This is a genomic window from Tabrizicola sp., from assembly GCF_041911175.1.
Taxonomy (GTDB): Bacteria; Pseudomonadota; Alphaproteobacteria; order Rhodobacterales; family Rhodobacteraceae; genus Tabrizicola.
Genome location: NZ_JAYRPN010000127.1, coordinates 1 through 55512, shown reverse-complemented (window position 1 = coordinate 55512; position 55512 = coordinate 1). Strand labels below are relative to the sequence as shown.

Sequence of the window (55512 nt, the reverse complement as noted above, 5' to 3'; positions counted from 1 at the left end):
GGTCGTGGGTGACGAAGACGGTGGTCAGGCCGGTGGTGTCGTGGATGTCGCGCAGGCCCTGGCGAAGCTCCTTGCGGACCTTGGCGTCGAGCGCGCCGAAGGGTTCGTCGAGTAGCAGCATCCTCGGCTCGATGGCGAGCGCACGGGCCAGGGCGACGCGCTGGCGTTGGCCGCCGGACAGCTGGCTGGGGTAGCGCGCGCCGATGTCCGGGAGTTGGATCAGGTCGAGGAGTTTCGTGACCCGGCGGGCGACTTCGGTCTTGCCGGGGCGGGTGGCGCGGGGGCGGGCGTTCAGCCCGTAGGCGATGTTGTCGAACACGGTCATGTGGCGGAAGAGCGCGTAGCTTTGAAAGACGAAGCCCGCGCGGCGCTGCTGGACGGTCAGGCCGGTGGCATCGGTCCCGTCGAAGAGGACGCGGCCGGAGGTGGGGAATTCGAGGCCGCCGAGGATGCGCAGGAGCGTGGTCTTGCCCGAGCCCGAGGGGCCGAGCAGCGCCACCAGCGCGCCGGAAGGGATGGCCAGCGAGACGGGGGTCAGCGCGGCGGTGGTGCCGAAGCTTTTGGAGATTTCGTCGATTTCGATGTGCATGGGCGGTCCCCCTAGTGGCGGCGGCTGGCGGCAAGCGCGTCGGCGTGCCGGATTTCGAGGAAGGTCTTCAGCCCGAGCGTCAGGAGGCCGAGGAAGGCCAGGACGGCGGCAAGGGTGAAGGCGGCGACCGAAAGGTATTCGTTGTAGAGCATCTCGATGGTGATCGGCATCGTGGCGGTCTGGCCGCGGATCTTGCCGGAGACGACGGCGACCGCCCCGAACTCGCCCATCGCGCGGGCGTTGCAGAGAAGGATGCCGTAGAGAAGTGCCCAGCGGATGTTGGGCAGGGTCACGGTGCGGAAGGTGCGCCAGCCGGAGGCGCCGAGGGTCAGGGCAGCCTCTTCCTCGGCCCGGCCCTGTTCGACCATGACCGGGATCAGCTCGCGCGCGACGAAGGGGAAGGTCACGATCATCGAGGCGAGGACGATGCCGGGCAGGGCGAAGACGATGGGGTAGCCTGCATCGGTGAGGATGCCGCCGATCCAGCTGTTCGCCCCGAAGGTCAGGACGACGCAGAGGCCAACGACGACCGGGGAGACGCTGAACGGCAGGTCGATCAGGGTCAGCAGCACCGCCTTACCCCGGAAGTCGTATTTGGTGATGAACCAGGCGGCGGCCACGCCGAAGACGGCGTTCAGCGGCACGGCGATGGCGGCGACGGTCAGGCTCAGGCGGACGGCCGAGGTCGCCTCGGGGTCGCCGAGCGAGGAGATGGCGTCCCACCAGCCCTTGCGCAGCGCCTCGTAGAAGACGGTGACCAGGGGTGCGAAGAGGAGGAGCGCCAGCACGACCAGCACACTGCCGATGAGCAGGCGGCGGACGAGGGGGGTCTCCTCGGTGGCGGGGCGCCAGGTGGCGGGGGTGTCAGACATAGCCAATTCTCCGGCGGCTCCAGACCTGGATCGCGTTGATGAGAAGGAGAAGCGCGAAGGAGATGACCAGCATGGCGATGCCGATGGCGGTCGCCCCTTCGTAGTTGAACTCTTCCAGCTTGATGACGATGAGGAGGGGCGCGATTTCCGTCTTCATCGGCAGGTTCCCGGCGATGAAAATGACCGAGCCGTATTCGCCGACCGCTCGCGCGAGCGACAAGGCAAAGCCGGTCAGCGCGGCAGGGGAGAGCATCGGCAGGATGACGTGCCGGATCGTATGGGCGCGGCTGGCGCCGAGGGTGGCGGAGGCTTCCTCGACCTCGCGCTCGATCTCGTCGATCACCGGCTGGACGGTGCGGGTGACGAAGGGCAGGCCCACGAAGATGAGGGCGATGAAAATGCCGCTGGGGGTGTAGGCGATCTTGAAGCCAAGGTCTTTTGCAAGCGCTCCGAAGGCGCCGTTCGGCGCATAGAGCGCGGTCAGCGCGATGCCGGCGACGGCGGTCGGCAGGGCGAAGGGCAGGTCGACGGCGGCGTCGATCAGGCGGCGGCCGGGGAAACGGTAGCGCGCCAGCACCCAGGCCAGCGCCACGCCGAACACCAGGTTGAAGACGGCGGCCAGGGCCGACAGCCGGAACGACAGCCAAAGCGCCGACCAGATGCGCGCGGTGTTCACTTCCGTCCACAGCCGGTCCGGCCCGGCGGCGGCACCCTTCACCAGAAGGGCGCCGATCGGCAGAAGGACCACCAGTGACAGAAGCGTGATCGTGATGCCGGCACTGATCCCGAGGCCGGGGATCGAAGAGCGGTGGATGAGGGGTCTGCCCATCGGGTTTCCTATGCAGGACGGGTCGGCATGTGGTGCCGACCCGCTGGTTCAGGAGAAGCGGTTACTTCGCGACGTAGATCTGGTCGAAGATGCCGCCGTCGGCGAAATGCTTGGCCTGCACGTCCTTCCAGCCGCCGAAGGAGGCGATGTCGCGCAGCTCCAGTTGCGGGAAACGGGCCACGTCTTCCGGGGCGGCTTTCGACGTGTCCCAGCCGCGATAGTAATCCTTGAAGATGATCGCCTGGGCTTCCGGCGTGTAGAGGAAGTTCAGGTAGCCCTCGGCCAGCTTCCGCTGCTCATCGGTTTTGATATTGGCCTCGACCAGCGCCACCGGCGGTTCGGCCAGCACCGAGACCGAGGGGACGACGATGTCGAACTGGTCCTCGCCAAGCTCGTTCAGGGCGAGGTAGGCCTCGTTCTCCCAGGCGAGGAGGACGTCACCGATGCCGCGCTGGGCGAAGGTGGTCGTCGAATCACGCGCGCCCTTGTCCAGCACCGGGACATGCTCGAACAGCGCCTTGACGAAGGCCTGCGGGTCCTGGCCGTTCTTCTCGGCCCAGGCCCAGGCGGCCAGATAGTTCCAGCGCGCGCCGCCGCTGGTCTTCGGGTTCGGGGTGATCACCTCGACGCCCTCGGCGGCCAGATCGCCCCAGTCCTTCAGGCCCTTCGGGTTCCCCTCTCGCACCAGGAAGACGATGGTCGAGGTATAAGGCGAGGAGTTGTGCGGCAGTTTCGACTGCCAGTCTTCCGGCAGCTTGCCCTCGGCAGCGATCTTGTCGATGTCGGCAGCCAGCGCCAGCGTGACGACCTGCGCCTCCAGCCCCTCGATCACCGCGCGGGCCTGCGACCCCGAGCCGCCATGCGACTGCTCGATGGTGGGCGCCTCGTTGCCTTGCGCGGTCCAGTAGGCGACGAAGGCCTCGTTCAGGTCGCGATACAGCTCGCGCGTCGGGTCGTAGCTGACGTTCAGCAGGCTTTCGGCGGCCACCGGCGCCGGGGCCGCGCCGAGCCCGAGGGTGGCGAGGGCCGCAGCGGCGACGAGGCCTTTCAGCCGCGAAACCGGCCAGCCGGTCAGGCGGCGCAGGCCGTCGGCGATGGTGAGGCGACCGTCACTATGGCGTTCGGCGACGGGGCCTTGCGCGGTCACGGTGCCGGCGAGGGTGATGGTGGCGAGCATGGTCTTCTCCTTGGAGATCGGAAGGGGTCGGTAGGGCATCAGCCCCAGAACGGTTTGCGGCAGGTGCAGATGGGTCATCCCGGTTCTCCGATCGGTTCGACGCGGGCTTCCCAGACCGAGGCGTCGCGGCCTTCCAGCAGATCGGCGACCGCTTCGGTGGGGTTGCGGGTGAAGATCACCAGCGGGCTGCCGTTGACGCGGTGGGTCAGGCCGGTGCGGCGGTCGATCAGCCGGACGGCGCAGGTGGCGCGAGAGGTCCGGGGCATGGGCGCGTGGGCCAGCCCGGCCTGTCCGAAGACGGTGCGGGGGGATAGGGCGGCGGTCATTGTCCTTCTCCTTCGCTGTCGGGGCATAAGCCCGTTGCTCCTTAATAACGACAGCAAAGGTCGAGTATTGCAAAGGAAAATACTCGCTGAAGTTTGTCGTGATTAGAGAAGAACGTTCTACGTCTCGCACGCCCGGGCCAGGCGCACTTCGGCGGAATTGCAAAACGATGTCAGAGGCTTAGGTCTACTCCGCCGCGCCCATGACCTGGTCGGCCACTGTGCCGGAGCGCAGCATGTCCTCCAGCGTCAGCGAGTCGATGATCAGCAGGTAGGACCAGAACACCTCGGCAAAGACCTTGCGGATGCGGCAGGTGGCTTCGTCCGTGCAATCCTCGCAGCGCTGATAGGCCCGGCGCGACAGGCAGGGCAGGGGCGCGATGGGCCCGTCGATGGTGCGCAGAAGTTCCGAGATCGAGATGTCGGAGGGCTTCTTGATCAGGCTGTAGCCGCCCGAGCGCCCCCGGATCGAGGCGATCACACCGGCGTTGCGCACTTCCAGCAGGATGTGTTCCAGAAAGCGCTTGGGCGTGCCCGACCGCTTGGCGATCTGTTCGATCGTCAGCGGCTCCGGCTGGCCCTTGGCGGCCTCGTCGGCCAGGACCAGAAGCGCCTTCAGGGCGTATTTCATCTTCTGCGTGATCATGACGAAAGGCTACGCGCCGGATCGTCGAGAATCAACGTAGCGAATCCCCGACGCGGGCTTTCCCAGCGCGGCGTCACCGAAAAACCCCAGTCCAACCCCAAGGAAAACAGGGGAAAAGTGGGAGCCGGTTAAATACGATAAAGACTATAGACTTTTAGTGATTTCACGGCATGCTAACGAGGAAGACCTCTGCCAAGGGCCTGACCATGACCGATCTCGACCTGATCGACCGCAAGATCGTCGCCGAGCTGATGCAGGACGCGACCCTGCCGATTGCGCAGATCGCCGATAAGGCGGGGCTGTCGCAGACGCCGGCCTGGAAGCGGATCCAGAAGCTGGAGGCGACGGGCGTGCTGACCGGACGCGTCGCCCTGGCCGATCCGGCGAAGCTGGGGTTCGGGCTGACGGTGTTCGTGGGCATCGAGGCGCCGGACCATTCGCCGGACTGGCGCGACGCTTTTGCCCGTGCGGTCGACGGTATCCCCGAGATCATGGAGGTCTACCGGATGGCGGGCGAGCTGGACTACCTGTTGCGCGTCGCGGTGCAGGACATGGCGGCCTTCGACGCGCTGTACAAGCGGCTGACCGATGCGGTGCCGATCAAGAACGTGACCAGCCATTTCGCGATGGAGCGGATGAAGTTCACCACCGCCTACCCGGTGGATACAAGGAACCGGTAGAATGGCATTCTCTTTCGGGCCCAGTCTTTGGAACCCTTAATCACGACATCGTTGATAGATTTAACGTCGGCGCAGATTCGCGAAGGACGATGCAAATGACCAAGACCCAGATCGTTCCCGGCCTCGACGGCTCGCGCGCGCCGCGTTGGAAGGACGGGTGGCCCGCGACCGATCCGCGCGCCGGAAGCCTCGCGCGGTCCTGGCAGGCCGATCTGCTGGATAGGGGCTTTGCCGGGCACATCAACGGCGCATCGGGCCTCGGCCTCTGGTCGGGCGGCAAATCACTGCGCGATGACCTGCTGGCGGACTGCGCGGGGCGCCAGACTGCCGCTTTGCAGCGGCGGGAGGTCCCGGCATGAACCGCCTGTTCCGCCATGCAAAACCCGGCGTCACGGGCTATGTCGCGCTGCTGGTCTTCGCCTTGACCTACCTCTCCGCCCTGGCGCTGGTGTTGGCGGCCGGGTGAGACGACCCCGAAAACCTCAGCCTGTCGCCTGCCGGATAGCCCTGGCCCAGCGATCACGCGCGTCGTAGCGGATCGCGGGGTCCATCTGCGGCGTCACCATCGTCGTATCGGACAGCGGCGCCAACGCCCCGCCCATAGCCGCCATCGCCATTCCGGCGACCCCGAAGGCGCCGATCTCCTCGATGCGCGAGACCCGGACGGGCCGGTCGATCAGGTCGGCTTGCAGTTGCATCAGGAACGCATTTCCCGAGGCCCCGCCGTCTGCGCTGAGGGTGGAGAGGCGTTGGCCGGTATCAGCCTGCATCGCCTCGAACACATCCGCGATCTGGTGGGCGATGGCCTCGAAGGTCGCTCGGGCAAGGTGAGCGGGCTTTGTCCCATGCGTCATGCCGGAAATCGTGCCGCGTGCCGCATCGCTCCAGTGCGGCGCGCCAAGGCCGGCGAGGGCGGGGACGAAGCTGACACCCGCGCTGTCGGGCACGGTCTGCGCCAGGGCCGAAAGGGCGGCGGCATCGGGCAGGCCCAGCAGACCGGCCATGAAGGCGGCGGCCTGCGCCGAGACGGTGATGTTGCCTTCGAGCGCGTGCGCGGTGCCGTGCCGGTCAGTCCAGGCGATGGTGCCGGAGAGGCCGTGGTTGGAGGCAGTGCGGGCGGGCGTCAGGGTCATGAGGCTGGAGCCGGTGCCGTAGGTGGCCTTCACGGCTCCGGGTTTGCGGATGCCGTGGCCGTAGAGGGCAGCGTGGCTGTCGCCCAGCATTGCGTGGATCGGGATGCCGGGCGGCAGGGCGGTCACGCCGGGGGCTGTGGTGCCGAACAGGCTGTCGGAGGGGAGGGGCGTCGGCAGGCAGGAGATATCGGCGCCGAAGATGCGGGCCAGATCAGGCGAGTAGGCCAGCGTTTCGGTATCGAACAGCTGGGTGCGGCTGGCATTGGAATGGTCGGTGGCGAAAGTCGCGCCGCCGGTCAGGTTCCACAAAAGCCAGCTGTCCACCGTGCCCATCCGCAGCCGTCCCTGCTCCAGCAGATCGCGCGCGGCGGGGACGTGTTCCAGCACCCAGGCCGCTTTCCCCGCCGGGAACAGCGGGTTGATGCCAAGGCCGGTGCGGGCGACGACGAAAGGGTCGTGGCCTGCGGTGATCAGGGCGGCCGAGGCCTTCGCGGTGCGGCGGCATTGCCAGATCGGTGCCGGGCAGATCGGGGCGCTGGTCTGGCTGTCCCAGGCCACCAGCGTCTCGCGCTGGTTGGCGATGGCGATGGCGTCGATTTGCGGGCCGGTGTCGACGACGATCCGGGCGATGACCGACTGGACCGAGGCCCAGATGTCGACGGCGGATTGTTCGGCCCAGCCGGGATGCGGGTAGCTGGTCGTCAGCGGCGCCGAGGCGCGGGCGAGGATGCGGCCCTGGTCGTCGATCAGCAGCGCCTTGGTGTTGGTGGTGCCCTGGTCGATGGCAAGGACGCGCATCCGGGTCAGCCCTTGCGTGCGAGGGCGCGGTGGGCGGCAACGGCGATGCCTTCGGGGGAGAGGCCGTATTCCTTGAACAGCCAGTCGGTCGAGCCGGTGGGCAGGAAACCGGGGAAGCCGACCCGCTCCACCGGGACGGGCCTGTAGGCGGCGGTGAATTCGGCGACTGCCCCGCCAAGGCCGCCGCGGACCGAGGCTTCCTCGACCGTGACGATGGCCCCCGTCGCGGCGGCGGCATGCAGGGCGTCTTCGTCCAGCGGGTTGATGGTCGAGAAGTTCAGGACGCGGGCGGAGATGCCGTCGGCCTTCAGTCGGTCGGCGACCTGGGCGGCGAGGTGGACGGTGGTGCCGCAGGCGACGAGGGTGAGGTCATCGCCCTGGCGGACCACTTCGGCCTTGCCCGGGCGGAACGCGCGGTTCGGGATGGTGAGGTCGGGGACCGGCATCCGGGAAAGGCGCAGGTAGACCGGGCCCTCATGGTTCGCGGCCCATTTCACCGCTTCCGCCGTTTCCCAGGCATCGGCGGGGACGATCACGGTCAGGTTGGTGAGCGGACGGAGCCACGCGAAATCCTCGATGGAATGGTGGGTGGCGCCAAGCTCGCCATAGGCGATGCCAGAGGACTGGCCGACCAGTTTCACGTTGAAGTTGGCATAGGTGATGTCGGCCTTGACCTGCTCCAGCGCGCGGCCCGTGAGGAAGCAGGAGGCGGCGGAGACGAAGGGGATGCGGCCGCCGTTCGCCAGCCCCGCTCCGACGCCGACCATCACCTGCTCGGCGATGCCGACGTTGATAATCCGGTCGGGGAATTTCTTCTGGAAGCTGTTCAGCTTGGAGGAACCGACCGAGTCATTGACGACCGCGACGATGCGGGGGTCGGCCTCGGCCAGCTGTTCCAGCGTCTGGACCCAGATGTTCCGGCAATCCTGGAACCCGGCGGCGGTGGGGGCGGCGGTTGCCATCAGACCAGTTCCTTCATCGCTTGGTCGAATTGTGCGTCGGTCGGGACACCGTGGTGCCAGGAGGCAACGTTTTCCATGAAGGAGACGCCCTTGCCCTTCACCGTGTTGGCGATGACGCAGCGGGGTTTGGTGCCGGGGGCGGCGGAGAGGGTGGCGAGGAGGGCGGCGTGATCGTGGCCGTCGACCTCGACCACGTCGAAGCCGAAGGCGCGGTACTTGTCATCCAGCGGATCGAGGCCCGAGGTTTCCTCGGTCCCCGCGCCCTGTTGCAGGCGGTTGCGGTCGATGATCAGGGTGAGGTGGTTGAGCTTGCGGTGGCCGCAGACCATCGCGGCCTCCCAGTTCGAGCCTTCCTGCTGCTCGCCGTCGCCGGTGAGGACGAAGGTGCGAAAGCGCGCCCCGGTCAGTTGCCCGGCGATGGCGATGCCGGTGGCGACCGGGAAGCCGTGGCCGAGCGGGCCGGTGTTGGTCTCGATCCCGGGCAGGTAGTTGCGGTTCGGGTGGCCGTTCAGGAGCGACTTCGGCTGCATGTAGGTCGGTAGCCAGTCTTCGGGGAAATAGCCCGCAGCGCAGAGCGTGGCGTAAAGCGCGCCGGTGGCATGGCCTTTCGACATGACGAAACGGTCACGCTCGGCCCAGTCGGGGCGTTTCGGGTCGTAGTTCAGGACGCCGAAATAGAGCGTGGCCAGGATGTCCATCGCCGAGAAGTCGCCGCCGGGGTGGCCCAGCTGCGCGCGGTGGACCATCGTGAAGGCGGTGCGGCGCATCCAGAGCGCCTTGTCCCGGATCAGGGGAAGCTTGTCGTTGGTCAGCATGGGTCAGAACCGGTTGGGGATGTGGAGTTGCGGTTCGGGCTCGGCCCCGTGGTGGTAGATCGGCCAGCCGAGGTAGCGGGTGACGGCCTCGTTCACCACGTCGGCATGGTGGCCGCGGACCATCGCGACGTGGTGTTCGAAGCCGTTCTGGGTGACGAAGCGCAGGAGTTTCCGCAGACCCTGGACGCGGGTGGTGGCGATGCCGCCGTCCATCGCGAAGGGGTGGTCGGTGAACTCGCCTTGACCGAGGTAGCACTTGACGGTGCCGCGGCGGTCGTCGGTGGACAGGCGGAAATAGGTCATCGGGCCGGGCTTCACCTTGCCCTTGACCGCGCCGAAGCATTTCGACCGGCCGATGGTCTCGCCCAAGACGTCAAGCTCGCCCACCTCGGGCGTGTCGCCGATGAAGGACTTGGGGTAGTTGCCGCAATGGGTGCAGACGCAGAGGTCTTCCTCATAGGCGTAGTTGTTGTTCCAGTCGAGGATCGCCGGGGGCGCGCCACTGGCCAGCGCGAGGGCGTACATTGAGAGCGCCCCCATGATGTCGACCTCGCAGGCGGAGGGCATCAGATCCTCGCCCATCATCGACATGGTCAGGCAGGTGGCGCAGCCGAAGTTGTCCTGCAGTGACCGCCAGCACTGGATGGCGCTGGCGTCGCAGCCGTTGTCGGCGATCCAGCGGTTGACGGCGAGGGTCCAGCGGGCCTGTTTCTCGATCTGTGAGGGCTGGATATGGGCGGGGATGTTGCCGTAGCCCTTCACCTTGGTCAGCGTCGCCTGTAGCGCCGGATCGTCGCTCTGGATGGCCGAGGCGGCGCCCATCATCTCGGACAGGTCCACGGTCACGACGGTGACACCGGCGGCCTGGAGCAGCTTTTCCGAATAGCGCATGGTCTGGAAGGCGCCGGTGCGGGCACCGATGGAGCCGAGGCGGGCATGGCGCAGGCCCTTCACGGTGCGGCAGACCCGGGCGAAACGCTCCAGGTCGCGGCCGAATTCCTCGCCCCAGGTGTCGCAGGTGTGGCTGGTGGTTTCCGTGAAGGGGACGCCGTATTGCCAGAAGTTGTTGGTGACGCTGATCTTGCCGCAGAAGGCATCGCGGCGGTCCTTGACGCTGACCTTCGACACCTCGTCGTTCGAGGCCTGGAGGAGGATCGGCACGTTCAGCCGGGCGCGGTTCACCAGTTCGGCCACCGCGATCTCATCGCCGAAGTTCGGCAGGCAGATCACCAGACCGTCGATCTTGTCGGCATTGGCGCGGAAATGCGCGGCGTAGAGGTCGGCGTCGGCGATGGATTGCACTGCGCCGTTCGCGGTGGCCTCGAACGGAAGTGTGACGGCGTCGATGTTGAGCTTGGCAAGCTGCGCCAGCACGTCATCGCGGGCATCCTTGCAGGGCGCGGGGCTGAAGAAGGCCCGGCTGCCGATGACGACGCCAAGGCTGATCTTGCGACGGAAGATGGTGCTCATTGGTTTCCCCCTGCCTGCGGGCGCTCGTCGACATCCGCCGGCTGGTTTCGAGTATTTTCGATTGGTATCGTATTATCGCGACTCTTGGCGCCACGCAATAGGCTTTGCGGCAGATGCCGCGACTTTGGGCCACACAGGCGTCGCCTGTGATTGTTGTCTGGTGGGCGGCCATGCTGCAAGCGCAAAGATCGAAAGCAATAGAAAGCATTTGACAATGATAGGCGAGAGAAGGATGCATATTGCGCAACGAGTCGAATCGTATCGACATCGTATGAAAGGGAGGACATCATGATTCTGAACCGCCGCCTTCTGGTCGGGGGCATGGCTGCCGCTGTCGCGGGCATCCTGCCGACGCTAAGCCTCGCGCAAGGCAAGGGCACCATCGCCATCATCACCCCCAGCCACGACAACCCGTTCTTCAAGGCCGAGGCTGACGGTGCCGCAGCCAAAGCCGCCGAGCTTGGCTATGAAGTCATGGTGCTGGTGCATGACGACGACGCCAACAAGCAGAACGAGCTGTTCGACAGCGCCATCGCCGCGGGCGTCAAGGCGATCATCCTGGACAACGCAGGCGCCGACGCCTCGGTCGCCGCCGTGCAGAAGGCCAAGGATGCGGGGATCCCGTCCTTCCTGATCGACCGCGAGATCACCGCGACCGGCGTCGCCGTCAGCCAGATCGTGTCGAACAACTACCAGGGCGCGCAGCTGGGTGCCGAGGAATTCGTCAAGCTGATGGGCGAGGCGGGCGATTTCGCCGAGTTGATCGGCAAGGAGAGCGACACCAACGCGGGTATCCGGTCGAAGGGTTATCACGACGTGATCGACCAGTATCCGGACCTGAAGCTGGTCGCCAGCCAGACCGCCAACTGGTCGCAGACCGAGGCCTATTCGGTGATGGAATCGATGCTGCAGGCGAACCCGTCGATCAAGGGCGTGATCTCGGGCAACGACACCATGGCGATGGGCGCCTGGGCCGCGCTGGAAGCGGCTGGCCGGACCGACGTGATCGTGGTCGGCTTCGACGGGTCGAACGATGTCCGCGACAGCATCCTGAAGGGCGGGATCAAGGCGACCGTGCTGCAACCGGCCTATGCCCAGGCGCAGATGGCGGTCGAGCAGGCCGACAAGGTGATCGGCGGCGGCACGACCGGGGCCGAGGAAAAGCAGCTGATGGACTGCGTGCTGATCAACGCGGACAATGCTTCGAAGCTGGAAACCTTCGCTCTGACCGCGTGATCTGACTGGCCGACGCCCGGCGCGCGCTCTCCCTGTCGCGCGCCGGGTCTTTCCCTGGAAGACCGTCATGAAAACCGTTTTCGCAGCACTTGGCCTGATGGCCGCGCTGGCCCTGCCGGGCTGCAAGATCGTGAAAACCGTCGCCGGGGGCGAGACCGCCGCCGCCGAGGCAGGCGAGGCGGGCGATGACGCGCGGATCGCGGCGCTGCTGGACAAGACCTACGAGGCCGAGCTTCTGCCGCTGATCGCCAAGGCGCTGCCGGTGGCCGACCTGCGCGCGGCTCTGGCCGGTGGGCTGGAGGCGGCGGGCGCGGCGCATGGCAACAAGGGCTCGGGCGAGGGCGCGGCCTGGAACTTCGCGGTGAAGGGCGAGGGTAAGGTGGTCGAGGCCAACCTGACCTCGCGCGCGCGGAAGGCGATGCTGGACACCGATGGCGATGGCAAGGCCGACCTGACGCTGCAACTGGGGCCGGTGATCAAGGGGTCGTCCCTGCGTGACGTGGCCCCGTTCTACAAATTCGGCGATTTCCGCGACCAGATTGAATTCGCCAAGCTGGCGCGGGCGTTGAATGACCGGGCCTCGGCTGGGTTGCAGGTGCCGGAGGGGGAACTGGTCGGCAAGACCGTCGGCTTCTCGGGCACGGTGGACCTGAAGGCGGCGACGGATCCCTGGCTTGTGACCGCCGTCACCCTGTCGGTCGCGCCATGACGGGCGAGATCGGGCTGTCGATCCGGGGGGGCGTCAAGGTCTACCCCGGCACGCGGGCGCTGAAGGGCGTGGACTTCGACCTGAGGATGGGCGCGGTCAACGTGCTGGTGGGCGAGAATGGGGCCGGAAAATCCACCCTGATGAAGGTCATCGCCGGGGTCGAGAGCCTGACCGAGGGCCGGATCGAGATGGCGGGACGCGAGGTCCATTTCCGCACCAAGGCCGATGCGGTGAAGGCGGGGATCGGCATCGTCTTCCAGGAGCTGAACCTGTTCCCGAACCTGACAGTGGCCGAGAACATCTTCATCGGGCATGAGCCGGTGCGGGGCGGGGTGGACATCGACACCGGCGCGCAGGCGCAGGCGACCCGGGCGCTGATGGCGCGGTTGGAGCAGGACATCGCGCCGGACACGCCGCTGGATCACTTGCGGGTCGGGCAGCAGCAGATCGTCGAGATCGCCAAGGCTTTGTCGCAGGATGCGCGGATACTGATCCTGGACGAGCCGACGAGTGCGCTGTCGGCGGCTGAGGTGGAGGTGCTGTTCCGGGTGATCGCCGAGCTGAAATCTCAGGGGGTGGGGATCGTCTACATCTCGCACCGGCTGGACGAGCTGATCCGGGTCGGCGACTGGATCACCGTGTTGCGCGATGGCGAGATCACCGGCTCGCGACCGATGGAAGGCGTCGACATCCCGTGGATCGTCAAGGCGATGATCGGCGAGAAGACCAAGGAGTTTCCGCGCACCGATGCGGCGGCTTTCGGGGCAGAGGTGTTCCGCGCCGAGGAGGTGACGCTGCCCCGCGCGGGGGGCGGCTATGCGGTGGACCATGTCAGCCTGTCGGTGCGGCAAGGCGAGATCGTCGGGCTTTACGGATTGATGGGCGCCGGCCGGACCGAATTCCTGGAATGCGTGATGGCACAGCATCCGGGGTCGGGCGGGCGGATGTTCGTCGACGGTCAGCCACTGCGCGAGCGTGACGTGGCGGGGCGGATCGCAAGGGGAATCGCGCTGATCCCCGAGGACCGCAAGCGCGACGGGTTGGTGCAGATCATGGCGATCCGCGAGAATCTGACGCTGTCCTCGCTGGGGCTGTTCACGAAGGGTTTCCACCTGAACCTGAAGGCCGAGGCGGCGAAGGCGCTGGCCTTCGTGAAGCGGCTGACGATCAAGATCGCCAGCGCGGAGAACCCGGTGTCGTCGCTGTCGGGTGGGAACCAGCAGAAGGTGGTGATCGGCAAGGCGCTGATGACCTCGCCGAAGATATTGCTGATGGACGAGCCGAGTCGCGGCATCGACATCGGCGCCAAGGCCGAAGTGTTCCGCACCATGCGCGATCTGGCGACGCAGGGGTTGGGGATATTGTTCGTGACCTCCGACCTCGACGAGGTGCTGGCGCTGTCGGACCGCATCCTCGTCATGGCCAATGGCCGGATCAGCGGGGAATTTCCGGCCGGGACCGAGGCCGCCACCGTGATCGCCGCCGCGACGCCGACATTCCAGAAGGACCAAGCCGCATGACCGCCTTTGTTGCCCCGCCCCAGCAGAACTGGCTGCTTCTGGTCCTGCGCCTGCGCACCTTCGTCGCGCTGATCCTGGTGCTGGCCTATTTCAGCGTCATGGCGCCGAACTTCCTGTCGGCGGCCAATGCGGTGATCGTGTCGAAGCACGTCGCGCTGAATGCGTTCCTGGCTATCGGGATGACCTTCGTGATCATCACCGGCGGGATCGACCTTTCGGTCGGCTCCATCGTGGGCCTCTGCGCGATGGTGGCGGGCTGGCTGGTGCTGAACGGGGTGGACCTTGGCGTGGGCTACACCGTCTGGTTCAACACCTGGGAGCTCGTGGGGATCACGCTTCTGGTGGGCGTGGGAGTCGGGTTTATCAACGGCATCCTGATCACCCGGCTGAACGTCGCGCCCTTCATCGCGACGCTTGGCACGCTGTATATCGCGCGCGGGGCCGCGCTCTTGTCGTCGGACGGGCGGACCTTTCCGAACCTGTCGGGCACCGAGGAAATGGGAACCGCGAGCTTTCCCTTCATCGGCACCGGCACCCTGCTGGGCCTGCCGGTGATGATCTGGCTGCTGGTCGCGGTGGCGCTGGCGGCGCATTACGTCTCGCGCCGGACGCCTTTGGGCCGCCACATCTACGCCGTCGGCGGCAACGAGCGCGGCGCGGCGCTGTCGGGGGTCAAGGTCGACCGGGTGAAGCTGTTCGTCTACATGTTCTCGGGCTTCTGCGCCGCACTGGTGGGGATCATCATCGCCAGCCAGTTGCAGGCCGCGCATCCGGCGACGGGCGAGACTTTCGAACTGAACGCCATCGCGGCGGCGGTGCTGGGCGGGACCTCGATGTCGGGCGGGCGGGGGCGCATCTTCGGGACCATCATCGGCGCCTTCGTCATCGGCATCCTGTCGGACGGGCTGATCATGATGGGGGTGTCGAGCTTCTGGCAGACGGTGATCAAGGGCGTGGTGATCGTGCTGGCGGTGGTCATCGACCAGGCGCAAAGCCGGTTGCAGGCGCGGGTCGCGCTGGCGCAGGAGGCCGCGGCCAGCCGCTGATGCGGTTGGTTTTTCGGTTTCGTTCCACTACGCTAAGGTTCGATCACTTTCACTTCGGGGGCACCCTTGCTGAAACCGAAAGCCGAAGCTTCGCGTCAGGAACCCGTGACCGGCCTGCTGTCCGAACCCCGGCGGCGGCGGATTCTGGACTGGATCCAGGAGGAAGGCAGCGCGCGGGTGCGTGAGCTGGCGGTGGCCTTCCAGGTCAGCGAGGCGACGATCCGGCAGGATCTGGAGCGGCTGGAGAGCGAAGGACAGATCACCCGCGAACATGGCGGGGCCTTCCTGAACACGGTGCCTTCGCAGGTCGGCACGATGGTGCTGCACCATCAGGACAATATGGAGCAGAAGCGCCGGATCGGGGCGATGGCGGCGGACCTGGTGAAGGATGGCGAGACGATCATCCTGGATGCCGGGACCACGACGACGGAAATCGCGCTGCGGCTGGTCTCGCGGAAGAACCTGACGGTGATCACCAACGCGCTGAACATCGCGATCATCCTGGGCGCGGTGCCGGGGAATGCGGTGCATATGCCGGGAGGCCAGTTCAAGGCGCCGACCCTGTCGCTGTCGGGCGACAAGTCGGTGGACTACTTCCGCAACATCTTCGCCGCCAAGCTGTTCCTTGCGACCGCCGGCGTCGCGCTGGATGCGGGGCTGACCTATCCCTCCTTCGCCGACCTGCAGCTGAAGGAAGCGATGATCAAGGCGGCGTCGCGCGTCTACCTCGTGGCGGATTCGACCAAGATCAACAAGTCGAGCTTCACGCGCCTTGGCTCGCTGGAGATGATCCATGCCTTCGTTACCGACAGCGGGATTTCCGAGGCCGATGCGAATGCCTTCCGGGCGCGCGGGATCGAGATGCTGATCGCCTGAGGGCGCCTTTCACGTCCCGCTCGTCGTCGACTTCGTCGCTCCTCGCTGCGGGCGCTGTGCCGACGAGAAGCCGAAGGCGCACGAGGAGGTGTGTGCGGGAGCGTCAGAGTCCGCCGATGGCAGACGACAGCCGGAAGCTGATCGCCTCGGCGATGTGGGGCTTGCGGACGGTGGGGCTTTCGTCGAGGTCGGCGATGGTGCGGGCGACGCGCAGCACGCGGTGGTAGCCGCGGGCGGAAAGGCCCATGCGTTCGGCGACGCGGGAGATCAGCGCCTTGCCTTCGGCGTCGGGGCTGGCGTGTTCCTCGAGAGCCGCGCCTTCGAGATCGGCGTTGACGCGCAGGTCGGGGGCCTCGGTGAAGCGGGCCGCCTGGCGGTCGCGGGCGGCGGCGACGCGGGCGGCGATAGTGGCCGAGCTTTCGCCCGAGGCGGGCAGGTCGAGGTCGGCGAAGGCGACCGGGGGCACTTCGACGCGGAGGTCGAAGCGGTCCATCAGGGGGCCGGAGATGCGGCCCAGATAGTCCTCGCCACACACGGGCGCACGACCGCAGGCGCGGTTGGGGTCCGACAGGTAGCCGCATTTGCAGGGATTGGCGGCGGCGATGAGGAGGAAGCGGCAGGGATAACGGATATGGGCGTTGGCGCGGGCGACCATGACGGTGCCGGTCTCGATCGGCTGGCGCAGGGTGTCGAGCACGGTGCGGGGACATTCGGGGAATTCGTCGAGGAAGAGGACGCCGTTGTGGGCAAGGGAGATTTCCCCGGGCTTCGCGCCCCGTCCGCCGCCGACGATGGCTGCCATGCTGGCGGTGTGGTGCGGCTCGCGGAAGGGCCGGTCGCGCGAGATGCCGCCTTCGGTCAGGAGGCCCGCGAGGGAGTGGATCATCGAGGTTTCCAGCGCTTCCGGGGCGGAAAGCGGCGGCAGGATGCCGGGCAGCCGGGCGGCGAGCATGGATTTTCCGCTGCCGGGGGTGCCGACCATGAACAGGTGATGCCGCCCGGCGGCGGCGATTTCCAGCGCGCGTTTGGCGCGTTCCTGGCCCTTCACCTCGCGGAAGTCGCGCGGGCTGGCTTCGCGGACCACTTCGCCCGCTTCGGCGGGGGTCAGCGGGCTGCGGCCGGTGTAGTGGTGCAGCACCTCGTCCAGCGAGGCGGCGGCGAGCACCTGCGTCGCGCCGACCCAGGCGGCCTCGGCCCCGCAGGCTTTCGGGCAGAGGAGCGCGCGGTCCTCGACGGCGGCGGCCATCGCGGCGGGCAGCGCACCGGCGACGGGCACGAGGCGGCCGTCGAGCGACAGCTCGCCAAGCGCGACGGTGCCTTCGACGTCCTCGCGCGGGATGATCTCCAGCGCGGCGAGGAGAGCGACGGCGATGGGGAGGTCGAAATGCGAGCCTTCCTTGGGCAGGTCGGCGGGCGACAGGTTGACGGTGATCCGCTTGGCTGGCAGCGCGATGGACAGCGCCTGAAGGGCGGCGCGGACCCGTTCCTTGGCCTCGGTCACCGCCTTGTCGGGCAGGCCGACGAGGGTGAAGGAGGGCGAGCCGGGGGAGACGGCGCATTGCACCTCGACCAGGCGGGCCTCGACGCCTTCGAAGGCGACGGTATAGGCGCGGGCGGTCATCCGGCGCGCCCGGAGGTCGGGGCGGTTATTGAATCGAGCGCGTTCCGCGCAAGTCTTTTGTCTCGCGTTTGTGCGTGAAGGACGCACAAACGCTCGGCGTTTGCCTCCGGCGGGGATATTTGCGGACAGAAAATGTGCCGCGTAGTTCTGGACTGGCCCATGCGCCCCACCCGATTCACCTTGGTTAACGGGTAGGGCGAAATGGTTTACGAGTGGTAAAGCGCCATGAACTTCGGCCAGGCCTCGGCGTCGGCCAGGGTCTTGTCGCGGCAGAAGGCGTTGCAGAAGCCGAAGCGGCGACCGAAGAGGTCGAGCGCGTGGGTGACCGGCTTGCCGGAATAGGGGCAGGCGGTGTTCACGGTGTCGTCGCAGGGGGCGGCCTTGGCGGGCAGCGGCACCGGGCCGGGCCAGTCGCGCCGGGGATAGTCGCGCCGGTAGAACTCCTGATCGGCGCCGTCGACCATGCCCATCGCGCGCCAGCGGCGGAAGCTGGGATGGGCGAGATGGGCGTTGACGTAGAGCATCGCCTGCGCGCCGACCGGCAGGTTGTAGGTGGCGATGCGGCTGGCGACGGGGGCGAAGAAGGCATCCGCCGCGGAATAGGCGCCGCAGAGCCAAGGGGCTGTCGAGCGCGTGGTCTCGCGCGCCCAAGACCAGAGGGTTTCGAGGCGGGCGAGGTCTTTCAGCACCTCCTCGGGTGGCTGGCAGTCGGTGTAACTGACGCGCAGATTCATCGGGCAATGGGAGCGCAGGGCGGTGAAGCCCGCGTGCATCTCGGCAGCCAGCACGCGGGCGGTGGCGCGGGCGTGGGGATCGCTGGGCCAGAGGCCCGCATCGGGGTGGCGGGTCGCGAGTTCCTCGGCGATGGCGATGGTTTCGGGGACGACCGCGCCGTCGGGCGTGCGCATCGTGGGGGCAGTGCGGGCGGGGAAGTAGTCCTTCAGCACCGTGGCAAGCTCGTCGGTGTAGAGCCGGGCGGAATGGGAGCGGACGGGTAGGCCGAAGGCGTCGAAGAGGAGCCAGCCGCGCAAGGACCAGCTGGAATAGCCGCGGTCGCCGATCACGAGGTCATAGGTCATGGGTCTTGTCCTTTTCCCGCATCTGACCCCGTGCGGGCGGCAAGGGGAAACGAAGAATTGTGGGCAGGTCCATCACGGACGGTGATTGATCAAAAATACCTTCGGCGGGGCAAGGGTGAGGGTGGTCACGGAGAGATTGTCGATCCGGTGGGCGAAGGCGGCTTCAGGGGAGAGCCGCTCGGCCCGTTGCAGCGCCGCGACGATGGGCCCGAAATGGGCGACGACGATGATGTCGGGGGCGGTGCCCTGCAGGCGGTCGAGGGCGGCCCAGCTGCGGGTGGTCAGGGCATTCCAGCTTTCGCCGCCGGGGGGGGCGATGTCGCCGGGGGTTTCCCAGAAGGCGCGGATGCGGGTGGGATCTTCAGCCTCGATCTCGGCGAAGGCGCGGGTTTCCCACTGGCCGAAATGCATCTCGCGGAGAGCCGGATCATGGGCCAGGCGGGGGCGGGCGCCCAGGGCGTCGGCGGTGGCGATGGCGCGGGAAAGGTCGGAGGAGATCACCGGGGCACCCGTCGGCAGGTGGGCCGCGAGACGCTCAAGCGCGGCGGAATCGGACAGATCGGCGGGAAGGTCGGTCCAGCCGATCATCGCCCTGGCATGGGTGGGCCCGTGGCGGACGAGCCAGAACCGGGTCACGGCAACTGGCCCTTCAGCACCATCGGCAGGCCCGCGATCACCGTGACGACCAAAGCCGACACCGCGGCAAGGCGCTGGTTCAGCCGACCCTGTTCATCGCGGAAGCGGCGGGCGAGCGCGTTCTCGGGAACAATTCCCCAGCCGGTCTCGTTGCTGACGATGACGACCGGGGCCGGGCAGGCGGCGAGGGCAGCAAGGAGCCGTGCGGTTTCGGCGCCAAGGTCGGCCTCGGCAAGGAACTGGTTCGTGAGCCAGAGCGTTGCGCAGTCGACAAGGACGGCCTCGTCGGGCTGCGCCTCGGCCAGGGCGGCGGCGAGGTCGAGCGGGGCCTCGACCGTGGTCCAGGCGGCGCCCCGGTCCTGGCGGTGGCGGGCGATACGGTCGCGCATCTCGTCGTCCCAGGCTTCGGCGGTGGCGATGTAGCGCCGGGGCCGGGCGGAGGCGGTGACGAGAGCTTCGGCGAAGGCGGACTTGCCGGACCGGGCGCCGCCGACGACGAGGGCAAGGGGCGGAAGTGATCCGGTCACGGGCGGGCCTCGTAGAAGCAAGAGCGGCAGGCGTTGCCGCCGAAGCGGGAAGATCTGGAGGTGGTCATGGCACTGGACGGATATATCGGCCCGAACGTCGCGAGCCAAGCGCGGAAGGCAGAACTGCTGGATGCCGAGACCGAAGCCCGGCTGGCGCGGGCCTGGCGCGATGCCCGCGACGAACGGGCGCTGCACCGGCTGATCACGGCCTACATGCGGCTGGCGATCAGCATGGCCGCCCGCTTCCGCCGCTATGGCGCGCCGATGAACGACCTGATCCAGGAGGCCAGTCTCGGGCTGATGAAGGCCGCCGACAAGTTCGATCCCGACCGGGGCGTGCGGTTTTCCACCTATGCGGTCTGGTGGATCAAGGCGGGCATCCAGGACTATGTGATGCGCAACTGGTCGATGGTGCGGACGGGGTCGACCTCCAGCCAAAAGTCGTTGTTCTTCAACCTGCGCCGGGTGCAGGCGAAGCTGGAGCGCGAGGCGGCTGAACGCGGCGAACCCCTGGACCAGACCAGGCTGCGCCAGCGGGTCGCCGAGGAACTGGGGGTTCCTCTGGCCGATGTCGAGATGATGGAGGGACGGCTTTCGGGCTCGGACTATTCGCTGAACGCGATGCAGGGCGCGGCCGAGGATGGCCACGAATGGATCGACGCGCTGGAGGACGAAAGCGTCCAGGCGGCCGAGGCAGTGGCGGGCGCGCATGACGCGGACCTGCTGCGCAGTTGGCTGGCGCAGGCGCTTCTGGGCTTGAACCCGCGTGAACGCTACATCGTGGCCGAGCGCAAGCTGAAGCACGAGGGGCGGACGCTGGAAAGCCTCGGCGCAGAGCTGGGCCTGTCGAAAGAGCGGGTGCGCCAGCTGGAAGCGGCGGCCTTCGCCAAGATGCGCCGGTCGCTGGAAGGTCAGTCGCGCGAGCTGCACCATTTCCTTGCCTGATCTCCGGGTTCGGACGACTTTCGAATCGAGCGCTGACGCGCAAGCCTTTCAGGTCGCCTGCGCGCCGTCGCGGTTGGCTCCGCAGTGCGCGCCGCGCGGGGATATTTGGGCCAGTATGAAAGCCGGTGCGGGGTGTTGAGTTTGCCCCCGGCGGACCCTACACCTGACGGCAGGCCTTGACGGAGGACCTGCCGATGCTGGCGGACAAGCGCATTCTTCTGATCATCGGCGGCGGCATCGCGGCCTACAAGGCGCTGGACCTGATCCGGCGTCTGCGCGAGCGCGGAGCCTCGGTTCGGGCGGTGATGACGGCGGCGGCGCAGCAGTTCGTCACGCCGCTGTCGGTGGGGGCGCTGACGGCGGATCATGTCTTCACCGATCTGTTCGACCGGCAGGACGAGCAGGACGTGGGCCATATCCGGCTCGCGCGCGAGGCCGACCTGATCGTGGTGGCCCCGGCGACGGCGGACCTGATGGCGAAGCTGGCGCAGGGGTTGGCGGGCGATCTGGCCAGTGCGGTCCTCTTGGCGACCGACAAGCCGGTGCTGATGGCCCCGGCGATGAACCCGCGGATGTGGGCGCATCCGGCGACCCGGCGCAACCAGGCGCAGCTTCTGGCGGACGGGGTTCGGTTCGTCGGGCCGGGTCGCGGCGAGATGGCGGAAAGCGGCGAGGCGGGCGAGGGGCGCATGGCCGAACCGCTGGAGATCGTCGCGGCTGTCGAGGCGGCTCTTGGCAAGGGTCTCCTTGCAGGCAGGCATGTGCTGGTGACGTCAGGCCCGACCCATGAACCCATTGATCCCGTGCGCTATATCGCCAACCGCTCTTCCGGTGCGCAGGGCACGGCGCTGGCCGCCGCGCTGCGCGATCTGGGGGCAAAGGTGACCTTCGTGACCGGCCCGGCGACCGTTCCGCCCCCAGCCGGCGTGACGGTGGTCCGGGTGGAAACTGCGCGCGAGATGGCTTTGGCGGTGGAGGCGGCGCTCCCTGCGGATGCGGCGGTGATGGCGGCGGCGGTGGCGGATTGGCGGGTGGCCAATGCGAGCGGCCAGAAGCTGAAGAAGGATGGCTCCGGCAAGGCCCCGGCGCTGGACTTCGCCGAGAACCCGGACATTCTGGCGACCGTCTCGAAGGGGCCGATGCGACCCCGGCTGGTGGTGGGCTTTGCGGCCGAGACGACGGATGTCGTCGCCCATGCCACCGCCAAGCGGGCGCGCAAGGGCTGCGACTGGATCGTGGCGAACGATGTGTCCCCGGCGACGGGGATCATGGGCGGGGCGGAGAATGCGGTCGTGCTGATTTCCGAGGCGGGGGCGGAGGAATGGCCCCGGATGCGCAAGGACGAGGTGGCGCGGAAGCTGGCGGCGCGGATTGCCGAGGCGTTGCGCTAGGGGCTGCTGGCGGAGCCTCCGGCGGGGATATTTGGGCAAAGATGAAAGGGCGGGCGATGGGTCCTGTGGTGCAGGTGCTGTGGGAGGACTGGGCCGACCGGAACCTGCCCTTGCCGGCCTACCAGACGGCGGGGGCGGCGGGGGCGGACCTTTGCGCGAACTTTCCGCCCGAAGGGCGCGAGACGGGGCTGGTGCTGGCGCCGATGCAGCGGGCGATCTGTCCGACGGGGATCCGGGTGGCGATCCCGGAGGGCTATGAGATGCAGGTGCGGCCCCGGTCGGGGCTGGCGTCGAAGCACGGGATCACACTGCCGAACACGCCCGGCACCATCGACAGCGATTATCGCGGGCCGCTCGGGGTGTCGCTGATCAACCTCGGGACCGAACCCTACACGGTGCGGCACGGCGACCGGGTGGCGCAGGCGGTGGTGGCGCCGGTGGTGCAGGCGGGCTTCACGGTGGTGGAAGCGCTGGACGAGACGGCGCGGGGGGCGGGCGGGTTCGGGTCGACCGGTTTCGGGGCGGCGCGGGGCTGAGGATGGGCTGGATGGTCTTCATCAGCAAGTTCGGGATTCTCGCCTTCCCGGTGATCGCGATCCTCGGCTGGCATCGGGGTTGGCCGCGCCGGAAGACCTATGCGCTGATGGCCGGGGCTTGGGGGATCGTCTTCCTAGTCTCGATCTACGGTCCTGCCGGTGACGACGCGGTCGGCTGGCGCAACTTCTGGATCATCTTCGCGCTGATCGGGGGGGCTGCCATCCTCTATGGCGAGGCGGTGCGGTTCCTGCGGCGGCGGAAGGTTCCGGTGGAAGCGCCCCCGACGGGAGCCTTCCGCGAGGCGGAGCTGGATCGCTATGCCCGCCACATCATCCTGAGAGAGATCGGGGGGCCGGGGCAGAAGCGACTGAAGGCGGCGAAGGTGCTGGTCGTGGGGGCGGGGGGGCTGGGGTCTCCGGTCCTGCTGTACCTCGCGGCGGCGGGGGTGGGGGTGATCGGGGTGATCGACGATGATATGGTGGAGGGGTCGAACCTGCAGCGGCAGGTGATCCACAGCGACGGGCGGATCGGGATGCCGAAGGTCTTCTCGGCGGAGGCCGCGATGCGGGCGCTGAACCCGTTCGTCGAGGTCAGGCCCTATCATCGGCGGCTGACCGGGGAGATCGCGGTCGATCTGGTCCGGGACTACGATCTGGTGCTGGACGGGACCGACGATTTCGACACCCGCTATCTGGTCAACCGGGCCTGCGTTGCCGCCGGGGTGCCCTTGATCAGCGGGGCGATCACGCAGTGGGAGGGGCAGGTGTCGCTGTTCGACCCCGCAAGTGGGGGGCCGTGCTATGCCTGCGTCTTCCCGGTGAAGCCTGCCCCCGGTCTGGTGCCGACCTGCGCCGAGGCGGGGGTGGCGGCACCGCTGCCGGGGGTCATCGGCTCCATCATGGCGATGGAGGCGGTCAAGTGGGTCGCCGGGGCGGGGGAGGGGCTGGCGGGGCGGCTCATGATCTTCGACGGGCTTTACATGGAGGCCCGGGTGATCGGGGTGAAGAAACGGGCGGACTGCGAGGTCTGCGGCGGGCGGCAGTGAGCGGTGTCCACGGTGGACAGATTTTTCGGGCATTTGATTTCAATGGCTTGCTTGCGGGCGTTCAGGATTGGTTAACTTTTTGGCATGGTGGGTTGGCACCCGCACTACGGAAGCGGAGTGGTCTTGGACCCTGGAGAGTGAGACTGAGGCTGAAGCGCCGTTCTACCCAAGAGTTCACATGGGCGACTTCATCCGACGGCCTTGAGCGGATGCATCGTATCGGTGCGCTGTAGCGTACCCTACGTTCGAAAGAGAGTCGGGGTGAACCCCGACCTACGGGGTCACGGCGAGGATCTCCGGGGCGAGAAGGTCGGCCAGGTCGAGGAGAATGTCCTCGCGTCCTCGGTCGGCGAGGAGCTGGATGCCGATGGGGTGAGTCTGGATGCGGCCCGTGGTGACGGTCAGGCCGGGGAGGCCCATGAACGGGGGCGCGATCTGGGGCATCTGAGCCTCGATCACTTCGGCGAAAGCCTGCGGCGACGTGGTGTCGTAGTGATCGAGGAAGGGCAGGCGGGCGGAGACCGGGGTCAGGAGGACCGGCCAGTCGGCGAAGAAGCCGCGCCAGAGCCGGGCAAGTCGGGCGCGGGATTGCAGCGCCCTCATGAAGCTTTCCAGCGTCGGCGCGGGGGCGAGTTTCGTCAGTTCGCGGTGGACGAAGCTGGCGTCGGGGTCGGCCTCGCGGGCCACGGCATCGGCGCCGCCGAGGCCGAATTCGGAGAGCCAGAGGGTGAGTTGCAACTCCATCGCCTCGCGGAACGGGGGGAGGGCGGGGGTGCCGATTTCCCAGCCTGCTGCTTCGAGGCTGCGGGCGGCGGCGGTCAGGGCGTCCTGGATCGCCGGGTCGGTGTCGAGGCCGTCGGGAGTGAGGGCGAGGGCGGCGCGCTTGGCATAAGGCGTGGGGATGGCGGGGGTCCACCAGGGGTCGCGCTTGTCGGGCTGCGAGAGCGCGGTGAGGCCGAGGCGCAGGTCGGCGGCGGAGCGGGCGAGGGGGCCAGAGACGGCCATCAACTGCCCGCCGATCAGGCGGTCCCCGGCGGTGGCGTTGAAGGCGGGGACGCGGCCGAGGCCGGGGCGGAGGCCGTGGATGCCGCAGGCATAGGCGGGATAGCGGATCGACCCGGCGATGTCGGTGCCGTGGCCGATGGCGCCGAGGCCTGCGGCGGTGGCGGAGGCCGCGCCGCCGGAGGAGCCGCCTGGAGTGAGGGCGGGGAAGGCGGGGTTCTTCGTTGAGCCGTGCAGCGAGTTGCGGGTGAACCAGCGGAGCGAGAAGGCGGGCGTGTTGGTGCGTCCGACGATCACCGCCCCGGCGCGGCGGAGGTTCGCGACGGGCGGGCTGTCTTCCTGCGCGATCAGGTCCTGCTGGATGCGCAAGCCGTTGGTGGTGGCGAAGCCCGCCTGGTCGATGTTGACCTTGACGGTAACGGGGACACCCGCAAGGGGGCCGGGGTCCTCGCCTTTGGCGATCCGGGTGTCGAGGGCGCGGGCCTCGCTCAGCGCGTCTTCGTCGCGACGCTGGACGATGGCATTGAGGCCGGGGTTCAGCCGGTCGATCCGGGCGAGGGTGGCGCGGGTTGCCTCCTCTGCCGAAAGCTGACGGGCGCGGATCATGGCGGCAAGGGCAGCGGCGGTGAGGGTTGCGGGGTCCATCGGAGGCTCCTTTGCCGGGAGGGTGGACCGGAATCGGGGCGCGGGGAAGGGGTCAGGTCGCGCCAGGCCCGGGGGAAAGCGCAAGGTGCCTCCGCCGGGAGTACTTGCACAGGTGCAAGGCGCAGGGTGGTGGCATCACCCTGCCGGGGCGGGAGGGGATTTCGCCTGGCTTGTCAGCCCATCCGGTAGCTTGACGCGGTGACGCCGCCGAAGAGGTCGGTGTCGTGGTAGACCATTTGGGCCGGTTCGCCCTCTGCCGCACCAAGCGCCGCGAAGAGTGGGACGAAATGGTCTTCCTGCGCGTGGCACACTCGGGCGTAGGGGGCGTCTTCCCAGTGGATCAGCCGGTTCGTGCGGTCGGCGGGCGCGGCGGCCATCGTCTCGGCGAGCCAGGCGTCGAACGCCTCGGACGGGACTTTCGCTTGCGGCCCGAAGAGGCGGAGGTTGTGGTAGGAGAGGCCAGAGCCGACGATCAGCACGCCCTCATCGCGCAGGGGGGCGAGGGCGCGGCCAAGGGCGAAGTGCTCGGCGGGGCTGTAGCCCTTGCGAAGCGAGACCTGGAAGACCGGGACGGATGCGTCGGGATACATGACATAGGCCGGGACGAAGCAGCCGTGGTCGAAGCCCTGGTTGGGGTCGAGCCGGACGGGGAGGCCTGCCGCCGCGATCAGGTCGGCGGCTTTTCGGGCGAGGTCGGGGGCGCCCGGGGCAGGGTATTTGATCTGGAAGGTATGGGCCGGGAAGCCGTGGTAGTCATAGACCATCGGCGGGTTCGCACTGGTCATGACGGCGAAGCTGTCGTCCTCCCAATGGCCGGAGATCATCAGGATCGCCTTCGGGCGTTCGGGCAGGTCCTTGACCATCTGGGTGAAGCTGGCTTCGAGGTTGGCGAACATCGCGCGCCAGTCGGGCATCCAGGGCCAGGGACCGCCGCCGTGGCTGATGAAATAGGTGGGCATGCGGGTCATCGGGGCCTCCCTTGTTGCGATGAAGGTGAGGGAGGTGACGGGTTCGCGCAACTCTGCATTCGGCGGGCCGTCGGTGCGGGGGTGCACAGGGCGGGGCCGGGTTGCAAGCGGGGCGGCCTGTCGGCATAGTCGGGCAAAACCAACGGGAGCCTGACCGATGAAACTGACCGCTGCCGCCCTTCTGGGCCTTGCCACGCTTGCCGCGCCCGCCCTGGCGCAGGACCTGCCCGACCTCGCGGGCAAGGAAGTCGTGGTCGTGACCGAAAACGCCTATCCGCCGCTGCAGTTCCTGGACAAGTCCGGCGCGGCGGTGGGCTGGGAATATGACGCGATGGCGGAAATCGCCAAGCGGCTGAACATGGTGGTGAAATACGAGAACACCAGCTGGGACGCGATGATCCCGGCGGTGTCGGAGGGCCAGTACGACATCGGGATGACCGGCATCACCATCAAGGACGAGCGCAAGGAAAAGGTCGATTTCTCCGATCCCTACATGCGGTCCGAGATGCTGATGATCGTGCGCGGGGATGAGAGCCGGTTCACCGATGCCGCGTCGTTTGCGGCGATCCCGGAACTGCTGATCTCGGCCCAGCCGGGGACCTCGCCCTTCTATGCGGCGGTCTACAACATCCTGGACGGCAACGAGGAAAACCCCCGGATCATCAAGTTCGAGACCTTCGGCGCGGGGCTCGAGGCGCTGAAGGCGGGCGACGTGGACCTGACGCTGTCGGATTCGACGGCGGCGAACGGCTATGTCGCGGCCTCGAACGGCGGGTTGAAGATCGTGGGCGAGCCGCTGGCCTCGGAGGATTTCGGCTTCATCTTCCCGAAAGGGTCCGAGCTGGTGGCACCGGTCAATGCGGCGATTGCCAGCATGAAGGCGGACGGCACGCTGGATGCGCTGAACCAGAAGTGGTTCGTCGACTACAAGATGGGCGAGTGAAAGGCCGCCCCCGGGGTCTGATCCGGGGGCACCCTGATGACCCCCAACGCCGAACCCGAGAAGGACTTTCCCTGGTGGCTGGTGATCCTTGCGGTCACCGGCCTCTGGCTTCTGTACGAGATGCTGTCGGACGAGGTCTATGCCGGGGCGCTCAGGGTGCTGTCGAAGGGGCTGGCGGTCACGCTTCTGGTGGCGGTGGTGGCCTATCTGGGGGCCTGCGCCATCGGGCTGGGGCTGGCGGTGATGGGGATGTCGAAGCGCATCGTCCTGCGGCAGGCGGCGCGGCTTTACATCGAGGTGATGCGGGGCGTGCCGATCATCGTGCTGCTTCTGTATGTGGCCTTCGTGCTGGTGCCGGCGGTGGTCGCGGCGGTGAACTGGATGGGCGGCGCCGATCTGGTGCGCACGCGGGACGTGCCGCTGCTGTACCGGGCGGTGCTGGCGCTGATGCTGGCCTATTCGGCCTTCCTGGCCGAGATCTTCCGGGCGGGCCTGCAAGCGGTGGACAAGGGCCAGGTCGAGGCGGCGATGGCGCTGGGGCTGAACGGCTGGCAGAGGTTCCGGCATGTTCGATTTCCGCAAGCCTTCCGGCTGATCCTGCCGCCTCTCGGCAACGATTTTGTGGCAATGGTGAAAGACAGCTCGTTGGTGGCGGTGCTGGGGGTTACCGATGTGGCGCAGTTGGCCAAGGTCACGGCGGCGGGGAACTTCCGCTATTTCGAGACCTATAACGTGGCGGCCTTCCTCTATCTGGTGATGACCATCGGCTTGTCGCTCCTCCTTCGCCGGTTCGAGACCCGGATGCGGTCGCGCGGGCGGGACGCTTCGTGAATTGAGCGCTGGCGCGCGAAGACCTTTTGTCTCGTCGTCGGGCTTCGCCTCCTCCTCGGTCGCTTGGGGGTTTTCCACCCCCAAACCCCCGGAGGATATTTGGGCAAATGTGAAAGAGCATGGGTGGACCTTCGGAAAGGGCGCGCCTAGCTTTCCGGGCAAAGGAGATTTCCGATGAGCGTGCTTCTGGACAAGTGGGATACGCCGTTCGGCCTGCCGCCCTTCGCCCGCATCCGGGACGAGGATTTCGGGCCCGCCTTCGATGAAGCGCTGGTGCGCGCCCGGGCGGCGATCCAGGCGATTGCCGAGGGCCCGGGGGCATCGTTCCCGGAGGTGATCGAGGCGCTGGAACTGGCGGAGGGCGATCTCGACCGGGTGTCGGGGGTGTTCTACAATCTGGCGGGGGCCGACAGCACGGACGCGCGCGAGGCGCTGATGCGGGATCTGGCGCCGAAGATGTCGGCCTTTTCCAGCGAAGTGACCAACAACAAGGCGCTTTGGTCGAAGATCGAGGCTTTGTGGCAGGGGCGCGAGGGGTTGGGACTGACCCCGGAACAGGCCCGCGTGCTGGAGCTTTACCGGCAGATGTTTGTCCGCTCCGGCGCGGCGCTGGAGGGGGCGGAGGCCGAGCGCCTGACCGCCGTCAAGGCGCGGCTGGCGGTTCTTGGCACGCAGTTCGGGCAGAACCTGCTGGCGGACGAGCGGACCTGGGTCATGGAATTATCCGAGGCCGATCTGGCGGCGCTGCCGGGCTTCGTGCAGGATGCAGCGCGCGGGGCGGGAGCGGAAAAGGGGCTGGGACCGGTGGTCACGCTGAACCGCTCGCTCATCGTGCCGGTCCTGCAATTCTCGCCGAACCGGGTCTTGCGCGAGAAGGCCTATGAGGCCTGGGTCGCGCGCGGGGCCAATGGCGGGGCGACCGACAACCGGGCGATTGCGGCGGAAATCCTTGCGCTGCGGGCGGAGCGGGCGCATCTCCTGGGCTACGCGGATTTCGCCGCCTTCAAGCTGGAACCCGAGATGGCGAAGATGCCGCAGGCGGTGCGCGACCTGTTGATGCGGGTCTGGCAACCGGCGCGGGCCAAGGCGGTGGCGGACGGGGCGGTGCTGGAGGCCATGCTGAAGGCGGACGGGTTCACTGGCCCGCTGGAGCCCTGGGACTGGCGCTATTACAGCGAGAAGCGGCGCAAGGCCGAGCACGACCTGGATGAGGCGGCGCTGAAGCCCTACCTGTCGCTTGACGCCATGCTGGGCGCGATGTTCGACTGTGCGACGCGGCTTTTCCATCTGGAGTTCCGCGAGATCGACGGGCCGTTCTATCACCCCGACGTGCGGGGCTGGGAGGTGACGCGGGGCGGCGCCCATGTTGCGGTCTTTCTTGGCGACTATTTCGCGCGCGGGTCCAAACGGTCGGGCGCCTGGTGTTCGGCGATCCGGGGGCAGCGGAAGCTCGGCGGCGAGCAGCGGCCCGTGGTCGTCAACGTCTGCAACTTCGCCAAGGGCGACCCGTGCCTCTTGTCCTATGACGATGCGCGGACGCTGTTCCACGAATTCGGCCATGCGCTGCACCAGATGCTGTCGGATGTGACCTACGGCTTCATCAGCGGCACATCGGTCGCGCGGGACTTCGTGGAACTGCCGAGCCAGCTTTACGAACACTGGCTGGAGGTGCCCGAAGTGCTGGAGGCGCATGCGAAACATTTCCAGACCGGAGAGCCGATGCCCGCCGACATGTTGCAGCGGCTGCTGGATGCGGGGACCTATGACCAGGGCTTCGCCACGGTGGAATTCGTGGCCAGCGCGATGGTCGACCTGGAGTTCCACACCGGCGCCCCTCCTGCCGACCCGATGCAGAAGCAGGCGGAGGTGCTGGAAACCCTGGGGATGCCCCGCGCGATCCGGATGCGCCACGCCACCCCGCATTTCGCGCATGTGTTCAGCGGCGACGGCTATTCCAGCGGCTATTACAGCTATATGTGGTCGGAAGTGATGGATGCCGATGCCTTCGCGGCCTTCGAGGAGACCGGGGATGCCTTCGACCCGGCAACCGCCGCCCGGCTGGAGGAGTTCATCCTGTCGGCGGGCGGGTCCGAGGATGCCGAGGCGCTGTATCTGAAGTTCCGGGGCCGGATGCCGGGGGTGGAACCGCTTCTGAAGGGGCGGGGTTTGCTGGAACCGGCGTGATCCCGTGGAGGCGTGAGTGGAGCTGTTCGAGACCTGGAATTCCGAGGAAGCGCTGTCGCATCTCATCTCGCTGGTGGTCGCCTATCTGCTGGCGCTGCCGATCGGCTGGAACCGCGAACGCGAGGAGCGCAGCGCGGGGTTGCGCACCTTTCCGCTGGTGTCGATGGCGGCCTGTGGCTTCGTGATGATCGCCATCGAGGTGCTGGGGGCCGGATCGGAACAGCATTCGCGCATCCTGGAGGGGCTGATCACCGGGATCGGTTTTGTCGGCGGCGGGGCGATCCTGAAGCAGGGCGACCGGGCCAAGGGCACGGCGACGGCGGCAAGCCTGTGGGCCACGGGGGCGATGGGGGCGGCGGTGGGCTATGGCCAGCTCGACATCGCGGTGATCCTCAGCCTTGCGACGGTCTTCACGCTGGTGGCGCTGACACCCTTGCGGAAGGTGGCGCAGGAGCATGGCAGCTTTGACGACGATGCGGCCTGAACCCTAGCGGCGGAGCGCGCCGGGCGGCTGGCCGAACCTGGCGCGGAAGGCGCGTGACAGGGTCGAGGGGCTGGAAAAGCCGGTGCGCAGGGCGACATCGGCAAGCGGATGCGTCGTGTCGGTCAGCATCCGGCGGGCGGCTTGCAGGCGCAGGTCAAGCGCATGGGCGGCGGGGGTGGTCCCCAGCGCGGCGCGGAACAGCGATTCCAGGCGGCGGGGGGAGAGGCCGACGGCTTCCGCCGTCTCCGCCGCCGTCTCCGGCAGGTCGATCCGCGCCTCCATCCGCGCCAGCGCCTGTGCGACCCGGGGGTCGAGCGCGGGGTCGCGGGCCTCGGCGATCTGGGGCTCATGGCCGTTGCGGACGGTGGCGAGGAAGCTGGCGGCGACCTGCCGGGCCAAAGCGGCCCCGTGGCGCGCGCGGATCAGGTGCAGCATGAAATCGGCGGCGGGGGCGGCACCGGAGATGGTCACCCGGTTGCGGTCGATCACGAAGCGGTCGGGGACGACGTCGATGTCGGGATGGCTGGCGGCAAGGTCTTCGAGGTCTTCCCAGTGGACGGTCGCACGGTAGCCGTCGAGCAGCCCCGCCCGCGCCAGCACCCAGGGCGCGGCGTCGATGCCGCCGACCAACCCGAAGCGGGGGGCGATGCGGCGGAGGTCGTGGATCAGCGGGCGGGTGGCGACTTCGGCGAGGCGGTAGCCGGCGACGGTGATCAGCGCTTCGGCTCCGACGGCGTGGGCGAGGGGGCCGGAGGAGGGCAGTTCGATGCCGCAGGTCAGGGGAACGGGGGTGCCGTCGGGGGAAACCACACGCCAGCGGTAGGCCTCGTGCCCAAGCTGGCGGTTGGCGTTGCGCAGGGGGTCGAGGGCGGAGGCGACTTCGAGGATCGAGGCTTGCGGCAGGACGAGGAGCGCGATGGTCAGGGGATCGCGCGAGGGTTGGAAGATGGCATTTTCCGTCATGCAGATTTCGTAATCTGCAAAGCGCGGGCTGGCAAGCGGGCTATGGTGGGGCAGCACATCGGGGGAGGCCACCATGCCGCTGAACATGAACAAGGAAGTCTTCATCACCTGCGCCGTCACCGGCTCGGGCGGCACGCAGGACCGCTCGCCGCATGTTCCGCGCAGCCCGAAGCAGATCGCCGAAAGCGCCATTGCCGCGGCCAAGGCGGGGGCGGCGGTGGTGCATTGCCATGTGCGGGACCCGGAGACGGGGAAGCCCTCGCGCAAGCTGGAATACTACCGCGAAGTCACCGACCGCATCCGCGACAGCGACACCGACGTGGTGCTGAACCTGACCGCCGGGATGGGCGGCGACATGATGTTCGACGGCACCGAACAGATGGACCGGATGGCGGCCCACTCCGACATGTGCGGCGCGGCAGAGCGGGTGGCGCATATCGTCGAATGCCTGCCGGAGATCTGCACGCTCGACTGTGGCACGATGAACTTCAACGAAGCCGACTATGTGATGGTCAACACGCCGGGGATGCTGCGCGACATGGGCCGCAGGATGGCGGCGGCGGGTGTGCGGATCGAGATCGAGGCGTTTGACACCGGGCATCTGTGGCTGGCGAAGGAGCTGGTCAAGGAAGGCGTGATCCCGGAGCCGGTGCTGGTGCAGCTCTGCATGGGCGTGCCGTGGGGCGCGCCGGACGATCTGAACACCTTCATGGCGATGGTGAACAACGTGCCCGCGGGCTGGCATTTCAGCGCCTTCGGTCTGGGCCGGAACGAGATGGCCTATGTGGCAGCGGCGACGCTCGCGGGTGGCAACGTTCGGGTGGGGCTGGAGGACAACCTCTGGCTCGACAAGGGCGTGCTGGCGACCAACGCGCAGCTGGTGGAGCGCGCCACGACCATCATCGAGAACATGGGCGCCCGAGTGATCACCCCGGCGGAAGTGCGGGCGAAGCTGAAGCTGGAGAAGCGGGCGCCGGTGGCGAAGGGAGGATCGTCTGGCTGATTGCAACGCTGGCCTTGGTGGCTTGTGTTGAAAAGCCACCCTCCGGGCCGCAGGGCAAGCCGCTGACCAAGGCCGAGCGGGCGGAATGCCTGATGCAGGGCGGCAGGGTCGGGCGCGGCGGGCTTTTGCCGGACGAGGTCTGCTTCCTGCCGGAAGCGGACGCGGGCAAGGCCTGCACCAAGAAATCCGACTGCGAGGGCATGTGTCTGGCCGATACGCGGACCTGCTCTCCGGTCACGCCGATGTTCGGCTGCTTCGAGTTCCTGGACGAATCCGGCCAGAGGGTCGGCATCTGCATTGACTGAGGGGAAGAAAATGGCGCGCAAGGCGGCAATCATCGGGGGCGGGGTTATCGGCGGCGGCTGGGCCGCGCGGTTCCTTCTGAACGGCTGGGACGTGGGGGTCTTCGATCCCGACCCGCAGGCGGAGCGCAAGATCGCCGAGGTGCTGGCCAACGCCCGCGCCGCGCTGCCCGCGCTTTCCGACGTGCCGATGCCGAAGGAAGGCAAGCTGACCTTCCACGGCACCATCGGCGAGGCGGTCGAGGGCGCGGAATATGTGCAGGAATCGGTCAGCGAACGGATCGAGTTGAAGCACAAGGTCTATGCCCAGTTGCAGCAGGCCAATCCCGGCGTTCTGATCGGCTCCTCGACCAGCGGGTTCAAGGCCAGCGACCTGCAGAAGGGTTCACCTGCGCCCGAGAACATCATCGTCGCGCATCCGTTCAACCCGGTCTACCTGCTGCCGTTGTCCGAGGTTTCGGGGTCCAAGAAGAACACGCCGGAGACGGTGGAAAAGACCGTGCAGATCATGAAGGACATCGGGATGTTCCCGCTGGTGATCCGGCATGAGATCGACGCCTTCCTCGGCAACCGCTTCCTGGAGGCGGTCTGGCGCGAGGCGCTCTGGATGCTGAAGGACGGCATCGCCACCACCGAGGAGATCGACGAGGCGATCCGCATGGGCTTCGGCCTGCGCTGGGGCCAGATGGGCCTGTTCGAGACCTACCGCATCGCCGGGGGCGAGGCCGGGATGAAGCATTTCATGGCCCAGTTCGGCCCGGCGCTGAAATGGCCCTGGTCCAAGCTGATGGACGTGCCGGAGTTCAACGACGAACTCGTCGATCTGGTGGCAGGCCAGTCCGACGCGCAGTCCGGCATGTATGGCATCCGCGAGCTGGAACGCATCCGCGACCGCAACCTCGTGGGCTTCCTGCGCAGCCTGAAGGAGCGTGACTGGGGCGCAGGGCGCGTGCTGAAGGAGCATGACGAGCGCCGGGCGGCGGCCTTCCATGCCGAGGTGGCGAAGGGCCTCGACACCGGCGCGAAGGCCGCGCCGCTGGTGATGTGGCAGGGGCAGGTCCTGCCGGGCTGGATCGACTACAACGGCCACATGACCGAAAGCCGTTACTATTTCTGCAACTCGGAGACGGTGGACAACTTCCTGCGCATGATCGGCGCCGGGATGGATTATGTGGCGGCGGGGCACAGCTACTACTCCGCCGAGACGCATATCCGCCATCTGGGCGAGGCCAAGCTGGGCGACCATATCCGGGGCGAATTGCAGATTCTGTCAGCGGACGAAAAGCGTTTCCGCAGCTTCGTCCGCATCATGAAGGGCGATACTTGCGTGGCGACGGTGGAGCAGCTTTGCCTCCACGTCGACATGCAGGCGGGCAAGACCGTCGCCGCTGCCCCCGAGGTCTGGGCAAAGCTGCAAGCCGTCGCCAAAGCCCATGCGGGGCTGCCCCTGCCGGAAGGTGCGGGCCGCGCTGTCGGCCAGAAGAAGGAATAGGACGATGGATTTCGGGCTGACCGAAGAACAGGCGATGATCGTCGAGACGACCCGCGCCTTCGTCGAAACCGAGCTTTACCCGCATGAGCAGATGGTGGAACGCTCGGGCGTCCTGCCGCTGGAACTGATCCGGGAGATCCAGAAGAAGGCAATGGCCGCAGGGCTTTACGCCGCGAACATGCCGGTCGAACTCGGCGGCGCGGGGCTCGATACGCTCTCCTGGCTCCTTTATGAAAAGGAACTGGGCCGCGCGAATTATGCCCTGCACTGGACCTGCGTGGCGCGGCCGTCGAACATCCTTCTGGCCGGGAATGCCGAGCAGCGCGAACGCTACCTGATGCCCTGTATCAGGGGCGAGACCTGGGATTGCCTCGCCATGACCGAGCCCGGCGCAGGGTCGGACCTGCGCGGGATGAAGGCCTCGGCCCGGCAGGACGGCGGCGACTGGGTGCTGAACGGGACCAAGCATTTCATCAGCCATGCCGACCTTGCCGGTTTCGCGATCTGCTTCATGGCGAGCGGCGAGGAGCAGACCCCGCGCGGCCCGAAGAAGCTGATCACGGCGTTCTTTGTCGACAAGGGCACGCCGGGGTTCACGGTGCGGGAAGGGTATCGCAACGTCAGCCACCGCGGCTACACCAATGCCGTGCTGGAGTTCGACGATTGCCGGGTGCCAGTGGCGAACGTGCTGGGAGAGCCGCACAAGGGCTTCGAGGTGGCGAATTCCTGGCTGGGCGCGACACGGCTGCAAGTGGCCTCGACCTGCCTTGGCCGGGCGGAGCGGGCTTTGGGCCATGCGGTGTCCTATGCGGCGGAGCGCAAGCAGTTCGGCCAGCAGATCGGCAAGTTCCAGGGGATCTCGTTCAAGCTGGCCGACATGGCGATGGAGTTGAAGGCGGCGGAATTGTTGACACGGGAAGCCGCCTGGAAATACGACCAGGGCACGGTGACCGAAGCCGACATGTCGATGGCCAAGCTGAAGGCGACCGAGGTGCTGGCCCATATCGCCGACGAGGCGATCCAGATCCACGGCGGGATGGGGTTGATGGACGAGCTGCCGCTGGAACGGATCTGGCGCGACAGCCGGGTCGAGCGGATCTGGGAAGGCACCTCGGAAATCCAGCGGCACATCATCAGCCGCGAATTGCTGAGGGCGGTCGGGGGCTGAACCGTCGGACCGGGGGCCAGCCCCCGGACCCCCGGGATATTTAGGGACGAAGAATGCAGGTCTTTCGAGTTTCCGGTAACCGCGTGTTAACGTTAATGCGCGACTCTGATGACACGGTACAGGCGGGGACGCCGATGACCGTGACGTGGAATGGCACCTCGCTTCGAACTTCGGGGCGAGGTGTTCTCATTCTTCGTCGACAAATATCCCGGGGGTCCGGGGGCTGGCCCCCGGCGGTCGATGCAGCAGAGCGAGGCCGGGCATGAGCCGCCTCGACCGCCTCCTCCGTCCGCGCCACATCGCCGTCCTCGGCGCCGGCTGGGCGCTGAACGTCATCGAGCAGTGCCGCAAGATGGGGTTCAAGGGCCAGGTCTGGCCAGTGCATCCGACCAAGGCGGAAATTGGAGGTCTCAAGGCCTACGCCAGCCTCGCCGACCTGCCCGAAGCCCCCGACGCCACCTTCGTCGGCGTCAACCGTTTCGCCACCATCGACGTGGTGGCCGAGCTTGCCGCGATGGGTGCGGGCGGGGCGATCTGCTTCGCTTCCGGCTGGACCGAGGCGGGCGAGCCGGGGTTGCAGGACAGGCTGGTCGCCGCGGCGGGCGACATGCCGATCCTGGGGCCGAACTGCTACGGCGTGATCAACTACCTCGATGGTGCGCTGCTTTGGCCCGACCAGCATGGCGGGGTGCCGGTCGAGAGTGGCGTGGCGCTGGTCAGCCAGTCCTCGAACATCGTGATCAACCTGGGGATGCAGCAGCGGGGCCTCCCGGTCGCCTATGTCGCCTGTCTGGGCAACGCCGCCGTCGTCGGGCTGGCCGAACTGACCGGCGCGCTGCTGGACGATCCGCGCGTCACGGCCGTCGGCCTTTACATCGAGGGGATCGACGATGCCCCGGCCTTCGCTGCCCTGGCCGAGAAGGCGCGGGCGATGGGCAAGGGGGTGGTGGCGATCAAGTCGGGCAAGACGGAACTTTCCCGCACCGCTGCCGCCAGCCACACCGCCTCTCTGGCCGGAGGGGGCGCGGCCTCCAGCGCCTTCCTGCGCCAGATCGGGGTGGCCGAGGTCAACACGCCCTCCGAGCTGGTCGAGACGCTGAAGATCTTCCACGTCCACGGGCCGCAGATCGGCGCGCGGCTCTGCTCGCTTTCCTGTTCGGGCGGAGAAGCAGGGCTCGTCGCCGACCTCGCCGCGCCCTACGGGATCGACTTTCCCCCCGTGCCGAAAGCCACGCACGACCGGCTCTTTGCCGTGCTGGGGGAGATTCCCACGATCTCCAACCCGCTGGACTATCATACCTTCATCTGGGGCGACGGGCCGAAGACGACCGAGGTCTTCACCGCCATGCTCGAGGCCTATGACGCGGGCATCTACATCATCGACTCGCCCCGCGCCGACCGCTGTGATCCCTCGGGCTATGATCCGGCCTTCCGGGCCATTGTCGCGGCGCAGAAGGCCACCGGCAAGATTGCGCTGCCCGTTGCCTCGATGGCCGAGAACTTCGGCGAGGGGCGGGTGCAGGCGATGATGGCCGAGGGCGTCTCGGCCTTGTTGGGGCTGGAAACCGCGCTGGCCGCGATCAAGGCGGCGCAGACGGCCCCCGGAACGCCCGGTTGGCGACCCGCCCCGGCGCTGCCCCCGCGCGAGACGCGGATGCTGTCGGAAGCGGAGGGGAAGGCGCTGCTGGCCGAGGCCGGGGTGGCGGTGCCCAAGTCGCGGACGGGAGCGACCCTGGCCGATCTGGCGGTGGCGGGGTTAACCCCGCCCTACGCCTTGAAGGGCCTTGGCTTCGCGCACAAGACCGAGGCGGGGGCGGTGCGGCTGGGGCTCTCTTCGCTGGAAGGGCAGGCCGAGATGCCCGGTGCGACCGGCTATCTGGTTGAGGAAATGGTGACTGGCACGGTGGGCGAAGTCCTGCTCGGCCTGCGCCGCGATCCGGTCTACGGGGTGACGCTGACCCTCGGCATGGGCGGGGTCACTGCGGAGGTGCTGGCCGATACGGTGACGCTGGTCCTGCCGGTGACCGAGGCGCAGGTGCTGGAGGCGGCGAAGGGCCTCCGGCTCTGGCCGCTGCTCGACGGCTACCGGGGGCGACCGCGGGCCGACATGGGCGCGGTGGCCGCGATGGCGGTCAGGCTTGGCGAGCTGATGCTTGCCGATCCGCGCCTGGAAGAAATCGAAATCAACCCCGTCCTCGTGCGCGAAACCGGCGCCGTGGCGGTGGATGCTTTGGTGAGGAGAGCATGATGGAAATGCGGACCGAAGGCCCGGTGAAGACCCGGCGCGAGGGGGCCATCCTTGAGGTGACGCTGGATGCGCCCAAGGCCAATGCGATCAGCCTGAAGACCAGCCGGGTGATGGGGCTGGTCTTCCGCGACTTCCGCGATGACGACAGCTTGCGCGTCTGCATCCTGCGTGCGGCGGGCGAGAAATTCTTCTGCCCCGGCTGGGACCTGAAGGCCGCCGCCGAAGGCGACGCGGTGGATGGCGACTATGGCGTCGGCGGCTTCGGGGGCTTGCAGGAGCTGCCGAACCTCAACAAGCCGGTGATCGCGGCGGTGCAGGGCATCTGCTGCGGCGGCGGGCTGGAACTGGCGCTTTCCGCTGACCTGATCCTGTGTTCCTCGAATGCCACCTTCGCTTTGCCGGAAATCCGCTCGGGCACGGTGGCGGATGCGGCCTCGATCAAGCTGCCGAAGCGCATCCCCTATCATGTGGCGATGGACCTGCTGCTGACGGGCCGCTGGTTCGATGCCGAGGAGGCGTTCCGCTGGGGGCTGATCAAGGAAATCTGCGCGCCGGAGGAGTTGCTGGACAAGACCTGGGCCTTGGCGCGGCTTCTGGAAAGCGGCCCGCCGCTGGTCTATGCCGCGATCAAGGAAGTGGTGCGCGAGGCGGAGAACCTGCGCTTCCAGGACGCGCTGAACCGGGTCAGCAAGCGGCTGCTGCCGACGGTGGACCGGCTCTATTCCAGCGAGGACCAGCTGGAGGGGGCAAGGGCGTTCGCGGAGAAGCGCGATCCGGTGTGGAAGGGAAGGTAGGGTGCGCTACAGCGCACCGTCCGATGGTGCGCTGTAGCGCACCCTACGAAAGCCGCCAACGAGGCCCCCATGCCCAACCACGACTACACCACCCGCATTCTCTGGACCGGCAACCGGGGCGAGGGGACGGCGCATTACAAGGCCTATGACCGGACCTGGGACATCGCGGTGCCGGGGAAGGCGGTGGTGCATTGCTCGAACGATCCGCTCTTGGGCGGCAATCCGGCGAAGATGAACCCGGAGGACTTGCTGCTGTCGGCGCTCTCGGCCTGTCACATGCTGTGGTATCTGCACTATGCCAGCGATGCGGGGATCGTGGTGACGGGGTATTCCGACAGTCCGCTTGGCGTCGGGGAAGTGGGCCGTGGCGGGGCGGGACGGTTCGTGAAGGCGACCTTGCGCCCGCATGTCTCGGTGAAGGCGGGGACCGATCTGGCGGCGGCAGAGGCGATCCATCACCGCATCCACGAAGTCTGCTTCATTGCGCGGTCGGTGAATTTCCCGGTGGAATATGCTCCGACCTTTGAGGTTGCGTGCTGAGGGAACTGCTTGTCTGCGACTTCATCCCTTCTCGCGGAGGCGCGCGACGAGGACGTGCGTCGCACGAGGGGCAATCCCGGTGCGACATCCGGTGTCGCAAACCGGACGGTTCCGGGCCGGACGCGCCGCTAGGGTCGCGGGCGTTGGCCGGGGGGCGGGCATGGACGAGACCGATTACATCATCGTGGGCGCGGGCTCGGCGGGTTGCGTGCTGGCCGAGCGGCTGACGGCCAACGGGCGTCACAGGGTTACGGTGCTGGAAGCCGGGGGCACGGACCGGCGGTTCTATGTCCAGTTGCCCTTGGGCTATGGGAAACTGTTCTACGATCCGGCGGTGAACTGGCTTTACCGGACCGAGCCTGATCCGGGACTCGCCGGAGCGCGGGACCATTGGCCGCGGGGGAAGCTCTTGGGCGGGTCGTCCAGCATCAATGCGATGGTCTGGATCCGGGGGCATCGGGCCGATTACGACGACTGGGGACGGGAGAACCCCGGCTGGGGCTGGGAGGACTGCCTGTCGGCCTATCGGGCGATGGAGGACAACGAGGCGGGCGGGGACGAGTGGCGCGGGGCAGGGGGGCCGCTGTTCATTTCGGCCAATCGCTCGGGGTTGCATCCGCTGGTGAAAAGCTATGTCGCGGCCTGCGGCGAGGCGGGGCTGGCGGAGAACCCGGATTTCAACGGGGCGGTGCAGGAAGGCGCCGGGGTCTACCAGATGACGATCAAGGGGGCGCGGAGGAACTCGGCGGCGCGGGCTTTTCTGCGACCGGCAATGAAGCGGGCGAACCTGCGGGTGGTGACCGGGGCGCTGGTCAGCCGGGTGGTGATCGAGGGTGGCCGGGCGGTGGGGGTGGAATACCTTCGGGGCGGCGAGACGCATGTGCTGCGGGCGAAGGGAGAGGTGATCCTGGCCGGGGGGGCGATCAACTCGCCGCAACTGTTGCAGTTGAGCGGGATCGGGCCGGGGGGGCTGTTGCAGGGGGTGGGTGTTCCGGTGGTGCGCGACAACCCGAATGTCGGCGATCACCTCAGCGACCATCAGGGGATCAACTACACCTGGTCGATGAAAGTCCCGACCTATAACGACGAACTCAGGCCCTGGTGGGGGAAGCTCAAGGCCGGGTTGCAGTATTTCCTTGGCGGCGGCGGGCCGCTGGCGAAGTCGATCAACCACGGCGGGGGGTTCTTCCGGACGCGGGAGGACCTGGACCGGCCGAACATGCAGCTGTATTTCCAGGCGTTTTCCACGCTGATCCCGCGCGAGGGGGAAAGGCCGCTGCTGACGCCTGACCCCTGGTCGGGGATGTCGATCGGCCTCTCCAACTGCCGCCCGACCAGCCGGGGGCATATCCGGCTGCGGACGGCGCGGGCGGAGGACCATCCGGTGATCACCGCGAACGCGTTTTCCACCGAGAACGACGTGGAGGAGATGCTGGCCGCAGTGAAATACCTGCGGAAGATCGCGGCTGGGCCGACGATGGCCCGGCTGATCAAGGAGGAGTTGCGGCCCGGGCCGGGGGTGGCGACGGACGAAGCGCTGATCGCGGATTTCCGCGCGCGGTCGGGGACGGTCTATCATCCGAGCTGCACTTGCCGGATGGGGCGGGACGCGGCGACCTCGGTGGTGGATGCGGGGCTGCGGGTGCATGGGGTGGGGGGGCTGCGGGTGATCGACGCCAGCGCCTTCCCGAACATCATCGCCGGGAACACCAATGCGCCGGCGATGCTGATGGGGTGGATGGGCGCCGAGGCGGTCTTGCGCGACGCGCGGTGAGCCGGGGGAGCCGTCCTCGGGGCATCGAGCCCCTCGGACGGCGCTGCCGCGGAAAGGCGCCGGGCAGGTCGCTTGCGGGACGCGGCGGATGCCTCCGGCGGGGATATTTGCGGCAAAGATGAAAGGCGAGGCCGGTGCGGCTTGAGGCTCGCCCCTGGCAGATGTGCGCCTCCGGCGGGGATATTTGCGCCAGTATGAAAGCCGGAACCTGGGGCAGCTATTCGCCGCGGGGGAAGCGCTTGTTTTCCTCCAGCACGTTCAGGTCCATGTGGTTGCGCATGTAGCGTTCCGAGGCGGCGCGGAGGGGCTGGTGGTCCCAGGGGAAATAGGCGCCGTTGCGCAGGGCCTCGTAGACCACCCAGCGGCGGGCCTGGCTTTCGCGGACCTGGGCGTCATAGGCGGCAAGGTCCCAGCGCTGGTCGGCGAGCTTGCGGAAATGCGCGAGGATCTCGGCGGCGCGCGGGTCGGCGGCGAGGTTCACCCGTTCGCCGGGGTCGTTCGCCACGTCGAAGAGAAGTTCCGGGTCCGCGGGGCAGCGGATGTATTTCCAGGCGCCGTCGCGCAAGCTCACCATCGGGGTGATGGTGCCTTCGGCGGCGTATTCCATCGCCACTGGCGGGCGAGGGGCGCCGTTCGCCACCGGGATCAGGTTCACGCCCTCGGTCCAGGGGGCGACTTCCTCGATCGAGATGCCTGCGAGGGCCGCGAGGGTGGGGGTGAGGTCGATGGAAGAAACCGGGGTTTCCACCAGCCCGGCAGGCATTTCGGGCGCGGCGATCATCAGCGGCACGCGGGCGGAGCCTTCGAAGAAGGTCATCTTGAACCAGAGGCCGTGTTCGCCCAGCATCTCGCCGTGGTCGGAGAGGAAGATGATGTCGGCCCCCTGCCTCGTCGCCTCCAGCACCGCGAGGATTTCGCCGATCTTGTCGTCGATGTAGCTGATATTGGCGAAATAGGCCTGCTTGGCGCGGCGGATATGGTCGGGGGTGATCTCCATGCCGCGCCAGTCGCAGGCGTCCATCAGGCGTTTGGAATGGGGGTCCATGTCGTCATAGGCGAGGGGTTCGGGCGGCTCGCATTCCGGGGCGCCTTCGTAGAGGTCCCAGTATTTGCGGCGGGCGACGAAAGGGTCATGCGGGTGGGTGAAGCTGACGGTCAGCGCCCAGGGGCGGGGGTCCTGGCCGCGTGACAGGTCGTAAAGCTTCTGCACCGCCTGGAAGGCCACGTCGTCGTCGTATTCGTACTGGTTGGTGATCTCGGCCACCCCGGCGCCGGTGACGGAGCCGAGGTTGTGGTACCACCAGTCGATCCTCTCCCCCGGCTTGCGGTAGTCCGGGGTCCAGCCGAAATCGGCGGGGTAGATGTCGGTGGTCAGCCGCTCCTCGAAGCCGTGGAGCTGGTCGGGGCCGACGAAATGCATCTTGCCGGAAAGCGCGGTCTGATACCCGGCGCGGCGCAGGTGGTGGGCATAGGTCGGGATGTCCGAGCAGAATTCGGCGGCGTTGTCGTAGACGCGGGTGCGGGAGGGCAACTGGCCGGACATGAAGCTGGCCCGCGCCGGGGCGCAGAGCGGGGATGCCGTGTAGCAGTTCCGGAAGCGGGCTGACCGGGCGGCGAGGCGCTTCAGGTTCGGGGCGTGCAGGAACTCCGCCGGGCCATCGGGGAAGAGCGTGCCGTTCAACTGGTCGACCATCAGGATCAGGAGATTGGGCTTCGGCATCTGGTGGTCCTTCGCTCGCGTTTGCGCCTGTCTATCTCGCCTGCGCGCGGCGTCTGGCCCCCGACCGACCGGCCAATGTCGAAACCGTCATTCGGGCTGGCTGCCGCCCGTCGCTTCCGTCACCTGGTCCGCCGCTGCCCGCACCAGCGCGCCGATCCGGGTGGCGTCCGAGAGCCCCATGCGGAAGGCGGGGCCGGAGACGGAGAGGCCCGCGACCGGCTCGCCATGTGCGTTGAAGATCGGGGCGGCGACGCAGCGCATCCCCTCGGCGCGTTCCTGGTCGTCGATGGAAAAGCCGCGGTCCCGGGTGCGGGAGAGGTCGCGCAGCAGGGCGCTGTCGCTGGTGAGGGTGAGCGAGGTGAACTTCTCGAGGCCGCGCCGGGCGAAGATGCCGCGGGTCTTCTCCTCGGGATACCAGGCGAGCAGCGCCTTGCCGATGCCGGAGGAATGCATCGGCGCGCGGGTGCCGGGCGGGAAGAAGGCGCGGATCGCCTCGTAGGTCTCGACCTGGGCGACGAAGAAGACCTCGTCCTTGACCTCGATGCCAAGGTTCGCGGTCTCTCCGGTTTCGCGCATGAGCTGGTCCATCGGCTGCCGGGCGCGTTCCACCACCTTGGTCCGGCGCAGGAAGGCCGAGCCGACGCGGAAGGCGCCGGGGCCGATGTGCCAGAACTGTCCGGGTTCCTCGACCTCGACCATGCCATGCCCTTGCAGGGTGACAAGGGCGCGGAAGACCGTGGCGATGGCCTCGCCGGTGTCCTCGGCGATTTCCGACAGCGTGCGGCCGGGGTTCAGGGCGACATGGGTCAGGATGTCCAGCCCCCGGTCCAGCGCCTGCACGGTGTTCTGGTCGGTCTTGTCGTTGAACGCCTTCGGGCGGCCGCGGGGTTTCTGTGCCATGTCATTTGCCTTCGAAGGGGGTGAAAAAGCGCAAACTGTTGATGAAATTGGGGTTTAGCACGGGTTTGTGACAGTGAAAAATCTTTTCGAAAAAATTGCGCGCATTGGTCGCGGGGCGTAGCTTTTGTGGGCGATCTTTCAGGGAGTTGCCCGATGTCCATGCAGAACCCCGTCTTCATCCCGGGTCCCACCAACATCCCGGACTCGGTCCGCAAGGCCTGCGACATGCCGACGCTGGACCACCGCTCGCCCGCCTTCGCGCGGCTGTTCAAGCCGGCGGTCGAGGGGGTGCGGCGGGTTCTGCACATGGATCAGGGCGAGGTGATCGTCATCCCCTCGACCGGGACCGGCGGCTGGGAGGCGGCGGTGACGAACACGCTGTCGCCCGGCGACACGGTGCTGGCGGCGCGGTTCGGCATGTTCAGCCACCGCTGGATCGACCTCTGCCAGCGGCACGGGCTGAATGTGCAGATCATCGAGACGCCCTGGGGCCAGGGTGCGCCGCTGGCCGCCATCGAAGCGGCGCTGAAGGCCGACCGCGAGGGCAAGATCAAGGCGGTGCTGGCGACACACAACGAGACGGCGACGGGGGTTAGGTCGGACATCGGCGGCATCCGCGCCGCGATGGATGCGGCGGGGCACGGGGCGATGCTGTTCGTGGACGGCGTGTCCTCGATCGCGTCGATGCCCTTCGACTTCGCCGGATGGGGCGTGGATATTGCCGTGGCGGGCAGCCAGAAGGGTTTCATGCTGCCTGCGGGCCTGGCGATCCTTGGGGTTTCGCCCAAGGCGCTGGCGGCGATGGAGGGGGCGCGGCTGCCGCGAACCTTCTTCGATTTCAGGGACATGCTCGCCTCCTATGCCCGGGGCGGCTATCCCTATACCCCCGCCGTCGGCCTGATCGCGGGCCTTGCGCATTCCATCGACCTCCTGGAAAGCGAGGGTCTGGACAATGTCTACGCCCGCCACCACCGGCTTGCCGAGGGCGTCCGCCGCGCGGTCTTCGCCTGGGGCATGGCGCCCTATGCGGCCTCGGCTGACCTCTACTCCGACACGGTGACGGCGGTGCGGGTGCCCGAAGGCTGCAACGGGACCGATCTGGTCCAGCTTGCTGCCGGCAAATACGGCATGGCCTTCGGCGTCGGTTTGGGCGAAGTGGCGGGCAAGGTCTTCCGCATCGGCCATCTCGGCATGCTGACCGAGGCGATGGTGCTGTCCGGCCTCTGCGTCGCCGAGATGTGCATGGCGGACCTCGGCTGGCCGGTGAAGCTTGGCTCGGGCGTGGCGGCGGCGCAGGATTACTATCGCGGGACGGTCCCGGCTCTGGCGCTGGCGGCGGAGTGAGGCGAGAGATGTATATCCCCACCTATGACGACATGCTGGCCGCGCATGACCGCATCCGCCCGCATATCCGCCAGACGCCGGTCCGCACCTCGGACTATCTGAACGACCTCAGCGGCGCAGAGTTGTTCTTCAAATGCGAGAACTTCCAGGAACCCGGTGCCTTCAAGGTACGCGGCGCGACCAATGCGGTCTTCGGGCTGACCGAGGATCAGGCGAGGAAGGGCGTCGCCACCCATTCCAGCGGCAACCACGCCTCCTGTCTCTCTTACGCCGCCATGCTGCGGGGCATCCCCTGCAACGTGGTCATGCCGCGCACCGCGCCGCAGGCGAAGAAGGACACCGTGCGCCGCTATGGCGGGGTGATCACCGAATGCGAACCCTCGACCTCCTCTCGCGAGGCGACCTTTGCAGAAGTGCAGGCCGCGACGGGCGGCGATTTCGTGCATCCCTACAATGACCCGCGCGTCATCGCCGGGCAGGGCACCTGTTCGCGCGAGTTCATCGAACAGACGGGCGGGCTGGACATGGTCGTGGCCCCCATCGGCGGTGGCGGCATGATCTCGGGCACCTGCCTGACGCTCTCGACCCTGGCCCCGGAGACAAAGGTGATCGCGGCCGAACCGGAACAGGCCGATGATGCCTATCGCAGCTTCAAGGCCGGGCATATCATCGCCGACGACGCGCCGAAGACCATCGCCGACGGCCTTCTGGTGCCGCTGAAGGACCTGACCTGGCATTTCGTGTCGACCCATGTCAGCGAGATCTACACCGCCTCGGAAGACGAGATCGTCGAGGCGATGAAGCTGACCTGGAAGCACCTGCGGGTGGTGATGGAACCCTCCAGCGCGGTGCCGCTGGCGGTGGTCCTGAAGAACCGCGACGCCTTCCGCGGCAAGCGGGTGGGCATCATCATCACCGGCGGCAACGTCGATCTGGACAAACTCCCCTGGATGAAAGGGTAAGACCATGAACAAGCAGACGAATTTCGAAGAGTTCGAGGTGGGCTACGACATTCCCGCCCTGCCGGGGATGGCCGAGGCAGACATCCAGACGCCCTGCCTGATCCTCGATCTCGATGCCTTGGAGCGCAACATCGTCAAGATGGGCGACTATGCCCGCGCGCACGGGATGCGGCACCGGGTGCATGGCAAGATGCACAAGTCGGTCGATGTGGCCAAGCTGCAGGAGCGGCTGGGCGGCTCGGTCGGGGTCTGCTGCCAGAAGGTGTCGGAGGCCGAGGTTTTCGCGCGTGGCGGGATCAAAGATGTGCTGGTGTCGAACCAGGTGCGCGATCCGGCCAAGATCGACCGGCTGGCGCGGCTGCCGAAACTGGGCGCGCGGACCATCGTCTGCGTGGACGACGTGGCGAACGTGGCCGACCTGTCGGCGGCGGCGGTGAGGCACGGCACCGAGCTGGAGGTCTTCGTCGAGATCGACTGCGGCGCGGGCCGCTGCGGGGTGAAGACGCCCGAGGAAGTGGTGGCGATCGCCAAGGCGGTGGCCGCCGCCAAGGGCCTCAAGTTCACCGGCATCCAGGCCTATCAGGGCGCGATGCAGCACATGGACAAATACGAGGACCGCAAGGCCAAGCTGGACGCCGCCATCGCCCAGGTGAAGGCCTGCGTCGCGGCGCTGGAAGCGGTGGGCCTGAAACCGGCACTGGTCTCGGGCGGCGGTACGGGGTCGTATTATTTCGAAAGCGGGTCGGGGGTTTACAACGAACTCCAGTGCGGCAGCTACGCCTTCATGGATGCCGACTACGGCCGTATCCTCGATGAAAAGGGCCAGCGGATCGACCGGGGCGAATGGGAGAATGCGCTGTTCATTTTGACCAGCGTCATGTCCCATGTGAAGGCCGACAAGGCGATCTGCGACGCAGGCCTGAAAGCGCAGTCGGTGGATTCGGGCCTGCCGGTGATCTTCGGACGCGACGATGTGAAGTACATCAAGTGCAGCGATGAACATGGGGTGATCGAGGATCAGGGCGGAGTGCTGAAGGTCGGCGACAAGCTGAAGCTGATCCCCGGCCATTGCGATCCGACCTGCAACGTCCACGACTGGTATGTCGGCGTGCGGGGCGGCAAGGTCGAGGTGGTCTGGCCGGTCTCGGCCCGCGGCAAGGCCTACTGACCTTCCTCTTGGGTTAAATACTCCACGGGGGTGCGGGGGTGTGAAACCCCCGCTCCAACAGCAGTCGCAAGGAACCACCCATGCTCATCGTTCCCGAGGCCCTGATCGCCTCGCTTGTCACCTCCGAAGACGCCTTCCGTGCCGTCGAGGCCTGCTTTGCCGCGATGGCGCGGGGCGAGGCCTACAACTTCCCCGTGGTGCGTGAGGCCTTGGGCGAAGGGCGGCAATACGGGTTCAAGTCGGGCCTCGACCGGGCGGGTGGCCAGCTGGGGGTGAAGGCGGGCGGCTATTTCCCCGGCAATGCCGCGAAGGGCATGATCAACCACCAGTCCTCGGTCTTCCTGTTCGACCCGGACACCGGGCGGCCCGAGGCGATGGTGGGGGGAAACCTGCTGACGGCGCTCAGGACCGCCGCAGCCAGCGCCATCGCCATCGACCGGCTCGCGCGACCGGAGGCACATGTGCTGGGCATCGTCGGCGCGGGGCATCAGGCGGGCTTCCAGCTGCGCGCGGCGGCGCGGGTGCGCCGGTTCGAGCGGGTGATCGCCTGGAACCTGCACCCCGACATGCTGCCGAAGCTGGGTGCCGTGGCCGCCGAACTGGGCCTCCCCTTCGAGGCGGTCGACCTGCCCCGGATGCGCGAGGCCGAGGTGATCGTGACCATCACCTCCTCCCCGGCGGCGAACCTGATGGCGGAGCATGTCTCACCCGGCACGCATCTCAGCTGCATGGGGACGGACACGGTGGGCAAGCAGGAGGTCGACCCCGCGCTGGTCGCAGCCGCGAGCGTTTTCACCGACGAAGTGGCGCAGTCGATCACCATCGGCGAGGCGCAGCATGCGGTTGGGTCGGGGAAGCTGGACGCCAGCGCCATCGTGCCCTTGGGCGAGGTGCTGACCTGCGCGCATCCGGGGCGGCGGTCGGAGAGCGAGATCACCCTTTTCGACGGAACCGGGGTGGGGTTGCAGGACCTCGCCGTCGCGGCGGTGGCGGTGCAGCGGGCGCGCGAGCGGGGTCTCGGGATCGAGGTCGGGGTCTGAGGCGCCGATTTCTTCGAAGAAATCGGACCGGAGTTTTCGAAAACTCCGGCGCGCCCCTCGCATTGTGCGGGGAACAAGATGGGCGTTGAAGCGGCACCCAGCCCGTGGTGAGACTGCGCCTGACGGGTCGCGGGAGAGCAGAATGCGGGTCTTCATCAACGGGTTCGGGCGGATCGGGCGGTCGGTGCTGCGGGCCTATCTGCTGGCGCCGGAGAAATGGCCGGGGCTGGAGATCGTCGGGATCAACGACATCGCCGCGCCAGAGATGTGCGCCTATCTGTTCGAATACGACTCGGTCTTCGGGCCCTGGAAGAGCTGCGTCGCGCTTGAAGCCGGGGCTCTGGTGATCGACGGGCGGCGGGTGCCGCTGCATCGGACGCCCGACCTTTCCACTCTGGACCTGACCGGCGTCGATCTGGTGATGGAATGCACCGGGCGGGCGGAGGCGCGGGAGGTAGCGGAGCGGGGGCTCAAGGCCGGGGCTTCGCGGGTGCTCGTCTCGGGGCCGTCCTCGGCGGCGGAGGTGACGGTGGTGCTGGGGGCGAACGATGGGGTTCTGCGGGACCAGCGGATCGTCTCGAATGCCTCCTGCACGACCAATGCGCTGGCTCCGCTGGCGAAGCTGATCCATGAGAACTGGGGGATCGTGACCGGGTCGATGACGACCGTCCACTGCTACACCGGCAGCCAGCCGACGGTGGATGCGCCTGCCGCCGACTATCCGCGGAGCCGGGCGGCGGCCTTGTCGATGGTGCCGACCACGACCTCGGCGGCGCGGCTGTTGGATGGGGTGCTGCCGGACCTCAAGAGGCGGATCGTGGCGCAGGCGGTGCGGGTGCCGGTGGCGAGCGTGTCCTGCGTGGACTTCCATCTGGTGACGGAGAAGCGGGCCTCGGTCGAGGAGGTCAACGCGGCCTTTCGGGCGGCAGGAGGGGTGATCGGGGCGACGGATCGGCCCTTGGTTTCGACCGACCTGCGGGCCAGGCGCGAGTCGGTGGTGATGGCCTGCCCGGAGACGAAGCTGTCCGAGGGCGGGATGCTGCGGGTCTTCGGATGGTATGATAATGAGTGGGGGTTTTCCAACCGGATGCTGGATATGGCGGTCCGGATGGGGTGAGGTGTCCACGGTGGACAGAAAATCACGCCCTTTGAAATCAATGCCTTGCTTGCGGACGTTAACGACTTGGCAAGGATTGACGCGCCCCTGCGACCCCTTCGCTCACGCCTTGCGGAACAGGATCAGGCAGGCGCCGAGGATGAGGAGGGCGACCCCGAGCATCGGCGTCAGCGCCAGCCTTGGCGGGTCGGCGCGGTAGAGATCGACGGCAAGGCCTGCGACCAGCTGGCTGGCGACGAGGAGAGCGATTGTCGGGGCGGCGCCGAGGGTGCGGTAGCCCATCAGGCTGGCGAAGACGAAGAAGGTGCCAAGGAGGCCGGGGACCAGCGTCACGGGGCGCATGGTCGCGACCAGCTCGCGCAGGCCCGCGGCGCCGCCCTGCCAGAGGAGGAGCAGCGACAAAAGCGTCAGCCCGACGGCGGAGTTCAAAAGGAGCGGGATCAGCAGGGTGGAGGCCCGGGTGCTGGTGCCGGCCATGATCAGGTTCTGCGCGATCAGCGCGGCACCGGCGACGACGAGCAGCAGCGAGGTGAGCGCGGGCATCATGGCAGGCCCGGCGGGGTCGGGGCGTCGTCCAGAATCAGCTGAAGGAAGGTGAGGTCGAGCCAGCGCCCGAATTTCATCCCGACCTGGTGCAGCACCCCTGCGGGCCGGAAGCCCAGCCCTTCGTGCAGGCGGATCGACCCGGTATTGCCGGATTCGATCCCCGCCACCATGACATGCTTGCCGATGCCCTTCGCCCGGTCGATCAGCGGCAGCATCAGCGCCTTGCCGATGCCGCCGCCGCGCCGGTCGGAGCGGACATAGACCGAATGTTCCACCGTATGCCGATAGCCGTCGAAGGCGCGCCAGTCGCCGAAGGAGGCATAGCCAATCACCAGGTCATCCTCATCGACCGCGACCAGCACCGGATAGCCAAGCCGTTGCCGGTCGGCCCGCCATGCCTTGCGGTTGGCCGCATCGACCACGCTGTCGTTCCAGATGGCCGTCGTGTGCAGGACGGCATCATTGTAGATCGCCGCGATTCCGGCGCAGTCCCGGTCTTCCGCATCCCTGATCCGCATGGCGAGTCGCTCCATCGTACTATCGTGGAGCATAAATCCACTATAGTGGATTATCTGTCAAGATCAGCCGCGCAGGACCAGCACTGCATAGCGGCAGGGCAGGGCGGAGAGGTTGCGGAACAGGCAATCGACGGGGGGGCCGAGTTCAAGGCAGTCCCCGGCCTGCATGTCATGCCGGGTCGGGCCTTCGATGAAAACGAGCGCACCCTCCAGCACCCAGATCAACTGGCGCTGGAAGGCATAGGCCGAGGCGGGCATCGCCACCTCGGTTCCCGCGAGGAGAGTGACCTCGACGAGGTCCAGCGGCAGGTCGGTGCGGGGCGAGACATGTCGCCGCAGATAGCCGGTTTCCGGGTCGGTCCAGACCGGCTGGTCGGCGCGGCGCGAGAGGCGGCCCTGCTGAAGTTCCGCCCGCGCCATCAGCGTCGACATGCTGAGGCCGAAGGCACCGGACAGTTTGCCGAGAAGCTGGGCCGTCGGGCTGCTTTCGCCGCGTTCGACCTTGTGGATCATGGCGCGCGAGACGGTGGCGCGTTCGGCCAGGTCGGTCAGCGACCAGCCGCGGCTTTCGCGTTCCGCCCTGATCCGGCTGCCGATCCGCTTGTCGAGGCTGTCATCCTGTCCCATCGTGCCACTATAGTGGACAAGGCGCTGCGTTCAACAACTCGCGCTGCGACACCGTTCCGCATTTGACGCGGGGGCGTCCGGCGGGCCATGCTTCACCCAGACCAGCGACCGGCGACCGCCCGGAGGCGGCCCCGGATGCGCAACACCGCGAAGGGGACAGACATGCGCCTATTCACCATCCTCGGGCCGTCGGGTGCCGGAAAGACCACGCTCGTCCAGGCGCTGGCGAGCCTGGACGACAAGCGCGGCAAGGCGCTGACGGTGCCCGGCGTCGCCACGGTGAGTTCCTTCGGCTTCATGGGCGAGGACTGGGCCGCAGTGGATGTGGCGGGGGGGGCGGAGAACCTGGCCTCGGTCGGTGCGGCGCTGGCGGCATCCGACATCGCGGTGATCTGCGTGCCTGCGGATGCGGAAAGCGCGGTCCTCGCCGCGCCCTTCATCCGCCGGGTCGAGGAGCTGGGGGTGCCCGCGATCCTGTTCATCAACCGGATCGACGCCGCGCAGCACCGGATCGCCGAGATCGTCAGCGCGCTTCAGGCCTATTCGCGCCACCACATCGTCCTGCGCGAAGTGCCGATCCGCGAGGGCAGCACGATCACCGGCTTCGTCGACCTGGTGTCGGAGCGGGCCTGGAAATTCGAGGAGGGCCAGCATTCCCGGATGATCGAGATGCCGGACAGCGTGAAGGACCGCGAGGCGGCGGCGCGGGCGGAGCTTCTGGAAAGCTATGCCGACCTGGACGATCACCTGATGGAAGAGCTGATCGAGGACCAGAAGCCGCTGGCGGAAGAGGTCTATGCCATCGCGGCCAAGGCGCTGCGCGACAATGCGGTGATCGAATGCTTCATCGGCTCGGCCAGCAAGGGGCATGGCATCACCCGGCTGATGAAGTCGCTGCGCCATGACGCGCCGGGGGTGGAGGCGACGCGGGCCCGCTTTGGCGCGGGGACCGTCGCGGTGGGGGCGCTGGCGGACCAGTTGAAGCATCTGGGCAAGGCGGTGCTGGTGCGGGCGCTGGAAGGAACGGTCGGCGGGGGCGGGCGGCTGGGCGGCTCGGATGTGGGGTCGATCACCGATCTGGATGCGAAGTCGCCGCTGGGTCAGATTCAGGCGGGGCAGATCGGGCTGGCGGTGAAATCGGACCATCTGTCGGCGGGGCAGGCCTTCAGCCGCGACAAATGCGAGCGGCTGGGCGAGGCCGGGGCTTCGCCCTTCCGCCGGATCATCGCGCCGGGGCATGACAAGGACGACAGCCGCTTGCTGGCGGCGCTGGGTCGGCTGGCCGAGATCGACCCGGCGCTGGGGCTGGCTTCGGACGAGGGCTCCGGTCGGCCGGTGCTGGCGACGCAGGGGCCGTTGCACCTGCGCCGGGTGATGGCGAAGATCGGCGGCGATTTCGCGGTGCCGGTCGGCGAAAGCCCGGTACCGACGGCGCTGCGCGAGACGATCCTGCGCGGGACGGAAGTGCATCACCGCCACCGCAAGCAGACCGGCGGCGCGGGGCAGTTCGCCGATGTGGTGGTGGCGATCCGCCCCGAGGCGCGGGGGGCGGGCTTTGCCTTTACGGAAACCGTGAAGGGCGGGACGGTGCCGCGCAACTACATTCCTTCCGTCGAGGAGGGCGCGCGCGACGGGCTGGCGAAGGGGCCTTTGGGGCATCCGGTGGTGGATGTCTCGGTCGAGCTGAAGGACGGCAAGTCGCATGCGGTGGACAGTTCGGACCATGCCTTCCGCACCGCGGGCAAGTCGGCGATCCGCGAGGCCTTGGCCGAGGTGGGCACGGTGCTGTTGCAGCCGGTGATGAAGGTGGAGATCCAGGTGCCCTCGGTGTTTTCGGGGGCCTTGGTGCCGCTGGTGTCGGGGCTGAAGGGGCAGGTGCTGGGCTTCGAGGCGCATGAGAGTGCGGCGGGCTGGGACGTGTTCCAGCTTTTGCTGCCGATGGCGCAGGAGGATGCGCTCTTCGTGGCGCTGGCGGCGGCGACGCGGGGCACGGCGACGTTCACCAGCAGCTTCGACCACTACGAGGTGAAGAAGGACGAGGGCGAGGGGACTTAATCCAACCCTTCGTCGGGGATGTTCAGCACGGTGCCGCAGGCCTTGCAGTGGACGGCGTCGTGGTCGTGGCGGCGCAGGCCGCAGGTCGGGCAGGGGAAATACGCCTTCGACGGCCGCAGGACGACCTGGATCAGCCGCAGGAACAGGCTGATCCCGAAGATCATCACCGCGACCGAGAGGAGCTTGCCGGAGGTGCCGACCAGCGTCACGTCGCCGAAGCCGGTGGTCGTGAGCGTGGTGACGGTGAAATAGAGCGCGTCGGCGTAGTTGCCGATCTTGTCGTTCGCGCCCGACTGGGTCTGGTAGACCAGCGCGGTCATCGCGAAGATGAAGATCACGAGGTTGAGCGAGGCGCGGATCGTCTGCTCGTTGCGGCGGAAGCCGGGGATGTCCTCGCGCAGCTGGTCAAGCGTCTGGGGTGAGTGAAACACCCGGAACAACCGCAGCACGCGGAGGAACGCGAGCCCCTCGCCCCAGATCGGAAAGAGGAGCGAGATGATCACCAGGATATCGGCCGCGCCCCAGAAGCTGAAAAGGTCGCGCAGCGGGCGGCGGGAGATCACGAGCCGGGCCAGGAAGTCGGCGAGGAAGACGAGGCCGATGGCAAGGTCGATCCGGTCGTGATGCGCCCCCCGGGTGAAGAAGGACGAGGCGACGAGCCAGGTCACGGTGAGAAGGTCGAAGGCGAGGAGCAGGTAGCGGAAACGGTCGCCTGTCTCGCCCGCGCCTTCGTAAAGCGCGCGGAGGCGGGCGCGGATCGTGGCCTCGGTCATCTGGGGTGCCCCTGTTGCCTTCGCCCGACCTTAGACGGCGGCGCGGGGGCTGTCAGGGGGGAAAGGGCCGGGGTTGGTGCCCCGGCCCTGTCGATCAGTGCTCGGCCTTGGAGGCGGCGGCCTTGATCTCTTCGGTCGCGTCGGCAGCACCGTTGAAGAAGGCGTTGAGGCACACCGCGGCGACCGAGGCGAGGAGGATGCCGCTCTCGATCAGCGGGTGGATGTCATGCGGCATCCACTGCTTGAAGTTCGGCGCGACCAGCGGGATCATCCCCATGCCGAGCGAGACCGCGACGATGAAGAGGTTGTTGCGGTTCTTGCCGAAATCCACACCTGCCAGGATGCGGATGCCGGTGGCGGCGACCATGCCGAACATCACAAGGCCCGCACCGCCCAGCACCATCGTGGGGACGGATTCGACCAGCGCGCCCATCTTCGGCACCAGGCCGAGGATGATCAGGATGATCCCTCCGGCGACGCAGACGAAGCGGCTCTTGATCCCCGTGACGCCGACAAGGCCGACGTTCTGCGAGAAGGAGGTGTAGGGGAAGGTGTTGAAGATGCCGCCGATCAGGGTGCCGATGCCGTCGGTGCGCAGGCCTGCCGAGAGCATGCGCTGGGTCACCGGCTTGCCGGTCATGTCGCCGAGCGCAAGGAACATGCCGGTGGATTCGATCATCACCACGATCATCACCAGGGTCATGGTCACGACCATCACCAGGTCGAAGGTCGGCATCCCGAAGTGGAAGGGGGTGATGACGTCGAACCAGGCGGCCTCGCCCACCTTGGCGAAGGTCATCTTGCCAAGCAGGGTAGCGATGACGCCGCCGATGATGATGCCGAGGAGGACCGAGATGTTGGCCACGAAGCCCTTGGCGAAGCGGGCGATGAGCAGGATGGCAAGCAGCACGATGGCCGAGATGCCGATGTTGCCCAGGGGCGCGTAGGCCGGGTTGTTCATCGTCGCGGCGGCGGCGAATTTCGCGGGCAGTTCCGGCAGGCCGGTGATCGTGCCAGCGGCGGCGCCGTCGGTCACGGCTTTCAGCCAGTCGGCATGGGCGGGGTCGATGATCGTGGGCGCGGTCGGGCCGACCGGGTTGCCGAAGATCCAGTTGATGCCGATCCGCATCAGGGAAACGCCGATCACCAGGATGATGGTGCCGGTGACGACCGGCGGGAAGAAGCGCAGCATCCGGCTGACGAGGGGGGCGATGAGGATCGAGATCACCCCGGCGGCCATGATCGCGCCGAAGATCGCCCGCGCACCGTCCGGGCCGGGGTTGGCATTGGCCATCGCCACCATCGGGCCGACGGCGGCGAAGGTCACGCCCATCATCACCGGCAAGCGGATGCCGAACCACTGCGTTGCCCCGAAGGACTGGATCAGGGTGGCAAGGCCGCAGACGAAAAGGTCGGCCGAGATGAGGAAGGCGACATCGGCCGGTTCAAGTTTCAGCGCACGGCCGATGATCAGCGGCACGGCGACGGCGCCGGCATACATCACAAGGACATGCTGGAGGCCGAGCGCGAAAAGCTTCGGCGGTGGCAGGACTTCGTCCACGGGATGCGTGGTCATGGTGGTTTCCTTTTCCCTTGGGGCTTTTTCTGTTCGCGCCGTCTGCACGCTGCCCCTGCGCGTGCTCCGGTTAGGTCGCCCCGGTCAGGGGGCGAGGACCGTCCAGGGTTCACTGTAGCGGTGTTCGTCCAGGTTCGGCGTCGTGCCGATGCGGTCGACCACGGCGAAAAGGCCGGGGGCGGAAAGCGGGGTGAGGACGCCGTGCCAGGTGCCCCGGTGCAGGTTGATGCCCTGCGCGCCACTGGTCAGGAAGGCCTGCGGCTTGGCCTCCGGGCCGGTCGAGACGATGACGAGGAACGGGTGTTCGGTCATCGGCAGGAAGGCCTGGCAGCCGTCGGGGTGGCGTTCGATCAGGTCGAAGCT

The 55512-nt window shown here is 67.6% G+C and carries 54 protein-coding genes (1 of these 54 only partly in view); 29 read left to right on the top strand and 25 right to left on the bottom strand.

What is annotated here, in order from left to right; genetic code table 11:
• The 6 genes from ACE3P6_RS17605 to ACE3P6_RS17580 form a co-directional block, all read right to left on the bottom strand.
• A protein-coding gene (locus tag ACE3P6_RS17605; RefSeq protein ID WP_374397666.1) for a sulfate/molybdate ABC transporter ATP-binding protein crosses the window boundary here: on the bottom strand, window positions 1-589 show its 5' portion. It extends 131 nt beyond the left edge of the window; only the first 589 of its 720 coding nucleotides appear in the window; it begins with the start codon at window positions 587-589; its stop codon lies off the left edge, out of view.
• An 11-nt stretch (window positions 590-600) separates the two neighbouring features.
• Window positions 601-1461 (bottom strand): sulfate ABC transporter permease subunit CysW, encoded by an 861-nt coding sequence (gene cysW / locus ACE3P6_RS17600; protein ID WP_374397664.1) that lies wholly within the window; start codon window positions 1459-1461, stop codon window positions 601-603.
• The gene (cysT, locus tag ACE3P6_RS17595; protein ID WP_374397662.1) at window positions 1454-2290 is read right to left on the bottom strand and encodes a sulfate ABC transporter permease subunit CysT; all 837 of its coding nucleotides are present in this window, start codon (window positions 2288-2290) and stop codon (window positions 1454-1456) included. Before cysT ends, cysW begins: the two co-directional genes overlap by 8 nt.
• A 61-nt stretch (window positions 2291-2351) precedes the next feature.
• Window positions 2352-3467 carry a sulfate ABC transporter substrate-binding protein gene (locus tag ACE3P6_RS17590; RefSeq protein ID WP_374397744.1) on the bottom strand — a complete coding sequence of 372 codons (1116 nt, stop codon included), beginning with the start codon at window positions 3465-3467 and terminating at the stop codon, window positions 2352-2354.
• Between the two features lie 74 nt (window positions 3468-3541).
• A complete protein-coding gene (locus ACE3P6_RS17585; protein ID WP_374397660.1) occupies window positions 3542-3793 on the bottom strand; it encodes a hypothetical protein in 252 nt (83 codons plus the stop codon).
• 184 nt (window positions 3794-3977) lie between these two features.
• Window positions 3978-4436, bottom strand: coding sequence for an Rrf2 family transcriptional regulator (locus tag ACE3P6_RS17580; protein WP_374397658.1), 459 nt, complete (start codon window positions 4434-4436; stop codon window positions 3978-3980).
• A gap of 206 nt (window positions 4437-4642) precedes the next feature.
• On the opposite strand from ACE3P6_RS17580, the gene ACE3P6_RS17575 reads away from it, so the two are divergent.
• Both ACE3P6_RS17575 and ACE3P6_RS17570 read left to right on the top strand, forming a co-directional pair.
• The gene (locus tag ACE3P6_RS17575; protein ID WP_374373518.1) at window positions 4643-5116 is read left to right on the top strand and encodes an Lrp/AsnC family transcriptional regulator; all 474 of its coding nucleotides are present in this window, start codon (window positions 4643-4645) and stop codon (window positions 5114-5116) included.
• Between the two features lie 95 nt (window positions 5117-5211).
• The gene (locus ACE3P6_RS17570; protein WP_374397656.1) at window positions 5212-5475 is read left to right on the top strand and encodes an alpha/beta hydrolase; all 264 of its coding nucleotides are present in this window, start codon (window positions 5212-5214) and stop codon (window positions 5473-5475) included.
• A 123-nt stretch (window positions 5476-5598) separates the two neighbouring features.
• Here the strand turns inward: ACE3P6_RS17570 and ACE3P6_RS17565 are convergent, their stop codons facing one another.
• From ACE3P6_RS17565 to ACE3P6_RS17550, 4 genes are read right to left on the bottom strand one after another with little or no spacing between them, the layout of a single operon-like run.
• Window positions 5599-7047 carry a glycerol kinase gene (locus ACE3P6_RS17565; RefSeq protein WP_374397654.1) on the bottom strand — a complete coding sequence of 483 codons (1449 nt, stop codon included), beginning with the start codon at window positions 7045-7047 and terminating at the stop codon, window positions 5599-5601.
• A 5-nt stretch (window positions 7048-7052) separates the two neighbouring features.
• Window positions 7053-8009, bottom strand: coding sequence for a transketolase family protein (locus ACE3P6_RS17560; RefSeq protein WP_374397652.1), 957 nt, complete (start codon window positions 8007-8009; stop codon window positions 7053-7055).
• Window positions 8009-8824 (bottom strand): transketolase, encoded by an 816-nt coding sequence (locus ACE3P6_RS17555; RefSeq protein ID WP_374397650.1) that lies wholly within the window; start codon window positions 8822-8824, stop codon window positions 8009-8011. The genes ACE3P6_RS17560 and ACE3P6_RS17555 overlap by 1 nt, the downstream gene beginning before the upstream one ends.
• 3 nt (window positions 8825-8827) lie before the next feature.
• Window positions 8828-10294, bottom strand: coding sequence for an L-fucose/L-arabinose isomerase family protein (locus tag ACE3P6_RS17550; protein ID WP_374397648.1), 1467 nt, complete (start codon window positions 10292-10294; stop codon window positions 8828-8830).
• A gap of 288 nt (window positions 10295-10582) precedes the next feature.
• Here ACE3P6_RS17550 and ACE3P6_RS17545 point away from each other — a divergent pair, with 288 nt between their 5' ends.
• From ACE3P6_RS17545 to ACE3P6_RS17525, 5 genes are all read left to right on the top strand, one after another.
• On the top strand, window positions 10583-11530 hold the full coding sequence (locus ACE3P6_RS17545) for a D-ribose ABC transporter substrate-binding protein (RefSeq protein ID WP_374397646.1): 948 nt from the start codon (window positions 10583-10585) through the stop codon (window positions 11528-11530).
• 67 nt (window positions 11531-11597) lie between these two features.
• Window positions 11598-12239, top strand: coding sequence for a DUF2291 family protein (locus ACE3P6_RS17540; protein WP_374397644.1), 642 nt, complete (start codon window positions 11598-11600; stop codon window positions 12237-12239).
• Window positions 12236-13759, top strand: a complete 1524-nt coding sequence (locus tag ACE3P6_RS17535; protein WP_374397642.1) for a sugar ABC transporter ATP-binding protein — start codon at window positions 12236-12238, stop codon at window positions 13757-13759. Before ACE3P6_RS17540 ends, ACE3P6_RS17535 begins: the two co-directional genes overlap by 4 nt.
• Window positions 13756-14805, top strand: coding sequence for an ABC transporter permease (locus tag ACE3P6_RS17530; protein ID WP_374397640.1), 1050 nt, complete (start codon window positions 13756-13758; stop codon window positions 14803-14805). Before ACE3P6_RS17535 ends, ACE3P6_RS17530 begins: the two co-directional genes overlap by 4 nt.
• Before the next feature lie 66 nt (window positions 14806-14871).
• The gene (locus ACE3P6_RS17525; protein WP_374397638.1) at window positions 14872-15681 is read left to right on the top strand and encodes a DeoR/GlpR family DNA-binding transcription regulator; all 810 of its coding nucleotides are present in this window, start codon (window positions 14872-14874) and stop codon (window positions 15679-15681) included.
• Between the two features lie 103 nt (window positions 15682-15784).
• On the opposite strand, the gene ACE3P6_RS17520 is transcribed toward ACE3P6_RS17525, so the two are convergent.
• From ACE3P6_RS17520 to cobU, 4 genes are all read right to left on the bottom strand, one after another.
• Window positions 15785-17302: a YifB family Mg chelatase-like AAA ATPase gene (locus tag ACE3P6_RS17520; RefSeq protein ID WP_374397636.1), complete on the bottom strand. Its 1518-nt coding sequence runs from the start codon at window positions 17300-17302 to the stop codon at window positions 15785-15787.
• Window positions 17303-17508: 206 nt separating this feature from the next.
• Complete coding sequence (locus ACE3P6_RS17515) at window positions 17509-18381, bottom strand: glutathione S-transferase (RefSeq protein WP_374397634.1); 873 nt, start codon at window positions 18379-18381, stop codon at window positions 17509-17511.
• Between the two features lie 72 nt (window positions 18382-18453).
• Window positions 18454-19017, bottom strand: a complete 564-nt coding sequence (locus ACE3P6_RS17510) for a histidine phosphatase family protein (protein WP_374397632.1) — start codon at window positions 19015-19017, stop codon at window positions 18454-18456.
• Complete coding sequence (cobU, locus tag ACE3P6_RS17505) at window positions 19014-19544, bottom strand: bifunctional adenosylcobinamide kinase/adenosylcobinamide-phosphate guanylyltransferase (protein ID WP_374397630.1); 531 nt, start codon at window positions 19542-19544, stop codon at window positions 19014-19016. The genes ACE3P6_RS17510 and cobU overlap by 4 nt, the downstream gene beginning before the upstream one ends.
• 66 nt (window positions 19545-19610) lie before the next feature.
• Between cobU and ACE3P6_RS17500 the strand changes: the two genes are divergently transcribed.
• The 4 genes from ACE3P6_RS17500 to ACE3P6_RS17485 all read left to right on the top strand — a co-directional run bounded on the left by ACE3P6_RS17500 (window position 19611) and on the right by ACE3P6_RS17485 (window position 23462).
• Window positions 19611-20489 carry an RNA polymerase factor sigma-32 gene (locus ACE3P6_RS17500; RefSeq protein WP_374397628.1) on the top strand — a complete coding sequence of 293 codons (879 nt, stop codon included), beginning with the start codon at window positions 19611-19613 and terminating at the stop codon, window positions 20487-20489.
• A 194-nt stretch (window positions 20490-20683) separates the two neighbouring features.
• A complete protein-coding gene (gene coaBC / locus ACE3P6_RS17495; protein WP_374397742.1) occupies window positions 20684-21880 on the top strand; it encodes a bifunctional phosphopantothenoylcysteine decarboxylase/phosphopantothenate--cysteine ligase CoaBC in 1197 nt (398 codons plus the stop codon).
• A gap of 56 nt (window positions 21881-21936) precedes the next feature.
• Entirely contained in the window at window positions 21937-22416 is a 480-nt protein-coding gene (dut, locus tag ACE3P6_RS17490; protein ID WP_374397626.1) for a dUTP diphosphatase, read from the top strand.
• 11 nt (window positions 22417-22427) lie between these two features.
• Complete coding sequence (locus ACE3P6_RS17485) at window positions 22428-23462, top strand: ThiF family adenylyltransferase (RefSeq protein WP_374397625.1); 1035 nt, start codon at window positions 22428-22430, stop codon at window positions 23460-23462.
• 273 nt (window positions 23463-23735) lie between these two features.
• On the opposite strand, the gene ACE3P6_RS17480 is transcribed toward ACE3P6_RS17485, so the two are convergent.
• Both ACE3P6_RS17480 and ACE3P6_RS17475 read right to left on the bottom strand, forming a co-directional pair.
• Window positions 23736-25109, bottom strand: coding sequence for an amidase family protein (locus ACE3P6_RS17480; RefSeq protein WP_374397623.1), 1374 nt, complete (start codon window positions 25107-25109; stop codon window positions 23736-23738).
• 173 nt (window positions 25110-25282) lie between these two features.
• Entirely contained in the window at window positions 25283-26077 is a 795-nt protein-coding gene (locus tag ACE3P6_RS17475) for a class III extradiol ring-cleavage dioxygenase (RefSeq protein WP_374397621.1), read from the bottom strand.
• A gap of 157 nt (window positions 26078-26234) precedes the next feature.
• Between ACE3P6_RS17475 and ACE3P6_RS17470 the strand changes: the two genes are divergently transcribed.
• The 4 genes from ACE3P6_RS17470 to ACE3P6_RS17455 all read left to right on the top strand — a co-directional run bounded on the left by ACE3P6_RS17470 (window position 26235) and on the right by ACE3P6_RS17455 (window position 30519).
• Entirely contained in the window at window positions 26235-27020 is a 786-nt protein-coding gene (locus ACE3P6_RS17470) for a transporter substrate-binding domain-containing protein (RefSeq protein ID WP_374397619.1), read from the top strand.
• Between the two features lie 36 nt (window positions 27021-27056).
• Entirely contained in the window at window positions 27057-27851 is a 795-nt protein-coding gene (locus ACE3P6_RS17465; protein WP_374397617.1) for an amino acid ABC transporter permease, read from the top strand.
• A gap of 174 nt (window positions 27852-28025) precedes the next feature.
• Window positions 28026-30035, top strand: a complete 2010-nt coding sequence (locus ACE3P6_RS17460) for a M3 family metallopeptidase (protein WP_374397615.1) — start codon at window positions 28026-28028, stop codon at window positions 30033-30035.
• Window positions 30036-30051: 16 nt separating this feature from the next.
• Entirely contained in the window at window positions 30052-30519 is a 468-nt protein-coding gene (locus ACE3P6_RS17455) for an MgtC/SapB family protein (RefSeq protein WP_374376331.1), read from the top strand.
• Window positions 30520-30522: 3 nt separating this feature from the next.
• On the opposite strand, the gene ACE3P6_RS17450 is transcribed toward ACE3P6_RS17455, so the two are convergent.
• Window positions 30523-31482 (bottom strand): GlxA family transcriptional regulator, encoded by a 960-nt coding sequence (locus tag ACE3P6_RS17450; RefSeq protein ID WP_374397613.1) that lies wholly within the window; start codon window positions 31480-31482, stop codon window positions 30523-30525.
• Window positions 31483-31555: 73 nt separating this feature from the next.
• On the opposite strand from ACE3P6_RS17450, the gene ACE3P6_RS17445 reads away from it, so the two are divergent.
• The 8 genes from ACE3P6_RS17445 (at window position 31556) to ACE3P6_RS17410 (ending at window position 40803) form a co-directional block, all read left to right on the top strand.
• Entirely contained in the window at window positions 31556-32485 is a 930-nt protein-coding gene (locus tag ACE3P6_RS17445) for a 3-keto-5-aminohexanoate cleavage protein (RefSeq protein ID WP_374397611.1), read from the top strand.
• Window positions 32486-32502: 17 nt separating this feature from the next.
• On the top strand, window positions 32503-32790 hold the full coding sequence (locus tag ACE3P6_RS17440) for a hypothetical protein (protein ID WP_374397609.1): 288 nt from the start codon (window positions 32503-32505) through the stop codon (window positions 32788-32790).
• Between the two features lie 10 nt (window positions 32791-32800).
• Window positions 32801-34279, top strand: a complete 1479-nt coding sequence (locus ACE3P6_RS17435; protein WP_374397607.1) for a carnitine 3-dehydrogenase — start codon at window positions 32801-32803, stop codon at window positions 34277-34279.
• Between the two features lie 4 nt (window positions 34280-34283).
• Window positions 34284-35447, top strand: a complete 1164-nt coding sequence (locus tag ACE3P6_RS17430; RefSeq protein WP_374397605.1) for an acyl-CoA dehydrogenase family protein — start codon at window positions 34284-34286, stop codon at window positions 35445-35447.
• A 262-nt stretch (window positions 35448-35709) separates the two neighbouring features.
• Window positions 35710-37695 (top strand): acetate--CoA ligase family protein, encoded by a 1986-nt coding sequence (locus ACE3P6_RS17425; RefSeq protein ID WP_374397603.1) that lies wholly within the window; start codon window positions 35710-35712, stop codon window positions 37693-37695.
• Window positions 37692-38489, top strand: a complete 798-nt coding sequence (locus ACE3P6_RS17420; protein WP_374397601.1) for a carnitinyl-CoA dehydratase — start codon at window positions 37692-37694, stop codon at window positions 38487-38489. Before ACE3P6_RS17425 ends, ACE3P6_RS17420 begins: the two co-directional genes overlap by 4 nt.
• Before the next feature lie 69 nt (window positions 38490-38558).
• The gene (locus tag ACE3P6_RS17415; protein ID WP_374397599.1) at window positions 38559-39029 is read left to right on the top strand and encodes an OsmC family protein; all 471 of its coding nucleotides are present in this window, start codon (window positions 38559-38561) and stop codon (window positions 39027-39029) included.
• 160 nt (window positions 39030-39189) lie between these two features.
• On the top strand, window positions 39190-40803 hold the full coding sequence (locus ACE3P6_RS17410; protein WP_374397597.1) for a GMC family oxidoreductase: 1614 nt from the start codon (window positions 39190-39192) through the stop codon (window positions 40801-40803).
• Between the two features lie 217 nt (window positions 40804-41020).
• Here ACE3P6_RS17410 and betC read toward each other — a convergent pair whose 3' ends face one another.
• Complete coding sequence (gene betC / locus ACE3P6_RS17405; RefSeq protein ID WP_374397595.1) at window positions 41021-42523, bottom strand: choline-sulfatase; 1503 nt, start codon at window positions 42521-42523, stop codon at window positions 41021-41023.
• A gap of 87 nt (window positions 42524-42610) precedes the next feature.
• Window positions 42611-43423, bottom strand: a complete 813-nt coding sequence (gene bhcR, locus ACE3P6_RS17400) for an HTH-type transcriptional regulator BhcR (protein ID WP_374397593.1) — start codon at window positions 43421-43423, stop codon at window positions 42611-42613.
• 153 nt (window positions 43424-43576) lie between these two features.
• Between bhcR and bhcA the strand changes: the two genes are divergently transcribed.
• The 5 genes from bhcA to ACE3P6_RS17375 all read left to right on the top strand — a co-directional run bounded on the left by bhcA (window position 43577) and on the right by ACE3P6_RS17375 (window position 49054).
• Complete coding sequence (gene bhcA, locus ACE3P6_RS17395; RefSeq protein ID WP_374397591.1) at window positions 43577-44767, top strand: L-aspartate--glyoxylate aminotransferase BhcA; 1191 nt, start codon at window positions 43577-43579, stop codon at window positions 44765-44767.
• An 8-nt stretch (window positions 44768-44775) separates the two neighbouring features.
• On the top strand, window positions 44776-45729 hold the full coding sequence (bhcB, locus tag ACE3P6_RS17390) for a beta-hydroxyaspartate dehydratase BhcB (RefSeq protein ID WP_374397590.1): 954 nt from the start codon (window positions 44776-44778) through the stop codon (window positions 45727-45729).
• Between the two features lie 4 nt (window positions 45730-45733).
• Window positions 45734-46897 (top strand): 3-hydroxy-D-aspartate aldolase BhcC, encoded by a 1164-nt coding sequence (gene bhcC / locus ACE3P6_RS17385; RefSeq protein WP_374397587.1) that lies wholly within the window; start codon window positions 45734-45736, stop codon window positions 46895-46897.
• Between the two features lie 80 nt (window positions 46898-46977).
• Window positions 46978-47937, top strand: coding sequence for an iminosuccinate reductase BhcD (gene bhcD, locus ACE3P6_RS17380; RefSeq protein ID WP_374397585.1), 960 nt, complete (start codon window positions 46978-46980; stop codon window positions 47935-47937).
• A 142-nt stretch (window positions 47938-48079) separates the two neighbouring features.
• Complete coding sequence (locus tag ACE3P6_RS17375; RefSeq protein ID WP_374397583.1) at window positions 48080-49054, top strand: type I glyceraldehyde-3-phosphate dehydrogenase; 975 nt, start codon at window positions 48080-48082, stop codon at window positions 49052-49054.
• 102 nt (window positions 49055-49156) lie between these two features.
• On the opposite strand, the gene ACE3P6_RS17370 is transcribed toward ACE3P6_RS17375, so the two are convergent.
• Genes ACE3P6_RS17370 through ACE3P6_RS17360 form a run of 3 tightly spaced genes read right to left on the bottom strand, consistent with a single transcriptional unit; the run spans window position 49157 to window position 50745 of the window.
• The gene (locus tag ACE3P6_RS17370) at window positions 49157-49600 is read right to left on the bottom strand and encodes a DMT family transporter (protein WP_374397581.1); all 444 of its coding nucleotides are present in this window, start codon (window positions 49598-49600) and stop codon (window positions 49157-49159) included.
• Entirely contained in the window at window positions 49597-50151 is a 555-nt protein-coding gene (locus tag ACE3P6_RS17365; RefSeq protein WP_374397579.1) for an N-acetyltransferase family protein, read from the bottom strand. The genes ACE3P6_RS17370 and ACE3P6_RS17365 overlap by 4 nt, the downstream gene beginning before the upstream one ends.
• A 30-nt stretch (window positions 50152-50181) precedes the next feature.
• A complete protein-coding gene (locus ACE3P6_RS17360) occupies window positions 50182-50745 on the bottom strand; it encodes a helix-turn-helix domain-containing protein (RefSeq protein ID WP_374397577.1) in 564 nt (187 codons plus the stop codon).
• Between the two features lie 162 nt (window positions 50746-50907).
• On the opposite strand from ACE3P6_RS17360, the gene ACE3P6_RS17355 reads away from it, so the two are divergent.
• Entirely contained in the window at window positions 50908-52800 is a 1893-nt protein-coding gene (locus ACE3P6_RS17355; protein ID WP_374397575.1) for an elongation factor G, read from the top strand.
• Here ACE3P6_RS17355 and ACE3P6_RS17350 read toward each other — a convergent pair.
• The 3 genes from ACE3P6_RS17350 to ACE3P6_RS17340 all read right to left on the bottom strand — a co-directional run.
• Complete coding sequence (locus ACE3P6_RS17350) at window positions 52797-53573, bottom strand: ion channel (protein ID WP_374397573.1); 777 nt, start codon at window positions 53571-53573, stop codon at window positions 52797-52799. The genes ACE3P6_RS17355 and ACE3P6_RS17350 overlap by 4 nt on opposite strands.
• 94 nt (window positions 53574-53667) lie before the next feature.
• Window positions 53668-55149: a nucleobase:cation symporter-2 family protein gene (locus ACE3P6_RS17345; RefSeq protein WP_374397571.1), complete on the bottom strand. Its 1482-nt coding sequence runs from the start codon at window positions 55147-55149 to the stop codon at window positions 53668-53670.
• Window positions 55150-55233: 84 nt separating this feature from the next.
• On the bottom strand, window positions 55234-55512 hold a 279-nt coding region (locus ACE3P6_RS17340), incomplete at its 5' end, for an ureidoglycolate lyase (RefSeq protein WP_374397569.1).

Coding starts and splice junctions, on each gene's coding strand:
- cysW (WP_374397664.1), bottom strand. CDS start 1,461: ATGTCTGACACCCCCGCCACCTGGCGCCCCGCCACCGAGGAGACCCCC.
- cysT (WP_374397662.1), bottom strand. CDS start 2,290: ATGGGCAGACCCCTCATCCACCGCTCTTCGATCCCCGGCCTCGGGATC.
- ACE3P6_RS17590 (WP_374397744.1), bottom strand. CDS start 3,467: ATGCTCGCCACCATCACCCTCGCCGGCACCGTGACCGCGCAAGGCCCC.
- ACE3P6_RS17585 (WP_374397660.1), bottom strand. CDS start 3,793: ATGACCGCCGCCCTATCCCCCCGCACCGTCTTCGGACAGGCCGGGCTG.
- ACE3P6_RS17580 (WP_374397658.1), bottom strand. CDS start 4,436: ATGATCACGCAGAAGATGAAATACGCCCTGAAGGCGCTTCTGGTCCTG.
- ACE3P6_RS17575 (WP_374373518.1), top strand. CDS start 4,643: ATGACCGATCTCGACCTGATCGACCGCAAGATCGTCGCCGAGCTGATG.
- ACE3P6_RS17570 (WP_374397656.1), top strand. CDS start 5,212: ATGACCAAGACCCAGATCGTTCCCGGCCTCGACGGCTCGCGCGCGCCG.
- ACE3P6_RS17565 (WP_374397654.1), bottom strand. CDS start 7,047: ATGCGCGTCCTTGCCATCGACCAGGGCACCACCAACACCAAGGCGCTG.
- ACE3P6_RS17560 (WP_374397652.1), bottom strand. CDS start 8,009: ATGGCAACCGCCGCCCCCACCGCCGCCGGGTTCCAGGATTGCCGGAAC.
- ACE3P6_RS17555 (WP_374397650.1), bottom strand. CDS start 8,824: ATGCTGACCAACGACAAGCTTCCCCTGATCCGGGACAAGGCGCTCTGG.
- ACE3P6_RS17550 (WP_374397648.1), bottom strand. CDS start 10,294: ATGAGCACCATCTTCCGTCGCAAGATCAGCCTTGGCGTCGTCATCGGC.
- ACE3P6_RS17545 (WP_374397646.1), top strand. CDS start 10,583: ATGATTCTGAACCGCCGCCTTCTGGTCGGGGGCATGGCTGCCGCTGTC.
- ACE3P6_RS17540 (WP_374397644.1), top strand. CDS start 11,598: ATGAAAACCGTTTTCGCAGCACTTGGCCTGATGGCCGCGCTGGCCCTG.
- ACE3P6_RS17535 (WP_374397642.1), top strand. CDS start 12,236: ATGACGGGCGAGATCGGGCTGTCGATCCGGGGGGGCGTCAAGGTCTAC.
- ACE3P6_RS17530 (WP_374397640.1), top strand. CDS start 13,756: ATGACCGCCTTTGTTGCCCCGCCCCAGCAGAACTGGCTGCTTCTGGTC.
- ACE3P6_RS17520 (WP_374397636.1), bottom strand. CDS start 17,302: ATGACCGCCCGCGCCTATACCGTCGCCTTCGAAGGCGTCGAGGCCCGC.
- ACE3P6_RS17515 (WP_374397634.1), bottom strand. CDS start 18,381: ATGACCTATGACCTCGTGATCGGCGACCGCGGCTATTCCAGCTGGTCC.
- ACE3P6_RS17500 (WP_374397628.1), top strand. CDS start 19,611: ATGGCACTGGACGGATATATCGGCCCGAACGTCGCGAGCCAAGCGCGG.
- coaBC (WP_374397742.1), top strand. CDS start 20,684: ATGCTGGCGGACAAGCGCATTCTTCTGATCATCGGCGGCGGCATCGCG.
- dut (WP_374397626.1), top strand. CDS start 21,937: ATGGGTCCTGTGGTGCAGGTGCTGTGGGAGGACTGGGCCGACCGGAAC.
- ACE3P6_RS17485 (WP_374397625.1), top strand. CDS start 22,428: ATGGTCTTCATCAGCAAGTTCGGGATTCTCGCCTTCCCGGTGATCGCG.
- ACE3P6_RS17480 (WP_374397623.1), bottom strand. CDS start 25,109: ATGGACCCCGCAACCCTCACCGCCGCTGCCCTTGCCGCCATGATCCGC.
- ACE3P6_RS17475 (WP_374397621.1), bottom strand. CDS start 26,077: ATGACCCGCATGCCCACCTATTTCATCAGCCACGGCGGCGGTCCCTGG.
- ACE3P6_RS17470 (WP_374397619.1), top strand. CDS start 26,235: ATGAAACTGACCGCTGCCGCCCTTCTGGGCCTTGCCACGCTTGCCGCG.
- ACE3P6_RS17465 (WP_374397617.1), top strand. CDS start 27,057: ATGACCCCCAACGCCGAACCCGAGAAGGACTTTCCCTGGTGGCTGGTG.
- ACE3P6_RS17460 (WP_374397615.1), top strand. CDS start 28,026: ATGAGCGTGCTTCTGGACAAGTGGGATACGCCGTTCGGCCTGCCGCCC.
- ACE3P6_RS17450 (WP_374397613.1), bottom strand. CDS start 31,482: ATGACGGAAAATGCCATCTTCCAACCCTCGCGCGATCCCCTGACCATC.
- ACE3P6_RS17445 (WP_374397611.1), top strand. CDS start 31,556: ATGCCGCTGAACATGAACAAGGAAGTCTTCATCACCTGCGCCGTCACC.
- ACE3P6_RS17435 (WP_374397607.1), top strand. CDS start 32,801: ATGGCGCGCAAGGCGGCAATCATCGGGGGCGGGGTTATCGGCGGCGGC.
- ACE3P6_RS17430 (WP_374397605.1), top strand. CDS start 34,284: ATGGATTTCGGGCTGACCGAAGAACAGGCGATGATCGTCGAGACGACC.
- ACE3P6_RS17425 (WP_374397603.1), top strand. CDS start 35,710: ATGAGCCGCCTCGACCGCCTCCTCCGTCCGCGCCACATCGCCGTCCTC.
- ACE3P6_RS17420 (WP_374397601.1), top strand. CDS start 37,692: ATGATGGAAATGCGGACCGAAGGCCCGGTGAAGACCCGGCGCGAGGGG.
- ACE3P6_RS17415 (WP_374397599.1), top strand. CDS start 38,559: ATGCCCAACCACGACTACACCACCCGCATTCTCTGGACCGGCAACCGG.
- ACE3P6_RS17410 (WP_374397597.1), top strand. CDS start 39,190: ATGGACGAGACCGATTACATCATCGTGGGCGCGGGCTCGGCGGGTTGC.
- betC (WP_374397595.1), bottom strand. CDS start 42,523: ATGCCGAAGCCCAATCTCCTGATCCTGATGGTCGACCAGTTGAACGGC.
- bhcR (WP_374397593.1), bottom strand. CDS start 43,423: ATGGCACAGAAACCCCGCGGCCGCCCGAAGGCGTTCAACGACAAGACC.
- bhcA (WP_374397591.1), top strand. CDS start 43,577: ATGTCCATGCAGAACCCCGTCTTCATCCCGGGTCCCACCAACATCCCG.
- bhcB (WP_374397590.1), top strand. CDS start 44,776: ATGTATATCCCCACCTATGACGACATGCTGGCCGCGCATGACCGCATC.
- bhcC (WP_374397587.1), top strand. CDS start 45,734: ATGAACAAGCAGACGAATTTCGAAGAGTTCGAGGTGGGCTACGACATT.
- bhcD (WP_374397585.1), top strand. CDS start 46,978: ATGCTCATCGTTCCCGAGGCCCTGATCGCCTCGCTTGTCACCTCCGAA.
- ACE3P6_RS17375 (WP_374397583.1), top strand. CDS start 48,080: ATGCGGGTCTTCATCAACGGGTTCGGGCGGATCGGGCGGTCGGTGCTG.
- ACE3P6_RS17370 (WP_374397581.1), bottom strand. CDS start 49,600: ATGATGCCCGCGCTCACCTCGCTGCTGCTCGTCGTCGCCGGTGCCGCG.
- ACE3P6_RS17365 (WP_374397579.1), bottom strand. CDS start 50,151: ATGCTCCACGATAGTACGATGGAGCGACTCGCCATGCGGATCAGGGAT.
- ACE3P6_RS17360 (WP_374397577.1), bottom strand. CDS start 50,745: ATGGGACAGGATGACAGCCTCGACAAGCGGATCGGCAGCCGGATCAGG.
- ACE3P6_RS17355 (WP_374397575.1), top strand. CDS start 50,908: ATGCGCCTATTCACCATCCTCGGGCCGTCGGGTGCCGGAAAGACCACG.
- ACE3P6_RS17350 (WP_374397573.1), bottom strand. CDS start 53,573: ATGACCGAGGCCACGATCCGCGCCCGCCTCCGCGCGCTTTACGAAGGC.
- ACE3P6_RS17345 (WP_374397571.1), bottom strand. CDS start 55,149: ATGACCACGCATCCCGTGGACGAAGTCCTGCCACCGCCGAAGCTTTTC.